Below are 56,587 nucleotides of genomic sequence, written 5' to 3'. Positions count from 1 at the left end.
AGCGCACGGCTGGAGGCCCTGCGCAGCCTCCGGGTCCGCATCGCCATCGACGACTTCGGCACGGGATACAGCTCTCTCGCCTACCTGCGCCGACTGCCGGTGGACGTCGTCAAGGTCGACAAGTCGTTCGTCGACAACGTCACGACCGACGCCCACGACGCCGCCCTGACGCAGGCCATCATCGCGATGAGCCAGAGCCTGCAGCTGGTGACGATCGCCGAGGGGGTCGAGGAGGCCGGACAGGCCGACTGGCTCACCGCCGCCGACTGCAGCTATGGGCAGGGCTACCTCTGGTCCCGGCCCGTCCCCCTGGACCAGGCTCGCCTGCTGCTGGCCAAGAGCACACGGCCCAATCCTGCCCCGACGCATCCGGCAGGGCCTGCGCTCGAGGTCGTCTAGGGTGCGCGGGAGACACGCGAGATGAGGGCGGCGGCGACGGCGACGGCGACGTCGCGATCGTGGGTGAGCACGTAGTCGAAGCGCCGCGTGGCGTCCGGTCCGCTGTCGCCGAGGTCACGGGAGACCAGCGCCGCCCCGAAGTGGGGACCGATCACCGCGATGTCCCACTCGCCGACGACGGGGTCCGTCGCCGCGAGGGAACCGCCCCGGAGGCCGGGGAGCGGCTGGGCCGGCATCCCCACACCGAGCACCGCGGCGAAGGCCACGGTGTCGGACAGCTCGGCATACCGCTGGGCGGTCGCGGGGGTGAAGGACGAGACGTGCTGCATCGCGGCGACGACGACGGCGCTGTGACCAAGACTCAGCGCCGCGCGCTCGAGGTGCTCGCCGATCTCGACCAGCAGCTCCCTGCGCGCGGTCCGCGGGCTGGAGTGGGCCCAGGCGATCTCGAAGGGGGATGCGTCGAGGACCAGCCCCGTGCGACGCTCGACAGGGATCGTCCCCGGCGCCGGCGTCGGCACGGCCGAGAGGTCTGGCAGGGGTCCCGGTCGCCCGAGCAGCCAGCCCTGACCCAGTCGGGCCCCCAGACCGCGCGCGAACTCGCGGTGCTGGGGGGTCTCGATGCCTTCGGCGAGGATGAGCGCCCCCGAACGCTCGGCCTCGGCGTTGACCGCGGAGACCACCTCGGCGACGTCGCTGCCGGGCTGCCCCTGCACGAGGCTCAGGTCGAGCTTGATCACATCCGGACGCAGCAGCGGCAGGAGGGCCAACGATGCCCGCTCGGCCCCCACGTCGTCCAGGGCGATGCCGTAGCCCCAGGATCGCACCTGGTCGACGTAGCGCAGCAGCGCGGGCGGGTTGAGGAGGAGGTCGCGCTCGGTGATCTCGAGGATGAGCGACAGGTCGCGCGCGACCCGACGGCGCGCCTGGGCCCGCTCGCTGCTGGCCGCTGCCCGCTTCATCATCCAGTCGACGCCCGACGGTTCGACGTTGACGAAGAGGCTCCACGGCGTCCGGAGGCCGCCTGCGACGGCGCCGTCGATCGCGGACCACCGGCAGGCCTCGTCCAGCTCTCCCACGCACCGGTCTGCCCGCGCGACCTCGAACATCCGGTCGGGGCGCTCGAGAGGATGGCCGACCGGACCACGGGTCAGGGCCTCGAAGCCCACCACGGCACCGGTGTCGAGGTCGACGATCGGCTGGTACACGGAGCGGAGACCCTTTGCCTGCACGAGCTCAAGGACGTCCGAACGAGCAGATGACCCCACCGTCAACGCCACACACCCCCAGACCAAGATAGGACGCCACTCGAACAGGGCGCTGCCCGTGGCATCGGCGTCGGCCGCACGAACCTGAGCAGGCTACCCCCGCTCACCGTCTTCCAGCTCAGGCGGGAGTCGCGAGGGTCACGGGTTGGGGCGCTGCCCGCGGCTGCTCTGTCCAGGTGACGACCGTTCCCTTGCCCACGCGCTTGGCTTCGTACATCGCCTTGTCGGCGCGCTGGAGCATCGACTCAGCCGTGGGGGTGACCTCACCCGGCCGCAGCTGGGCGATCCCGATGCTGGTGGCGAGGGGGACCACGTCCAACCCCGTGGAGACCGGGCGGCTGAACGCTGCGAAGATCCGGCTCGCGACCTCGTGGGGGTCTCCGCCGTCCTCGAGGAGGATCGCGAACTCGTCACCGCCGATGCGCGCCGCGGTGTCGCCGGTGCGGGTGACGGCAGTGAGGCGCTCTGCGGCGCTGCGCAGCACGATGTCGCCGACATCGTGCCCGAACGTGTCGTTGACGGTCTTGAACCCGTCGAGGTCGCAGTAGAGCACGCTCAGGGGCCGGAGGTCACGCTGGTGGAGCTCGAGGCTGTGTCGGAGCCGGTCGTCGAAGAGGACGCGGTTGGGCAGCCCGGTCAGGGGATCGTGGAACGCCAGGTGATGCAGCTCCTGCTGGGCGGCCAGGATCTGGCGGACCAGCGCCCGGTTGTCGAGCACGGCGAGCAGCTGCCTCGCCAGCAGGGCGGCGATCACCACGGCGGCGGCCGCGAGGGTGACCGTGTCACCGTTGCCCGCGAACTGGCCGTGCACGGCGACACCGAGGCCGACGCCGGCGGGGAGGTAGGGCAGCATGGCCCGCGGCGTGGACTCCAGTGCTGCCGTCGCACCCTGCGACGCGTCGGTCTCAGGTGGCGTGGCCCGGTAGGCCGCGACGGTGATCAGGAGGAAGCCACCGAACCAGCCGGCATCGACCGGGGAGCCGGTGGCGTAGCTGCCTGCCGCGGTGAGGTAGGCGAAGCCGGAGTCGGCGACGCACAGGCAGGCCAGACCGACCGCCAGCACCGCAAGACCTGACCGGGTCGCTCGCGTGTAGGTGACGATGACGACGGTCAGCGTCAGCAGCATCAGGTCGAAGAGCGGATATCCCAGCGAGACGGCGAACCCGAGCCCGCTGGTCCCGCCTGCGGTCACCGTGCTTCCCAGTGCGGTGACCCAGCTCAGGATGAGCAGGGCACCGGCCACCAGGACCCCGTCGAGCAGGGACCGCCATCGGGTCGTGCCCCGCGAGACCGTCGAGGGCCACTGGAGGAGCCCGATCGCCGCCAGGACGGGGAAGAGCAGGAAGCCGGCGTCCGCCACCGACGGGAAGGGGGTCTGACGATCGGCGACCAGCTCGTAATAGGACCATGTGGTCTCGCCGAGCGCCCACGAGGCGGTCCCGGCGGCCAGCCACCACCAGGATCGAGCCACTTGCGGTGCTGATCGTCGGGCGCGCCAGGCGCACACGACCGCCGCCGCCGCCGCCGCCAGGAGCTGACCGACGTCGTCGACCGCCCGGCCGACCTGCGGTCCGGCAGGCTGGAACCGCACCAGGAGCATGAACGACGCGATGGTCGCAGCCAGCGGTGCCACGGATGCCCACGGTAGCCCCGAGCGTCGTCTCACGTGTCTGCTATCGGCCGCTTCCGCACCGACCTGAGGCCGTTGCGGAGGCGGGTTTTGCCATGGTCTGGCCCGTTCCACCCGCCTGAATCGTCGTGTATTGTTGGGCGAAATGCCCAGTTAGATGATGATTTACCCTCCAGGATTCGGGGTGTTCCATGACGACAGAAGCGGCCCTCGACGACGCTGCGGTCAGCGACGTCGACGGGCGACTGCGCCGGCGGGACAGCGACCTGCGCGGGGTCATCGCGGCGCTCCTCTCCGCGGGGATGAGCCGGGAGGCGTTGCGCGAGGCGACCACGAAGGCGCGCCACACCGGGCGTCCGCTGCAGTCGATCCTGGTCGAGGATCGCGTCATCACCGAGTTCGAGATGGCGTCCGCGGTGGCCGAAGCCTACGGCCTCGAGCCGCTCGACCTCGCCAACTACCCACTGGACCCCAAGGCCATGGACCGCGTGCCGCTGGCGATCGCCCGCCGGCACCGGATGCTGGCGGTCGCCATCGACGGTGACGTCATCGTCGTCGCGGTCGCCGACCCCGGCAACGTCCTCGCCCTAGACGACATCCGCTCGGCCACCGGGCTCACGGTCAAGCCCGTGGTCGCCTCGGCGGAGGAGCTGACCAGGCTGCTCAACCGCTACACCCGGGACAACGCCGACCTCGGTGACGTCGCGACCCAGGTCGTCGCCGACGACGGTGCGGCGGCCACCGAGTCGCTCAGCGCCTCGACCAACGACACGCCGGTCGTCCGCTTCGTCAACTCCCTGCTGGAGCGGGCGATCACGGCCAGGGCATCCGACATCCACCTCGAGCCGAGCGAGCACGCGATGCGGATCAGGTTGCGGATCGACGGTGTCCTGCACGAGGTCGACTCGGTGCCCCGAGGGATCCAGTCGGCGTTGATCTCTCGGCTGAAGATCGTCTCCGGCCTCGACATCACCGAGCGCCGGGTCCCCCAGAACGGGCGGATCACGATGGACATCGGCAATCGCGGCATCGACCTGCGGGTCGCGACCCTGCCCACCGTGTGGGGCGAGAAGGTCGTCCTGCGGGTCCTCGACACCGGGGGGCTCGACCTCGACCTCAAGAAGCTCGGGTTCACCGACTCCAACTACGACCTGTTCCGGACCAGCTTCACCAAGCCTCACGGCATGGTGCTCGTGACCGGTCCGACCGGGTCGGGCAAGTCGACCACGCTCTACGCCACGCTCACCAAGATCTCCAGCTCGGAGGTCAACGTGATCACCGTCGAGGACCCGGTGGAGTACCGGGTCAACGGGGTCAACCAGGTCCAGGTCAACCCCAAGGCCGGGCTCACCTTCGCGGCCGTCCTGCCGGCCATCCTGCGCTCGGACCCCGATGTCGTCCTGATCGGCGAGATCCGTGACCGCGCCACGGCCCAGCTCGCGATCGAAGCGGCCCTCACCGGTCACCTGGTGCTCTCGACCCTGCACACCAACGACGCGCCCAGCTCGATGACGAGGCTCGTGGAGATGGGCATCGAGCCCTTCCTCGTCGCCTCGTCCCTCGACTGCGTCCTCGCGCAGCGGCTGGCGCGGCTGCTCTGCCACTGGTGCCGTGAGGCCTACAGCCCGACGACCGCAGAGCTCGACGCCGCCCGTTGGCCCGTCGAGACGATCCCTGCGCCGACCCGGCTGTGGCGCGCCGTGGGCTGCCGCTCCTGCTCCCACACTGGATTTCGCGGGCGCCTCGCCGTCACCGAGATCATGCCCGTCAGTGAGGAGATCGCCCGCCTCACGGTGGCCCAGGCCCCGGCAACCGAGATCGCCAAGGTCGCCCGTGCCGAAGGCATGATCAGCCTCCGCGACGACGGCCTGCTCAAGGCGGCGCAGGGCAAGACCACCGTCGCGGAGGTCCTCCGCGTGACCATCTAGCGCCTCCCCGTATGCCGCCGGCTCACCCCCCACACCCTGGAGAACCGCATGACGACGCTCGAGACCTACACCGAGGCATCCCCCTCCGTCTACGAGGACACCCGCCAACGTCGCGACATCAACGAGCTGCTCACCACCATGGTGGCGGTCGGCGGGTCCGACCTGCACGTGACCACCGGGATCGCGCCGTGCTACCGCATCGACGGTGTGCTGGCCCGCGTGCCCGGGCGTGAGCCCCTCAGCAACGCCGACACCGAGATCATGGTGCGCTCGATCCTCACCTCGGAGCAGTGGCAGACCTTCACCCGCGACGGTGAGCTCGACCTCGCCTACTCGCTGCCGGGAGTGGGACGGTTCCGGATGAACGTCTTCCGCCAGCGTGGCGCCGTCGGGACGGCGATGCGGGCGATCCCCTTCGCCATCCGCGGCCTCGACGAGCTCGGGATGCCCGCCGCGGTCGAGTCCTTCGCCGGGCTGCCGCGCGGCCTCGTGCTGGTCACCGGACCCACGGGGTCGGGCAAGTCCACGACGCTCGCCAGCCTGCTCGACGTGGCCAACCGCACCCGCACCGGCCACATCATGACCGTCGAGGACCCGATCGAGTACCTCCACACCCACAAGCGGTGCGTCGTCAACCAGCGCGAGGTGGGGGGCGACACCGAGAGCTTCCCCACCGCCCTGCGGCACGCCCTGCGCCAGGACCCCGACATCATCCTCGTCGGTGAGCTCCGCGACCTCGAGACGACGTCGGTGGCCCTGACGGCAGCCGAGACCGGGCACCTGGTCCTGGCCACCCTGCACACCCAGTCGGCCGCCCAGACCATCGACCGGGTCATCGACATCTACCCACCGCACCAGCAGGGGCAGATCCGGGCCCAGCTCGCCAACTGCCTCCAGGGTGTCGTCACCCAGTCGCTCATCCCACGCAAGGAGGGCAGGGGCCGGGTCGCGGTCTGCGAGGTGATGATCGCCTCGCCGGCGATCCGCAACCTGGTCCGCGAAGGAAAGGCCCACCAGATCCCGTCGGTGCTCCAGTCCTCACGGGAGCTGGGGATGATCGGCTTCGACCAGCACCTCGCCGAGCTCTACCACTCGCAGCTCGTGAGCCGCGGGACCGCCCTGGACGTCTGTCAGGACATCACCGAGTTCAAGCGGCTGGCGAGGATCTAGGTCGTGACCACCCAGACCTTCAGCTACGAGGCCATCAACGCATCCGGGGCGGTGGTCAAGGGCACCGTCGACGCCGAGAACAGCCAGTCGGCCTCGGTCACCCTCGCCGACCAGCACCTCATCCCCCTGGGGATCACCGCAGCCGGAGCAGGCCTCCAGCGCACCATCACGATCCCCGGGTTCGGTGGCCGTACCACGCTCAAGGACCTCGCGGTCCTCATGCGGCAGTTCGCGTCGATGACGACCTCGGGCCTGTCCCTGATCCGGGCGCTGGGCATCCTCGAGGACCAGACCACCAAGAACGGTCTCAAGACGGCCATCACCCAGGTGCGCACCGACGTCGAGGCCGGGAGCACCCTGTCCACGGCGCTGGCCGCCCACCCCGAGCACTTCCCGCTCATGGCCGTCAACATGATCAAGGCCGGCGAGACGGGCGGTTTCCTCGACCAGGCGCTCGCGCGCATCGCGACGATGTACGAGGCCGACTCCAACCTCCGCGCCAAGATCAAGAGCGCCATGATGTACCCGGTCATGGTCCTGATCTTCTCGCTGCTGATGGGGACGGGCGTGATCATCTTCATCGTGCCCATCTTCGAGAAGATGTTCGAGGAGCTGGGCGGCAACCTGCCGGCGCCCACCCAGGTCATGGTGAACCTCTCCCACAACATCTGGTGGTCCGGTCCGCTGGTCGTCGTCACTGCCGTCGTCGGCAACCACTTCTTCCGCCGGGGCGTGCGCAACAACGCCGCCTTCCGCCTGAGGGTGGACCGGCTGCGTCTCCGGCTGCCGGTGTTCGGCAGCCTCGCCACCAAGCTGGCGATCAGCCGCTGGGCCCGCAACCTCGGCAGCCTGCTGGAGGTCGGCGTACCGATCATCCAGGCCCTCGACGTCGTCGGCGACACGTCGGGCAACGCGGTGGTCACCGAGGCCATGATCGACGTCAGCGACGCTGTCCGGACCGGCTCTCAGATGTCGGCGCCGCTGTCCCGCAACCCGCTGTTCCCCGCGATGGTCGTGCAGATGCTCGAGGTCGGTGAGGAGACGGGCCAGATCACCGAGATGCTCGACAAGGTCGCCGACTACTACGACCACGAGGTGCAGGCCGCGACCGACGGGCTCACCTCGACGATGGAGCCGCTGCTCGTGGTGCTGCTGGGCTCGGTGATCGGCACCATGGTGATCTGCCTCTACCTGCCGATGTTCTCGATCTACTCGAACATCCAGAAGTAGCGTCCTGCCGGCACGAGCTTGAGGGTCATCACCAGGACAGCCGCCAGCCTGTGACGTTGCACCGGCCCCCGGAAGCACTGCCTGACGCGAGGACGGTTCCATCGGAGCGGAGGCCGAGCGTGTGAGTCGAACCCGCGGCCACCGCAACCACGCCACGCCAGGCCGCGACGTCGCACTGCCCGCTGCTGTTGTCGCCGGCCGCGAGCACTCGTCCGTCGTCGGGCACCGCAACCGTGTGCTGGCTCCCTGCGGACACCGCCGCGACGTCACGCCAGGCTGACACATCGTGCCCCCCGACCATCCGGTCCCCGGTCGCGATCACCCGTCCGTCTCGGGTGAGGCCGACCGTGTGCAGGTGGCCCGCAGCCACCGAGCGCAGGTCGCGCCACTCGGCCACCGCGCACTGCCCTCTTCGGTTGTTCCCCGCTGCGACAGCCGTGCCGTCGGCTCGCAGCCCGATGGTGTGCCAGTCTCCGGCTGCGGCCGCGACGAGCTCGCTCCACCCTTCGACATCGCCTGCTCCCTCGTTCCGACGACCAGCTGCCAGAGCTCTCCCGTCGGCACAGACGGCCAGGGTGCGCCGCCAGCCAGCGGTGATGCTCACGATACTGGTCCAGCCGTCGACGAGGGACCCGACCGAGCCATCACTCGCCTCCGGACGGGGAGGATCGCGACGTGGTCGAGGACCGAGCTGGGCCGGCCCCGGCCCTACTTCTCCTTGACGTTCTGCACGGCGGAGTCCGTGAGAGCGGGGGAGGCGTTCCACTTCTGCTCGCGAGACCCGTCGCACGCCTTGACGTCGAGGGTGGACCAGGCTGAGGCGTTCACCGGGGCGGTCAGCCCGAGGCAGTAGCCCGAGGCGTCGACCACGGTGTACTTCACCGAGTAGGGGAGTGCGTTGTTGCCGTCGTTCTGCACCCAGCGCTGCCGGTAGGCCAGGGCCTGATTCGTCGACGTGCACTCGTAGAGCTGCACGTAGCCGCCGGCGGTCCCCGGGCTGGTGACGCACCACGTCTTGCCGCCCGTGACGGTCGTCAGCTGTCCGGAGGTGGGGGTGAGCGGCAGGGCGGTGTAGGTGAACCGCTGGTTCCAGGCCACCGTGTTGGGCAGGCGGCTCGGGTTCTGCTTGCAGGGATAGAGGATGAAGTGGTCGGAGCTCACGTTCTGGTTCGTCACGTCCATGCATCGGCCGAACTGCCCGAAGTTGACGAACTGACGCCCGTCGACGCGTGGCTCCGTGGCCGCCCCGGCTCCCACGTCGGGAGAGGGTATCCAGGCCTGTCGGGGGTCGTCGATGCTGCCCGCGCACCCGCCGAGGTTGACCACGGCGATGGCCGGGTCCTGCGACGTCGCCGTGATGCACAGGGTCGAGAGGGTGCCGTTCGCCCGGGAGGTGCTGCTGGACGCCTGCAGGTGCCCGTTGTCGTTGAAGCTCCACTGCTGCCACCAGTTGGAGTTCGAGAAGATGTCTGCCGTCGGGTCGAGTGGGCGGCACCGGGTGAGGACGACGGCTGTGCCGTTGCCGGGAGGGTTCCCGCCGTCCACGCACACGCCGTCCGCGTTGGTCGCGGTCACTGACGAGATGAGCTGGATCGTCAGGTCGGTGCGGTAGGCGAAGACCTGCTTGGGCGAGGGCGGCTTGGTGCCGCTGCAGGGCGCCAGCGTCACCGGTGTCGCTGTGGCCGGATCCGGTGTCGACGTGGCCGACTGCAGGCACACGGGCTGGTTCGTGCCTGAGGGATACAGCCGGATGAGGCCTCCCGCGATGTTGCGGTTGTCCACGCGGAAGACGTAGGTGCTGATCAGGGTCCGGCCGCCACTCGTGCCGTTGCTCCCGCCGCCGGCGACCGTGCCCGTGGACGTGATGAGGGCATAGCTGGGGGTCGACTGCCCGCTCGCCGGGTCGTAGGTGCCGTATCCGGGTGAGCAGACCATCGTGCTCAGCGGGCTGGTGACCGGGTCGAGGCCCGACACGACCGGGTCGCTCATGTAGTAGTCGATGAACACCGAGTAGCTGCTGCTGCCGACCTGGGTGCCGGCGAGGTCGCTGACCACCGCGCCGGCCCGAGCGGCGGCGTTGCGATGGGTCCAGCACGGGAGACCCGCAAGCGCACCCGCTCCGGCAGCCGTGGACGCCCTGATCGCCGCCAGCGCGACGTCGGTGCCAGCCTGGGCGGCGTTCAGGGCCTGCTCACGGCTCGTCGTGAGGCGGGTGGACGTGGTCTGGGAGACGACGACCGAGATCATGTAGGTGCTGAGGACGACTCCGACGATGATGACCATCATGAGCACGGGCAGGGAGCCTCGCTCGTCACGCAGGTCGAGGCGAGGCCCTGTGGAGGTGTGGTGGTGTGCCCGGGGTGCGGGGGTGGCGGTCATGGTCGTCCCATCTCCTGGCAGACCCCGGACGTCGAGGTCGTGGTCGTCGCGTTGACGGCGGGATAGGTCGTCAGGGACATCGAGGTCGTCGAGGCGTCTCCGCTGGTCGCGACGAGGCCCACGGTGAGGCTGGGGTACCGCGCGCTTCCGCTCGTCGGGACCAGCACGAAGGGCACGGGCCGGTCCGCCGTCGGATCGGTGACGTCGCCGTTGACGATCCCCTGGGCCAGGATCGTCCAGCCCGTCGCGCCCGTACCGACACCGGCGACGACCGTCCAGGTGCGCGACTGGAGCTGCTGCGTGGCCTGGTCCACCCGCAGCTGGGTGCACACCTCCGCGCCGGTGTTCGTGGTGCGGAACTCGGCGTACCAGCTCACCGGGCCAAGGCTCCCGGTGGAGCGGCCCGGTGGGCTCAACGCGGCGGCGAACCGCACGGTCTTGTCGAGCTTCGTGAACGCGGTGCTGAGCTGGGTCGAGGACGTCGTGATCGACTGGGCGGTCTTCGTGGAGTTCGTCATCATGAAGATGGCTCCGCTGAACATCGCGCCGAAGACGGCGGTGATCGCGATGCCGACGAGCAGCTCGAGGAGCGAGCTGCCCTCGTCGTCCGTCAGCCGCTGCAGCGGCCGAGCGCGTGTCACTGGACGGTCCAGGTGCCGGAGTCGGTGCCGGACCAGAGGTCCCCGGAGACGCTCAGGGTGACCGTCGCGCCGACGCGCGCGGCATTGCCGGCCACCGTCCCGTTCAACCACAGGGTGCCGGTGCCCGGCGACACCTGGATCGAGGCGGGGTGGTTGGTCGTGGTGTTGCCGGCGGTGGTGCTGAGACCGATCCCCGAGGGGAGCCCCGTGACGCTCACGGTGCAGGTGCCGATGCCATTGGAGGGCTGACAGCTGTAGGCCAGTGGCTGGTCAGGCGTGTCACCCGGGCTGGTCGCGACCGGCCACGTCGCCGAGATGAATCGCTGGCTGGCCACGGTCCACGTGAAGGCTGCGCTCGTCGCCGTGGCGCCGTTCTTGTCCGTGACGCTGACCCTGGTCGTGGTGTAGCTTGTCGCGGTCCCCCCGATGGCCGTCGAGGTCAACACGCCGGTGCCGTCGATGCTGACGCCGGTCGGTGCGTTGACGAGGGTGTAGGTGCAGGGACCCACGGAGCACGTCGAGGCCACACGGATCTTGACCGGCGAGCCGACACTGGAGGTGAGCGTGCCGGGGGTGGTGACGGTCGGGGGCACAGGAGGGGTTACCACCCAGGTGAAGGACCCGGACGTCGCCGTGACGCCGTCGACGTCGGTGACGCTGACGGTGGCACCGGTGACGGTCCCCTGCGTCGTGGGTGCGCCGGTGATCACGCCGCCGACGAAGCTGAGCCCGCCCGGCAGGCCGCTCGCGGAGTAGGTGCACGGGCTGTGGGTACAGGTCGTGGCTACGGCGACGCTGACGGTGGCCCCCGCCGAGGTGGACTGCGTCGGCGGGGTCGCGATCGTCGGCCCGGCGACGACCGTCCAGGTGAAGGTGACGGGAGCTGTGGTGCCCTGCTGGTCCCTCGCGGTGATCGTCGCCGCGCTGCTGCCGACGGAGCTGACGGTGCCGGTCACCAGGCCGGACGAGGTCACCGTGAGACCCGCCGGCAACCCGGTGGCGCTCCAGGTGTAGGGAGCCTGCCCGCCCGTGGCCGCGAGCTGGAGAGGGGTGACCGGGTGACCCACGGAGTCCGTCCGTGTGCCCGGGTTGACGACGACGACCGGCGGGTAGCGGATCGTCCACCTGACGGCGACGGTCGCCTTGCGGTTGACGGTCTTGTCGGCCACGGTCAGCAGCACGTCATAGGCGTGGGGGTAGGGCGGGGCTACTGCGGTCGGCGTGCCGCTGACGACGCCGGCAGAGGTGATGCTCAGGCCGACGGGCAGGCTACCTGTGGGGTCGGACCAGGTGTAGGGCCCTCCGGCGCCCCCCGTCGCGCTGAGGGTCAGGGCGGGGATGGGCGCACCGAGCACGTCGTCGCGGGTGGCGGGGCCCGACCCCTGCAGGGCCGGCAGCACCGACCAGGTGAAGGTCGCAGACGCCGTGCGCACGAAGCTGTCGGTCACGGTGACCGTGATCGGTCCGGACGACTGCGCCGTGATGCGACCGGTGATGTGACCGGTCCAGTCCATGCTGACGCCGGGGGGCCACGTGCCGCCGGTCTTCGTCCAGGTCAGCACCGGCACGCCGGTGCCGGGCTGGACGCCCATCTGGAGGTCGACCAGGTCGCCGACCGCGGAGTCGGCGAACGACGGGAGCGCGATCACCGGGACGGCGGCGGCGGCCTGGTTGAGGGTGAAGACGGGATCGACGCCGGTGCTGAGGAGGGTGGCGCTGACGTAGGCGCAGGTCGGCGCCGGGTCGGTGGGCGACGTGGCGCAGTGCCGGTCCGGCCAGCTCACGGCGACCACTGCGCGCAGCTGGTCGTGCACGGTGGCCGGCGTCAGGCAGGCGGTCGGGGCCACGGCGCCCGCGACACCCGCCGTGTGGCACCAGCCGAGGTAGACGTTGACCGTGTAGGGGATGCCGTGCACGACCTTCGCCGGGAGCGTCATCGGCAGCACGGCGGTGCCACCGGCCAGCGTCGGCAGGCCCTGCTCCATCGACGCGAGGTACGGCAGCACGTCGCTGGGTGCGCTCGACCACTGTGCGGTGACCGCGGCAGCAGTCCGGCCGGTCAGCAGGTCTGAGGTCGGGAGGCTGCGGACGTAGCTCGCGGTGCTGTCGGCCACCTGCACAGCCACCTGGAGCGCCCGCTGCTCGCTGTTCACCCGGATCACGGTGACGAAGAGCGACGTCAGCGCCGCCATGATGACGGTGATGAGGCTGATCGAGACGATCGTCTCGAGGAGGACGAAGCCGTCGTCCTCGCTCCGCCGCGGGCCGGGTGACATGCGCTGGTCAGCTCGTGCTCGGACCAGCGATCAGCCGGGTGAGCTGCGCCTGGTCGTCGGGGCTCAGTGGTGCCGAGAAGACGGTGAGCACCGTCGTCATCGTCGAGCGGTCCTTGATCGATGTCGCCGCCGCCGCCGGTGCGGTCGCTGCGGAGACGGGGCTGGGGGCGAGCTGGGTCGACACCAGGAGCGCCCGTCGTGGGCCGTCCTGCTGCACGGCGGCGAGAAAGGCGATCTGGCTGGTGGCGGCGCCGGTCGTGGTGATGGTGACGGGGATCGCGAAGAGCTGGCCCGCCGGGCTGGCCGATGCACCCGCTGCGGCCGGCGGTGCCGACCGGACGACCGCGGCGATGGCGCCCACAGCGACGCTCGTGAGGTCGACCCTGGCCGTCCTGGCCTGAGCGGTCAGCTGCCGGGTGAGCTCGGGCAGGCCACTGCCGGCGGGCAGGCCGCGCACCTGAGAGCCGAGAGCGGCCCGCAACGCAGGCAGCTTCTCCTCGTCCCTCTTGAGCACCGAGATCCGCTGCGCGAGCACGACGTTCTGGTCGCGGGCGTCGGTCTCCTGGCTCGCGAGGGACGCGGTGTCCGCCTGCAGGGGGCCGATGAGCGCGAACCAGCCGGTGGCGACGAGGAGGACCGCGAGCAGGACCCCCAGACCCATCCACGCGCGCCGCTCGGCAAACAGGGTTCTCATGGCGTGTCGGCTCCCGTCCTGAGGTCGAAGCGCTTGCTGAGCAGGGTGTCCGTGAGGGTGAAGGTCAGGCTGTACTGCAGGCCGGTGTCGTCGACCTGCGAGGACGTCGGGACGACGTCGACCACGCCGGCGGTTCGGGCCAGCGTGTCGGCGTAGTGGGCGACGTCGTCGAAGCTGGCCGCGGTGCCACCGATGACGACGGTGCCGATCGGCGCCCGACCTGACGTGTCGAGGCCCCCGGCGCTCCCGACGCCCGTGGTGACGGTGGCCTGGATGAGGTTCACCGCAAGGGTCTTGATGCTCATGGTCGTCGGGAGGGGGCCGTTCACCGTGGTGAGCAGCCTGCTGACGTCGACGTCAGCAGACATCAGCGAGGCCACCTGGATGCGCGTCAGGGTGAGCTTGGCCTGGGTCTGGGTGAGGTCGCGATACTGCCGCTGCTGGGCCAGCAGTGCTGCGGTGCGCCCCTGCTCGGCGACGGTCTGGTCGTGGGCCGTGGAGTTCTCCCTCATGGCCGCGGTATAGCCTCCCGCGATGACCACGGCCAGCACGGTGAGGGCGATGGTGATCCGGCGGCGCAGCCCACTCAGGCGTCGGGACGCGACGACCTCCGGGGGGGTGAGGTCGGCGGCAATGCCCCACCCGGCAGCCACGACCCACAACGGCCGCTCCGGGGTGGCCACGGCGGTCATGCCGCTGCCCCCATGGCAAGACCGACCGAGACCGCCGTGGCGTTGCGCTCGTCGTCGACGTGAGCGTCGCGCGAGCCCCGCCAGCCGTGGCGCACGTGCTCCAGCGGCGCGACGATCCGCACCGGGACCCCGATCTGCTCGCTCAGGAGGGACCCGAGACCCGGGAGAGCGGCAGCGGCGCCCGTGAGCGCGACGCTCTCCACCTGGCCGCCGTTGCTGACCGAGGCGAAGTACTGGATCGAGCTGCGGATCTCGGCCAGGAGGGGTCGGACCGCCCTCGTGAGGACCCGCACGACCTCGGCGTGCGAGCCGATGAGCCCGTTGTCGATCTTCGCCCACTCGGCGTCGCCGCGGCTCAGCTCCATGGCCTCGACGAGGCTCCTGGTGAGCACCTCACCGCCCTGGGCGATGGTGCGCACGATCCGGGGCACCCCGTGGTGGTGGATGACGAGGGCGCTGAGGTGGGCACCGAGGTCGATGACCGCCTCAGCCGCCATGTCCTGACGGGCGGTCGACCGCAGGCCGGCGAAGTTCGACAGGTCGACCCGGGCGACGTGGAGACCGGCTCGCTCCACGGCCTGCACGGCCCCGAGCACGGGGGCGCGGGGAGCGGCGACGAGGAGCCCGCCCTGGAGCCCGGTGGCCGGGTCGGGATCGCCCAGCGGCATGAAGTCGATGAGGGCCTGCTCGAGCGGGAGGGCGACGATGTCACGGGCCCTGAAGGGCAGCGCCATCGCCATCTGCGCGGGGGGCAGCACCGGCATCTGGAGGTCGCGGACGACCACCTGCTGGTTGTTGACCCCGAGGATGACGTTGTGGCACGTGAACCCGTGGGCACGCCAGAGCTCCTTGAGGGCCGCCGTGACAGCGGCCGAGTCCACGACGGCACCGTTGACCACCGCTCCCACGGGCAGGGCCGCCTGGCCCAGCCCGTGGGAGTCCACCACCGGGTGGCCCTCGTCGCTCACCGTGAGGGTGAGGACGGCGGCCCGGACCGCCGTGGCCCCGATGTCGAGACCGATGATGCGGCCGTCGGTGTTGACGATCCTGAAACGGCCGGCCGTCCGGGCCTTCCTGCTACCGCGCTGATGGTGCCACACGTGACGTCTCCCGTCAGGTCGTTGTCCGGCGATGGAGCGGCCCTGAGCGGGCCCACCTCACCTGGTCATGTCAGTGGTCAGGGCTTCGGAGCGCTTGTGGTCTTGCCCGTCAGGCTGTCGTAGGTGTACTTCTGGGTGCCGGGGTTCCCGGCGACGGTCAGGACGGTGTAGCCCGTCGTCCCCTTGTTGTAGGTCAGGACGTTGTCGGGGCTGACGTTGAGGGTCTGAGTCGAGGACCCGCACGTCAGGGTGACCGCGGCTCCGGCTGCTGGTGCCGCAGCGGGGTTCGCCGGGTAGGCGTTGGAGTTCTCGGCGTAGCAGGCCTCGACGGCCGCGACGGCGTTGCGGGTGTCGGAGGCAGCGGTGCTGTTCTTCGCACCCTTCTGGTAGTTGAGGTAGAGGGGGATGGCGATGGCGATGAGGATGCCGATGATCACGACGACCACAAGCAGCTCGATCAGGGTGAAGCCGTGCTCACCGCGCTCGCGCTCGGCACGCAGGGTCTGGAGCTTCTTGACCAACATGGGAGCCTCCTGGGCTCGAACTGGAGAGGTGGGGGTGCGCGACGGGTCGCGTGGTGGGGGTAAGTCCTATTAAGGTAGCATATATACGGTCAAAGTGTGCGAATTCCGCCACCCGCCGTACCCTTCGTTGAGAATCTTTGTGAGGACCTCAGCAGGGGGTGCCACCGACGTGGGCCCCTGTGCTGCGGCGCTCACCTCCCCCGACCGATCGCAGGAGTCATGTCGAGTGCGCCCCTCCTGCTCCTCTTTGGAGCACTGGGCCTGGTCATCGGGTCGTTCCTCAATGTCGTGATCCACCGGGTGCCCCGCGGCGAGTCGCTGGTGCTGCCGCCCTCTCACTGCCCCTCCTGCGACGCGCCCATCCGCCGGCGGCACAACGTGCCGGTGTGGGGATGGCTCTCCCTGCGGGGGCGCTGCGCCGACTGCGGTGCACGGATCAGTGCGCGCTACCCGCTGGTGGAGGTGGGCACCGCGACCCTGTTCGTGGCGCTGGCCTGGCGGCTGGACCAGCTCGGGCTCGTCAGCGCCCTCCCCGCCTACCTCACCTTCGCCGCCCTGGGCGTCGCTCTGGGCGCCATCGACCTCGACTGCCGGAGGTTGCCCAACGTGCTGGTCCTGCCGTCCTACCCCGTGCTGGGCGCGCTGCTCGCGGTCTCGGCAGGGGTCGACGGGGACTGGTGGCCCCTCGCCCGTGCCGGCCTCGGCGCCGGAGCCATGCTGGCCCTGTATGCAGTGCTCGTCGCGGCCTACCCCGGCGGGATGGGCGCCGGCGACCTGAAGCTGGCGGGGGTGCTCGGTCTCGTGCTCGGCTACCTGTCGGTGGCTGCCCTGCTGGTGGGGGCGGCCGCGGGGTTCGTCTTCGGCGCCGTGGTCGGCGTGCTCCTGATGGCGACGGGCGCCGCCAGCCGCAAGACCGCGATCCCCTTCGGACCCTTCATGATCGGTGGCGCGGTCTTCGCGATCTTCGCGGCAGACACCATCGCTGCGGTCTATCCGCACTGAGCACTCACTCGCCGAGGACGAGCGCCAGCTCGTGGCCGCTCTGGGGCCGGTCGTCCGGGTCCTCGGCGAGCAGCCGGGCGACGAGTGCCGCCAGCTCACGGCTATCCGGTGACGCGGGAGAGGAGGGCGGCGGCGACGGCGACGGCCACGGCGCGGTCGTGGGTCAGGACGTACTCGAAGCGGCGCTCCGCGTCGGGTCCGCTGTCGCCCAGGTCTCGGGCGACCAGCGCTGCCCCGAAGTGGGGACCGAGCACCGCGAGGTCCCACTCGCCGAGGAGAGGGTCGCCGGTGTGGAGAGGACCGCCGCGCACGCCGGGCAGCGGATGAGTGGGCACGTCCTCGCCGAGCACCGCGGCGAACGCGACCTGGTCGGCCAGGCGCTCATACCGCCGGGCCGTCCTCGGGGTGAAGAAGCGCACGTGCTGCAGGGCGGTGACGACGACAGCACTTCGGCCCAGATGCAGGGCCTCGTTCTCGAGGTGCTTGCTGATCTCGGTCAGCAGGAGCTTGCGAGCAGTCCGCGGGTCCGAGTGCGCGGCGGCGACCGTGAACGGCGAGTCCTCGCGGACCAGCCCGGCCCGGTGCTCGACGCGGATCGCACCGGGGGCCGGGGCGGGCAGCGTGGACAGGTCGGGGAGCGGGCCGGGGCGGCCCAGGAGCCAGCCCTGGCCGAGCCGGGCACCGAGAGCACGCGCGTGCTCGAGGTGCTCGGGCGTCTCGATCCCCTCCGCGAGGACGATGGTGCCAGAACGCTCTGCCTCGGCATCGACGGCCGCCACGATCTCCGCGATCTCACGACCGGGCCGCTCCTGGACGACCCGGAGGTCGAGCTTGATGACATCCGGGCGCAGCAGGGGCAGGAGGGCCAACGACGCCCGCTCCGCCCCCACGTCATCCAGGGCGATACCACCGCCCCAGCCGCGGATCCGGTCGACGAAGCGCAGCAGCGACGGGGGGTCGACGCTGAGGTCGCGCTCGGTGATCTCGACCACGATCGGCAGGTCGAGGTCGACGCGGTAGCGCTGTCGATCCACGCCGGCCGCCTCAGCCGCAGCGTCCGTCCGCACCATGGCCCAGTCGAGGGCGGCTGGTTCGACGTTGACGAAGAGGCTCCACGGTGCGCCGAGGCCGGCCGCGACCGCCGACGTGATCGCCGACCACTGACACGCCTCGTCCAGCTCGCCCACGCAGCCGTGCTCCCGCGCCGAGTCGAACATCCGGTCGGGGCGCTCGAGGGGGTGGCCGTGCGGGCCACGCGCCAGCGCCTCGAAGGCGACCGTGGCACCGGTGTCGAGGTCGACGATCGGCTGGTAGACCGACCGGACGCCCCCGGAGCGCACAAGATCCAGCACCGCGGCGGACTTCGGAGCCATCCCCATCACCGCACGACACCTCCTAGTGCACGACGCACTTGGACAAGGGCGATATCCGACGAATCGGCTCTGCGCCCCTTGACCTGAGGAAGTCATCAGGTCGAGGCGTCCGCGACGAGATCGCCGTGCTGCTCGCGCACCCGCGCTCGTTCGAGCTCACGTCTGGGGCGATCGCTGGAGACGAGATGCACTCGCGGTTCACCGGGCCGTCGCCGTGATCTCCGCCCGCCCACGAGGAGGTCGCCCAGCTCGCTACCCAGGTCAGACGACCCCCTCCGCGTGGAGCGCACCTCGATGCGAGGAGCGCTCCGCGCGGAGCCACTCGCGCTCCCGTCTCAGGGGGCGGTGGTCGTAGCCACGAGCAGCAGCGCCTTGCCCTCGTGCGGGGCGAGGTCGACGTGGAGGCTGTGCAGGTCGTCGACCTCTCCGACGACCTCGTCGGTCATCAGGTCGGTCACGACGCTGCCGGGCACGATGGTGGGGGAGAGCACCGTCCCCGAGATCGGCTCGCTGGAGAAGTTGAGCACCGTGACCTGCTGTCCGTGCTCCAGGTCGTGGATCATGACGATCATGGCCTTGTGCGACACGGCCGGCACGTCCAGCTGGCGGGCCGTGGCGATGCCGTGGCGGGCGCGGACGTCGAGGATGCGGCTCAGCCTCGACGCGAACGAGGTCGGGTCCTCGAGCTGAGCCGGTAGGCCGCCGTAGAGCGCCCGCCCCTTGGGCATCTTCGACGTCGACTCGTGCGCGAGCGGTTGGTAGTCCATGAGGTCGTAGGCCGAGCGGTGGATCCACCGGGTGTCGCCCTCACGGATCAGGTCGGCCACCTGGCTGCGCTCGAGCGTGAGGGCACCGACGAGGTCCCACCCGGAGAGGGCGAAGACCCCCGGCTGCCAGGCGTTGTACATCGCGAGCAGCAGGTGGGCCGCCTTGATGCGCTCGATGTCGTCGGGTGTGAGCGCCGCCAGCTCGGTGAAGCCCAGCGACGCGGCGATCACGGTGGCGGTCGTCGACGCGATGCCGTTCTGCGTGAAGGTCGCGTTGTAGGGACCGGCCTCACCGGTGAGCCGGTCCGTGAGCTCCGCGCGGATGAGGATGGCCAGCTCGGCACCGGTGATGGTCGACCGTCGGAAGGTGTACTCGTCGGCCGAGTGCACCGCCGCGAAGTGCACCAGCTCGTAGGTCATCTCGTCGTGGTTCTGCAGGGCGTGGACGAGCGACACCGTGTCGACCCGACTGTCGCGGGCGATGTTCATCGTCAGCCGGAGGAACTCGGTGTCGGCCGTGGCCAGGGCGTGGTGGTAGGCGGGGCGCGTGACGAAGTCGTAGGACAGGTCTGCACCGCGCTCCTGCGTGTCGCGGATGTCGTCGATCGAGAGGTTCAGCTCCTGGAAGGTGAAGCCCCCGACCTTGCGCACCATGCTGGCGATGAGCTGGTTGGCGGCCTCGGACAGCGGATGCCCCTCCGACCAGGCCGGCCCACCCTCGGCGCTCTTCTCGACCCCGAGGAACCCGTTGGCGTCGAGCCGCAGCGCGCCGCTGCCGAGGTCGCTCAGGGAGTGGAGGGCGTCACCGATCACGAGCCGCATCGCCGCGAACGTCGGGTCGAGCCAGTTGAGCGACGGCTGTCCCTCCTTGAAGTAGTGCAGGTAGACCCAGCGGTGCTCCTCGCCGTCCGGGCCCAGCACGGCGGCGGTGGCCGACCAGTTGGTCTCCTTGAGGCCCGGCGCGTAGAAGATCACCCGTTGCAGCTGGCCGACGATGTAGCCCGCCCGCGACAGGCGGTCCTCGGTGGCCTGGTCGAGGTTGGCCGAGTCGGCCCCGCGCGGCACCTTGGGCAACAGGTGCCAGTCGGACCGCGGGATCTCGACCATGTGGTAGATGCCGGGGTAGTCGTCGACCTTCATCTCGGCCAGGCGGAAGTCCGCACCCTTGCCCGTGTGACCCGGGACGATGTCGTCGATGACGGTGCCGGAGTGCTCGGTCGCGACGTCACACATCAGCCGGAACTCGTCCTCGGTGCCGAACTCCTCGTCGAACTGCGTGGAGATGCGGTCGAAGTGCCCGTCCACGCTGGGGGTCAGGTCCCACCCGGAGATGCCGCCGGCCTTCTTGACGGGCCCGGTGTGCACCGCCGAGATCCCCACGCGGGCGAAGGCCGCCCACAGGTCGGGGTCACCGAGCGTCCCCAGGAAGGACGACCCGGTGCGCGTGATCATCGAGATCGGGTAGGCCGTGAACCACACCGGAGCCTTCTCGATCGCCGCCCGCGGGTCCGGGTCGGCATACGGGTTCTGCCACATGCTGCCCTGGCCGGTGAACTGGGTGGCGAAACCCTTGGCGTCAGCGAGCATCGACTCGTGCTGGAGCCACTCGACGTAGGCCGGGTTGGAGCCGTCAGGCGGACCGTCGCCCCGGACGCGGCGCTGCCACGGGAACAGCCGCAACCGCCCACGCGGGCGCAGCCGCGCGGGGCGGGCAGGGTAGAACTGCCCGTCGTAGTTGAGCTCCTCGGGTGTGGGTGCGTCGGCTGCGTCCTCCACCTCCGGGCCCTCCTGGTGCGGGCTGTCGCTCATCGGGCTCTCCTGCTGTCGAACGTGGGTGGGTGGGGGCGCAGTGCTCTGCTTGGTGGGGGCACCTCCCGATCATGTCGCACCCTCGGGCTCCGGTGGACCGCCCACCCCGACCGAGGCGCTCTGCCCGGGCTGCGAGCGCCTGGCCTCGACCGCCATGAGGGGCGAGGCGACGAGGAGCCCGGCTGCGGTGAGCAGGGTGGTCCAGGCCACACCCCGAGTGCCGCGTGGAGCGGAGAGGGCCCTGCCAGACTGCCGCTATGGCAACGAGGTGGGCAACGCTGGCACCCCCCTTCCTGCCCGTCCCGCGGTCGTCGACGACGACGGCGAGCTGACCTACGCCGAGCTCGAGAGGACGACCGACGCCCTGGCCCGGGCACTCACGGATCGGGGTGCCGGACCGGGCGCACCCGTGGGCCTTCTGTGGCGCAACGGGCGGGCCCCCATCCAGGTGAGGTGCGCGGCCGGCAAGATCGGGGCCGACGTCGTCCTGCTCAACACCGGTCTGTCCCTGCCGCTAAAGCCCCCTCACAGCCGGATGATCGTGCTCACCTCGGGCACGACCGGCACCCCCAAGGGGGCCAGGCGACCTCGTGCGCGAGCTCGTCCGCAGCAGGTTGGCCCGCATCGCCGTACGCCGTGACGTGCACTTCGTCGACCAGCTGCCTCGCAACCCCACGGGCAAGGTGTTGCGGACCGGCCCGGCCGGATGGTCTCGCTGACCGGCTCGTCCGCGCGGGGGTGGCCGCCGGCTCAGGGGCCGACACCGTCGGCTACGACCCGGAACCCGGTGTGCCCCAGCGACGAGTCCGGGGTGGTCTGGGTGCGGGCCGAGACCCGGTATCGGTGACAGTAGGACGCGTGGCACAGGTAGGAACCCCCACGGACCACGCGCCCGGTGCCCAGTGACGGGCCCCGCGGGTCGTGCCTGGTCTGCGGTTTGGCGGCCCGGTGCCACCGTGGAGAGAACCAGTCGGCCGTCCACTCCCAGACGTTGCCCGTGGTGTTCCACAGACCCAGGGCGTTGGGCTGGTACGCCGTCACCGGCGCTGTGCCCGCGGTGTCGGCGTCAGGGAACGAGCCCTGCCAGACGTTCATGCGGCGCCCGCCTGGCGGGACGAGGTCGTCCCCCCACGGGTAGGTCGCCTGGTCGAGACCTCCGCGGGCGGCCCGTTCCCACTCCGCCTCGGTGGGCAGGCGCAGCCCCCGCCATCGGCAGTAGGCCGAGGCGTCCTCCCAGGTGACGTGGACGACGGGATGGTCGAGCCGGTCGTCGACCCCGGAGTCCGGGCCGGTGGGGGTGCACCAGGTGGCTCCGCGCACGGCTCGCCACCAGGGAGCGCCGGGCACCGTCCCCGGCACGACGTGCGGCTCGTCCCGGGGCCCGAGCAGCCCGGCGAAGACGAAGGACCAGCCATAGGTCTGTGCCTCGGTGAGGTAGCCGGTGTGGTCGACGAACTCGGCGAACTGCTCGTTGGTCACCGTGGCGGCGGCGATCCGGTAGGCGGCGGTGGTGACGAGCCGGACCGGTCCCTCGCCGTCGGCGGTGATCGCGTGCTCGGCCTCGCTCCCCATCCGGAAGGCCCCTGCGGGCACGTCCACGAGGTCGTCGGGCGGACTGCCCGGCCGCAGCTCACCCGAGGCGAGGAGCCGGGTGATCGCGGCCGGGGTGCGCGGCGCAGGGGGCGCCCCGGGCGCCACCGCAGGACCCGGGCCAGCTGCCGTCTCGGTGCCGAGGCTCTGGTGGCGGTCGGGAGTGCAGCAGCCGGTCACCGGCGGTCGTCCCCGAGGCCCGCGGTGTCGCCGGCAGCACCCGGCGGATGCTCGGCCGACCCCGTGCGCTCGCGTGACATCGGGCGATGCTAGTCCTGATCAGAGCCAGGCGCCCCGGCGCATGACGCTGAGGGGGCGAAGGTCGCCGTCGACCACCACCAGGTCGGCGAAGGTCCCGGGGGCCAGGCGCCCGACGTCATCGAGACCCAGCGTGCGCGACGGGGTGGTGGCGGCGGCCGTGACGGCATCCGCCAGCGAGACCCCGGCCTCCTCGACGCACCAGCGGACGACGTCGAGCAGGGTGGACACCCCACCGGCGAGGGAACCGCCCTCGGCGAGTCGGGCCGTCCCGGCGGAGACGAGGACGTCCTGGCCCCCGAGCGACGAGGGGCCGTCGGCCATCCCGGTGGCCGCCATCGCGTCGGTCACGAGGTCGAGCCCCTGGGCGCCGACGACCTCGAAGAGCATCCGCACCGTGCCGGCGTCGAGGTGCACGCCGTCCCCGACGACCTCGAGCACGGCATCGCCCGCGGCACCCCGCTCGAGGCAGGCAGCGACCGGGCCCGGGTCGCGGTGGTGCAGGGGCGGCATGGCGTTGAAGACGTGGGTCACCAGTGGTCGTCCTCCGCGGGGTGCGACCTCTCGCCCGAGACGCAGTGCGGCCCGGGCGGTGTCGACGTCGCTGTCGGTGTGCCCGACGGCCGGCACGATGCTCTGGTGCGCCAGCAGACGCGGTAGCCCGGCCCCACCGGGGCGCTCGGGGGCGTAGGTCATCTGCACGATCGCTCTCTCGGCGCCGGCCTCTGCGGCGGCCTCGACGAGCGCACCCAGCAGGGCCGGGTCGACGTCGGTGAGCACGTCGCGGTTCTGTGCACCGCGCCGAGCGATCGACAGGAAGGGCCCCTCGAGGTGCACGCCGGCGAGCTGGCCGTCCCGCACGAGGCCGGCGCAGGTGGCGACTCCGGCGAGCAGCCGCGCCGGGGTGTTCGACACCAGGCTGCCGACGACACTGGTGCTTCCTGACCTGTGGTGGTGTTCCACGGCCTTCCGCGCGCCCTCGGCATACGGGCCGAACTCGCCCCCCGCGCCCCCGTGGCAGTGCGTGTCGACCAGGCCGGGCAGGATCGTGCGGCCCGGCACCCAGCCCGCGGGGACCCGCCCTCCGCGCAGTGGCCCGGGCACCTCGGCGGCGACCCCCGCCCACAGCACCCGGTCGCCCTCGACGACCACGACCCCGTGCTCGAGCACGCCGTCGGGGGCCACCACCCGCCCGGTGAGCGCGAGGCGGGCCGCGGGCGGACAGGGTGTGGCGGGGCCGGTCACGTCACCCATCATGCCGATGACGGGGTCGCAGCGGCGCCGCCAGCTCCGTCCCCTCGCGCACGGCACCGTCGCCTCACGCCTACAGTGCGAGGGTGAGCAGCCCCGCGAGTGCCCGTTCCCGCGACCTGCTGGTCTCGGGGCGCAGCCGGCTCTCGGTGGAGGCTCGCGACGCCCGTGACCGCGTGCTCGCCAGCGACCCCGGCCTGACCCGTCTGCGGCAGGGGGTCAGCGCGCTGTTGGCGGTCGCGACCACCGTGGCGGTCGAGGCCGTCTTCGTGCGGCTCGTGGGTGCCTCGTCCCAGACCGGCCTGCTCGGCATCCTGCTCGGAGCCGTCGTCGCGATGCCGTTGTCGACCTCCGTGCGCGAGAGCGACCGACGCACGGCAGTGGTCACCGTGGCCAGTGGCGCGGTCGCCGCAGCGCTCGGGGCGGTCGTGGGGGTGACCACGGCCCAGGTCCACGTGCTGGGGCTGGTGGCCTTCACCGTCGTCACCTTCGTCGCGGTGTGGCTGCGCCGCTTCGGCCCGCGCTGGTTCACCCTCGGGTTCCTCGGCTGGCAGGCCTTCTTCTTCTCCCTCTTCCTCGACCCCCCGGTGGCCGCGCTGCCGTTCATGGTCGCGGCGATCGTGCTTGCCACCGGCTGGGTCGGCGTGCTGCTCGTCACCGTGCTGCGGGTGGACCCCGGTGTGGCGTTGACCCGCACCGTGACAGCCCTGCGGGCGAGGGCTCGAGCGGCGATCTCGACCGCGATCGACGTGCTCGACTCACCCCACGACCTCAAGGCTGTGCGGGCGATGCGCGGGCAGCTGGTGGCGCTCTCGGAGGTGTCGCTGCTGCTCGATGGGCAGCTCTCGCAGGCCGATTCGCTGCCGGCCCATCTGAGCCCAGGGTTCATGCGGCGGTGGGTCGTCGACATCGAGGTGGCTCTCGACGAGGTGTGTGGTGCCGTCCTCGACCTGTCCCAGCTGCCGCACCTGCCCGAGGGGGTGCGCCACGACGTGCGTGCGGTGCTCGGCTCGGTCGGGTGGGCGCCGACGGTCGTCGCGCTGGAGCACGCGCGGGCCCTGCAGTCGCACGGGCACGAGGGCGTCGTGCCGGCCCGCCGCCTCGGTGCCGCCGCCGTGCTGCTCCTCGAGACGGTCGACGAGCTCGACCACCCGGCGCTGCGGCCGGACCGCAGCGACGAGGTGCTGGACGACCCGCAGTTCGAGCCGGTGGTCACCCTCTTCTCTGGCAACCTGCCCGGCTCGGCGCCGCTCGCGGAGCAGACCCATGCCCGCGAGGGCGCCCGCAGGTGGTCACCGTCCCGCTGGCGCCTGAGCACGCGTCAGGCGGTGCAGGCTGCGGTCGCCGCCGGGCTGTCGATCGTCATCGGCGACCTCATCTCACCGCAGCGCTACTACTGGGCCGTCATCGCCTCGTTCATCGCCTTCACTGGCACGTCCACGGCCGGGGAGACGATCCGCAAGAGCCTCGGCCGCATAACGGGCACGGTCGCCGGCCTCGTCGTCGCCGTCGCGCTGGCCAACGTCACCGCGGGCAGCACGGTGATGGTGCTCGCATCCCTCGGGGCCTGCATCTTCTTCGCGTTCTACCTGCAGGCCGTGTCCTACACGGGGATGACCTTCTTCATCACCCTGATGCTCGGGGAGCTCTATGCGCTGCTGCACACCTTCACCGACTCGCTGCTGCTGCTGCGTCTGGAGGAGACGGCGGTGGGCGCCGTCGTCGGTATCGGCGTCTGCGTCGTCGTCCTGCCGTCTGGCACCCGGGCCACCCTGCGGGTCGCGCGGCGGTCCTTCCTCACCGCTCTCGCCGACCTGCTGGCAGCGTGCGCCGACCATCTCGAGGGCGTGTCGGGCGAGCGTGACCTGATCGCCCTGGTCGTACGCTCGGGAGCGGCCGCCCGCCAGGTGGTGCGCACCCACCAGGCCCTCACTCGGGGGCGGGTCTTTGGCGCGGGCCGGGAGGCCCTCCAGCACCGGATCTCGGTGCTGGGGTCGGCTGATGCCGTGGCCCGCACCCTCGCCGCGAGGGTCGAGGCGTCACCTGCCGGGTCCAGCCCCGCGCTCGCGCGGGCCTGCCGCCTCATCGAGGCGGAGGCTCGGCGTCTCGTCGACCTCCCGACGCTGATCACCTCACCGCCGCGGACCACGGGCGAGGGCATCAGCGAGCGGGTGGGCGCTGTCCTCGACGCGATGCCGAGCGACCCCGCCACCGATCGCGTGCGGGTCGTCGTCCGCCGCCTCGCCGACTCCCTGGCCCTGTTGACACCACGCTCGTCCTGACCTGCCGACCCCTAAACTGCGGCCATGCCCTCCGACCTCGCCCTCAAGGCCATGAACGGTGCCCACCGCCTGGCGCTGCGGCTCAGCGGTGGACGGCTCGGTCGTGAGGCGATGGGGATGCCGGTGGTCGAGCTGACCACGACGGGCCGCCGCAGCGGGCAACGGCGGTCGGTCATGCTCACCTCACCCCTGACCGACGACGGCCACCTCGTCGTCGTCGCCTCACGCGGGGGTGACGACCAGCACCCGGCCTGGTTCCTCAACCTGCGCGACGACCCCGACGTCGAGGTGTCGCTGCGTGGTGGTGCCTCGCGGCCCATGACGGCGCACGTGGCGACCGCCGAGGAACGCGCGCGGATCTGGCCGCTGATCACGCAGCGTCACCCGAACTACGCGGGTTACCAGCGACGGACGACCCGCGAGATCCCCCTCGTGGTGCTGCTCGCGCGGGGATGACCCGGAGCGCCCGGCGGGCGGACCTCTCGGCTCAGTGGCGGCGGGGCTGGCGCCAGACCAGTCGGTGCAGCGGGATCATCCGGGGGATCGAGCGCACCCCCGGGGTGAAGGGGACCAGGACGAGGCCGAGGCTCAGCAGCATCATCAGACCCCACACCTGCGCGTCTGCGTTGTCGGAGGTGGAGAACGGGGGGATCTGGTACCAGAAGGTGTAGAGCCACATCCACGGTTGGCCCGGGTAGTTGCCGGTCTCGTTCATCATCCCCCACTGGTCGCCGCCGAGGCTCTGGGCCCTGGCCTGGTCCTCGAGGAAGGCGCCGTCCGACAGCAGGAGCAGCGAGCGGGTCGCATCGCTGCCGTAGAACGTGCCGTTCTGGGTGAGCGAGCCCTCCAGCCCACCCGAGGAGGCGAGCCGCAGGAACGACGAGGTCAGTGTGGGCACCGGGCCGTAGACTCCGGCCGTGACCCTCGCCGGGTCGCCGCCCGGGGCGTCCGCGAGGGCGTCCCCGTAGGCCGTGGCCCATGTCGTTCGCTGGTCGGCGGCCGCGCCGTCCCACGCGCGCAGTGCCGACGTGAGGGCCGCGTCACCGGTGGTGTGTCGCAGCGGGGTCAGCACGAGGTCCTCGGCCGAGTCGACCGGAGTCCGCACCCCGCCCCACTTCTGCAGGGTCAGCGGTCCCAGCTGTTGTCCGTCGGAGGCCATGTTGTAGGGCGCGCCGTATCCCGCGCTCGTCGTCGTCCCCGCGAGCTCGCCGGCGGCTGTGGCCACGACGTCGGCCGGCGCGGCAGTGGCCCAGCGGCTCATCGTGATCGCCGGCTCGTCGGGTGACGAGAACACGGCGGCGAGGCCAATGGTGAGCACGATGACCGCGACAAGGGCGATCACGAGCTCCTTGACGAGGTCATAGGGTCGGGTGCCGGCGGTCACGGAGGTGGCGGCGGAGGCTGGGGCCGGGGTGCGACGGGGGGATGCCGGAAGCGGGACGACAGCGGTCATGACACCCTCCCCGTGGCGTGGTGGGCGGCTTCGTCAGGTGTCGTGTCGGTGGCTCCCGGACGGTCGAGGTCGAGCGGCCCACCGATCGGGGGGACGACACCGTGTCGCCGGACGAGCACGAGGTGCGCGATGACGAGCAGCCCGACGACGATGGGCAGCAGGGTCACGTGGACGAGGAGCATCTGCCCGGGGTCGAGCACGTTGAAGAAGGCCCCGATGCCGACGGAGTTGAGCCCGTCCTTGGCCTCGCCGGCGATCCACTGCGAGTCGAAGTTAGTCTGCGAGAGGTAGCCGGTGAAGGCGGTTCCGATCGAGCCCAGGAAAGCCACGGCGCCGGTGACCCAGGTCAGGCCTCGGTGCCCGCGCCAGGCGGCCATCCAGAACGCCGACCACAGGTGCACGACCATGAAGACGAAGAACAGCTCGACGGACCACAAGTGCATCGAGTTGACGAAGTGTCCGAGCGACGCGACGTGCCACCAGGTGGTGCCTCCGGCGGCGAGCAGGCACCCGGTGACGACGACGACCGCCAGGGCCGCGAGGGTCATCACGCCGAGGACGTAGGCCCACGAGGCCACGTAGGCCGGCTGGCGGTCGGGCAGTGCCTGCCCGGGAGGGACGAGGTGGGTAATCCGGTCACGCAGCCAGGCCGTCCAGCTGCCCTCGGCGAGCTCGCGCCCGTCGCCCTCGGCTGTGACACCAAGGCCGCCAAGGCCGGTGGGCGTGGCGTGCTCGGCTCCCGGCGGGACCAGCGTAGTCATCGCCCGGTCCTTCCTCGTCCACCGTGCCCGCCGGGGAAGGGCAGGACGAGCACGAGCAGGAAGAGCAGCACCATGGCGCCGACGACGGCGAGGTTGGCCCACGAGACGTGGACGAACCCCACGTCGACGTAGTTCGTGGCGAGGGTGATGGACGACGTCAGCGCCGACATGGCGGCCTCCCGGGGAAGAAGCTGGCTGGCGGCCAGACGACCGTCGCTGTGGCCGACGCTAGGTGTGCGCCGGTCACGCGTCACGGGCCGAAGGTCCCGCGTCGTCGAGCCTCAGCCCGTGGCGGCCAGCTCGGACGACAGCCGCGCCGCGACCGCACCCAGCACGGGGACGGCCCGGCCGACCAGCTCGTCGGTCATCCGCCCGGTGGGACCCGACACCGAGATCGCCAGCGGGGTCGGGGCATCGGGCACGACGACGGCGACGCAGCGCACGCCGATCTCCTGCTCGCCCTCGTCGACCGCGTAGCCCTGCTCGCGCACCCGGGCGAGCTCCTTCGTGAAGGCCTCGGGGTCGGTGAGGGTGTGCACCGTGCGCGCCGGCATACCCGCCCGGGAGAGCAGGGCCCTGACCTCGGTGTCGCTGCGGGTGGCGAGGATGGCCTTCCCGACGGCCGTGCAGTGCGGCTGCACGCGGCGACCCACCTCGGTGAACATGCGCATCGAGTGCCGTGACGGCGCCTGCCCGACGTAGACGACCTCGTCACGGTCGAGCATCGCGAGGTTGGCCGACTCGCCGAGCGCGTCGACCAGCTCGACGAGCAGGGGTTGGGACCACGAGCGCAGCATGCGCGAGCTGGCCTCACCGAGCCGGATCAGCCGTGGCCCGAGGGTGTAGCGCCGCGAGGGCTCCTGGCGCACGTAGCCGAGGTCGACGAGCGTGCGCAGCAGGCGGTGGATGGTCGGCAGGGGCAGGGCGGCCTGCGTCGCGAGCTGCGAGACGCTGGCCGTGCCACCGGCATCGGCCATCAGCTCGAGGATCTCGAACGCGCGGCCCAGCGACTGCACCCCCGGCGCCCGCGGTGTCGTCATACGGAAAGTATCCACCACGCGGAAAGTGGCGGCGACAGTCTGCGCAGCGTGGCGGCTCGCTGCGCTGACCTAGGGTGGCAGGCATGGCCGTCACCCCCGATTCGTCCAGCAGCCCCCTCATCCCGGCGAGCGAGGTCGCGCGCATCTGCGCCGACCTGATCCGCATCGACTCGAGCAACTACGGCGACGGGTCGGGGCCGGGCGAGCGCGAGGCCGCAGAGTACGTCGTGGGGCAGCTGACCGAGGTCGGTCTCGACCCGGTGCTGGTCGAGAGCGAGCAGGGCCGGGCCAACGTCATGGTGCGGCTCGAGGGAGCCGACCCCTCGCGGCCCGGTCTGGTCGTGCACGGGCACCTCGACGTCGTGCCGGCCAACGCCGCCGACTGGCAGGTCGACCCCTTCGGCGCCGAGGAGCGCGACGGGTGCATCTGGGGCCGTGGAGCGGTGGACATGAAGGACATGGACGCGATGATCATCGCGGCCGTGCGCGACCTCGCCCGCAGCGGCGCCAAGCCGGCCCGCACGACGACCTTCTGCTTCTTCGCCGACGAGGAGGCGGGAGGCACGAAGGGCTCGCACTGGGCCGTGGAGCAGCACCCCGAGTGGTTCGAGGGGGCGACCGAGGCCGTCAGCGAGGTGGGCGGCTACAGCGTGACCGTGCCGCACCACGCGACCGGTGAGCCGACCCGCGCCTACCTGCTCCAGACGGCCGAGAAGGGCATCGCGTGGCTGGAGCTGCGGGCCCGCGGCCGCGCCGGCCACGGCTCGGTGCCCAACGACGAGAACGCCGTCGTGCGCCTGGCGCAGGCCGTCGCCCGCATCAGCGCCCACGCGTGGCCGGGGGAGTACGTCGCGTCGGTGCGCGAGCTGCTCGACGGCCTCAGCACGATCACCGGCATCCCGTATGCCGATGACGCCGGTCTCGAGCGTCTGCTCGCCTCGATCCCGGGCGCCGCGGGCTTCGTGCGTGGCACCCTGCGCGACACCGCCAACTTCACCATGCTGGCCGCGGGCTACAAGCAGAACGTCATCCCGCAGTCGGCGACGGCCAACCTCGACTGCCGCTTCCTGCCCGGGCACGAGGACGACCTCATGGCCACGGTGCGTGAGCTGGCGGGGGAGTTCGTCGAGGTGGTGGTGCTGCACCGCGACATCGCCCTCGAGACGCCCTTCAGCGGGAGCCTGGTCGAGGCGATGAAGCAGTCGCTGCTGGCGGCGGACCCCGGCGCGGCCGTCCTGCCCTACTGCCTCTCCGGAGGCACCGACAACAAGGCCCTGGCCCTGCTCGGTCTCACCGGTTACGGCTTCGCCCCGCTGCGGCTGCCGGCCGACCTGCCCTTCGCCCCGATGTTCCACGGCATCGACGAGCGGGTGCCGGTCGAGTCGCTGGTCTTCGGGGCCACGGTGCTGCGCGACTTCCTCGACCGCGCCTGACCCGCGTTACGTCCGCGTCGACGGGGGTTTGAGGCCGCCGCCGCACGGACGCAGTGGCGGCTCAGGCCGTGCGCCGGACGCGGATGATCTTGCGGCGCAGCCATGCCTTACGGAGCCCGCCGAGGTAGGTGACCGTGCGCGCCAGCTCCCACTGCCCGTACTCGGCGTGGTCCACCAGCGCACGCCGCACCTCGGCCCGGGTCAGGTCGCGCGAGAAGGTCAGGACGCGGTACTCGTACTCGATCATCAGGAGCCATTCTCACCCATGGGGCGATACGGTCGTCACATGTCCGCCGACCCGCGCGCCGCGCTGTCCCTTCTCGTCGCTGCCTTCGAGCGACACCTCGAGGTATCCACCACCCGTCGCGACCCGGACGACCCCGGAGTGGTGGCGGCCGCGCTCGACCTGGCTGATGCCTTCGACGACTACGACGAGGCCCTCTTCCTGGCGACCGAGGTCATGACTCCGCTGCTGGTCGATGTCGACGACGACGACGACGACGATGTCGACGACGACGACGACGACGACGACGACGACGACGACGACGACGACGACGACGACGACGACGACGAGGACGACGACGACGACGACGACGAGGACGAGGACGACGACGAGGAGGTCGACGTGCCGCGGGGGGCAGCGCCGACCGAGGTCTACGCCGGGTTGGACGACGAGGACATCGACTTCGACGACGACGATGACGATGACGACGACGACGACGACGACGAGGACGACGACGAGGACGAGGTCCCCGCGCAGCACCCGTGACCGGCGCCCCATCGGCGGGGGCGTCGGTGCCGAACACCGTGCATGGGTCCTGGAGTCGCCGTCACGGCGTGGCTGATGCAGCGCTCGGCGCGATACACCGTCGACTACGGCCGGGGCCTCGACTTCACCGCTGAGGCAGGCACGCGCCTGCCGCGCCCGCAGCGCGTCACCGTGCCGACGAGGCACGGGCGGGTCCGCTGCACCGTGCAGCGGCCCCCCGAGGGCGTCGGGACGGGGCCTGCGCCCGTGGTGGTGCACCTGCACGGGGGCGCGTTCATCATGCGCCATCCCGAGATGGACGCGTTCTACACCCGACTCCTCGCCGCCGAGGTCGGGGCCGCCGTGGTCTCGGTCGACTACGACGTCGCGCCCCAGCGGGCCTATCCGGTGGCCCAGCACCAGGCCCACGACGTGGCCGCGTGGTTCGCCGTGCACGGCCACGAGCTGGGGCTCGACGGGTCGCGGCTGGCCCTCAGCGGCTTCAGCGCCGGGGGGAACCTCGCGGCCTCCACCGCCCTCCAGGCCCGTGACCGGGGGACGTTCGACCCGGCCTACGTCGTGCTGGTCGTGCCGGCGCTCGACGTGCACGAGCCCGGCTCGGCCAAGCGAGCGACCATCGCCCACCCGATGGTCGACGCCCGTCTGCTCGATCTCGTGCGCACGACGTACTTCCGTGACGTCTCACGGCGGACCGAACCCTATGCCTCACCCCTGCTGGCCCCCTCGTTGACGGGTCTGTCACCGACCCTGGTGGTCACGGCGGAGTACGACGTGCTGCGCAGCGAGGGCGACGTGTTTGCGGCCCGCCTCGCCGACGACGGGGTCACCGTCACCCACCACGTGGTGCCCCACCGAGACCACTACGTCATGGTCGCCGAGGACCGCACGCAGGCCCGCTGGGTGCTCGACCTCGTCGTCGCCCGCCTGAGCGACGCCCTCGGCACCTCCACCGGGGCCTTCGGCCCCTGACCTGTGGCCCACCCCGGCCTGCGTCCGTCGCCCGGTGGGTCCTTGCCCTCCTCGACGCGGACGCAGGGTCAGTCCGAGACCTCGTCGAGCGCCTCGACGATCTCGGGCGGCAGCTCGAGGTCCTCGCTCGCGAGGGCGGTGCGCAGCTGCGGCAGCGTGCGGGCCCCGAGCACCGGGGCCGTGACGCCGGGCCGGTCACGCACCCAGGCCAGCGCGACCTCGGCGGGGCTGACCTGCAGCCCCCGCGCCGCGGTCACCACGGCCTCCGTGATCGTCATCGACCGCTCGTCGAGGTAGCGCTCGGCGAAGTGGGGGAAGTCGCGCGACCCGGCGCGCGAGTCGCTCGGCACCCCGCTGCGGTACTTCCCGGAGAGCACACCCCGGCCGAGGGGTGACCACGGCAGGAGTCCGAAGCCCAGGGCCAGGGCCGCCGGGACCAGCTCGTCCTCCGGCACCCGGTGGAGCAGGGAGTAGTGGGTCTGGTTGGCCACCAACGACACTCGCTCCTGCTCCAGCAGCGTCAGCGCTCTCGCGGTCTGCCAGCCGGAGTAGTTCGAGACCCCGACGTAGGTGGCCCGGCCGCTGCTGACGGCCTGCGCGAGGGCCGACAGGGTCTCGTCGAGGGGCGTCTCGTCGCTCCAGGCGTGTACCAGCCACAGGTCGACGTGGTCGGTGCCCAGCCGCTCGAGCGACGCGTCGAGCTGACGCACCAGGGCGCGCCGGGAGGTGTCGACGACCCGGTCGTCACCCTGCCTCGAGATCCCGCTCTTGGTGCACAGCACCACGTCGTCGCGGGCGACGACGTCGCCGAGCAGGGTGCCGATGATCTCCTCGGAGGCGCCCCCGGCATACCCGTAGGCCGTGTCGAGCAGGGTGCCGCCGGCCTCGACGAAGAGGGCCAGCTGGTCACGCGCACCCTCGTGGTCGACTCCCGACCCCCAGGTCATCGTGCCGAGGGCGAGACGGGACACCCGCAGGCCCGACCGTCCGAGGTGTCTGTGGCGCATGTCTCCGAAGGCTAGTCCCCACCGCCCTCGTGCCTCGTGTGCCCCGCCGGATAGCCTGCGAGGCATGCGACTGGGAATCAACCTCGGCTACTGGGGTGCCGGCAACGACGCCGACAACATCGTGCTCGCCCAAGAGGCTGACCGCCTCGGCTACAGCGTGGCCTGGGTGGCGGAGGCCTACGGCTCCGACGCCCCGACCGTGCTGTCCTGGGTCGGAGCCAAGACCGAGCAGATCGGCATCGGTGCGGCCGTGATGCAGATCCCGGCTCGGACGCCCGCCATGACGGCCATGACCGCGGCCACCCTCGACACCCTGTCGGGTGGCCGCTTCCGCCTCGGTCTGGGTGTGTCGGGCCCGCAGGTGAGCGAGGGCTGGCACGGCGTGCCCTTCGCCTCACCGCTCGGGCGTACCCGGGAGTACGTCGACATCGTCAAGATGGCGCTGCGTCGCGACAAGGTGGCCTACGACGGCAAGCACTTCACGCTGCCGCTGCCTGATGGCCCCGGCAAGGCCCTGCGCCTGACGGTGCACCCCGTGCGCGAGCAGATCCCGGTCTACCTCGCCTCGGTCGGGCCGAAGAACCTCGAGCTGGCCGGTGAGATCGCCGACGGCTGGCTGGCCATCTTCTTCAGCCCGGAGCACTCGGGTGAGCTCGTGGAGTCGGTGCGCAGCGGTGCCCGCCGCGGGGGCAAGGGTACTGACGGCGGCGACCCGCTCGCCGGCTTCGACATCGCCCCGACCGTGCCCGTCGTCATCGGCGACGACGTCGCCGCGTGCGCCGACCAGGTGCGGGACCATGCCGCGCTCTACGTCGGAGGTATGGGGTCCCGCGACAAGAACTTCTACAACCAGCTGGCCGTCCGCATGGGCTTCGACGAGGCCGCCAAGGAGGTGCAGGACCTCTACCTCGAGCGCAGGCACCGCGACGCCGCGGCGGCCGTGCCCATGGAGTTCCTCGACTCGACCGCCCTGCTGGGGCCGAAGGACCGCATCAAGGACCGCCTGCAGCGGTATGCCGAGGCGGGCGTCACCACGCTGTCGGTCTCGAGCATGGCGCCCACGCTCGACGAACGTCTCGAGATGGTGCGCACGATGGCCGAGCTGATGCCCTGACCGACGGTCCGTGAGGGTCACGGTGGGGGCGGTTGGGCAAACTCTCAGGGTTGCCTGGCCCTGATCGGCCGCCAGGGCAGGTCGTCATACGGGAGGATGGGCCGTCTTCACCACCCTCTGACCGAGAGCGAACCCTTCCTCGTGAGCGACCTGTCCTACGTCTCAGCCCTGATCCTCGGCGTCGTCGAGGGCCTGACGGAGTACCTCCCGGTCTCGTCCACCGGGCACCTCACTATCACCGAGAAGCTGCTCGGCCTGAAGGTCGACGACGCCGCCGTCACCGCCTACACCGCGATCATCCAGCTCGGGGCGATCGCCGCGACCATCCTCTACTTCTTCCGTGACATCGTGCGGCTGCTCGGTGCCTGGTTCCGAGGACTGGTCTCTGCGGAGGCTCGCACCCACCACGACTACTCGCTCGCCTGGGCGGTGATCATCGGCTCGGTGCCGGTCGCCCTCGTCGGCTTCGCGGCGAAGGACGTCATCTCGGGCGGCCTGCGCAGCCTGTGGGTCATCGCTGCCGCCCTCATCCTGTGGAGTGCGGTGATGTGGGTGGCCGAGACCCGCCACTCCGCCCTCGCCCAGGGCACCCAGGTGCGCGGCGAGGGCGAGGTCACCGTGCTCGACGGCCTGGTCATCGGTCTCGTGCAGTGCTTCTCGCTCGTCCCGGGCGTCTCTCGATCGGGCGCCACGATCTCGGCGGGGCTGCTGCGAGGCCTCGACCGGGTGACCGCCACTCGTCTCTCGTTCTTCATGGCGATCCCGGCCCTGACGGCAGCCGGCCTCTACGAAGCCGTCTCCACCGACCTGTCAGGGCTCGGCAAGGGCCAGATGGCGGCCGGAATCGTCGTCGCCTTCGTCGTCGCCCTGGCCTCGATCGCCTGGCTGCTGCGCTTCGTCGCCGGCCACAGCCTCAAGGCCTTCGTCTGGTACCGCGTCGTCCTGGGTCTCGTCCTGGTCGTGGTGCTCGCCACCGGGGCGATGACCGCGACCTGACGCACGGTCAGGCGGCGGCCATCACGTAGATGACCTCGGCGATGCACGCCGGCTTCGGGGCGCCCTCGATGTCGATGACGAAGACGATCGTGGCCTGGGTGCCGATGGCGATGTCGGCGACGTCCTTGAGCGTCGCCGTCGCCCGCAGCCGCGAGCCGACCGGCACCGGGTGCGGGAAGCGGATCTTGTTGGCGCCGTAGTTGACTCCCATGGCCAGCCCCTGCACCTCGTAGCACTCCTTGCCCAGCATCGGGAGCAGCGACAGCGTGAGGTAGCCGTGGGCGATGGGGCCGCCGAAGGGGCCCGCCTTCGCCCGCTCGGGGTCGACGTGGATCCACTGGTGGTCGCCGGTCGCCTCGGCGAAGGTGTCGACCTGGCTCTGTGTGATCTGGTGCCACTCACTGGTGCCGAGCTCCTCGCCGGCGGCGGCGCGGAAGTCGGCGAGCGACGGGAAGACACGGGCAGACATGGAGGCTCCTCGGGATGACGGTCGGTGAGGGCAGGCTACAACCAGCGTGACCGCTTGAACGCGCGGTAGAGCCCGAGGCAGGAGGAGAGCATCACGAGCAGGATGACGAAGTAGCCGTAGTAGACCTCGCGGCCCTCGACCCGCAGCGAGGCCTGGGGCTCGGGGATGTAGTGGAAGTTCATGCCGTAGATGCCGGCGATCATCGTCGGCACGGCCGCGATCGCGACCCAGGCCGAGATGCGGCGCATGTCGTCGTTCTGCTGCACCGAGATCTGGGCCAGGTGCGCACTGAGGATGTCGGTGAGCAAGCGGTCGTACGACTCGACGTGGTCGTTCACGCGCAGCAGGTGATCCTGCACGTCGCGGAAGAACGCGAGGGTCTCGTGGTCGTCGGCCTCGAGGAGGGTCCTGTGCGGCGGCTGGAACAGCCGGGTCATCGCCTCGGCCAGCGGGCCCGTCGCGCGACGGATCTCGAGCACCTCGCGCTTGAGCCGGTAGATGGCCGTCGCGTCGACGTCGCGGGAGCCGCCGAAGACCGAGCGCTCGATCTCCTCGAGGTCGATGAGGATCTCGCCGTCGACCCGGATGTAGTTGTCGACGACGGAGTCCATGACCGCGTGCAGCACCGAGGCCGGCCCGAGGGCGAGGTGCTCCTCAGAGAGCTCGAGCCGGTGGCGCACCTCCTGCAGCGGGTTGGCCTCACCACGCCGCACGGTGACGACGAAGCGGTCGCCGAGGAAGACCATGACCTCGCCGGTCTCGACGTCAGAGGTCGCCTCGACGTATCGCAGGGTCTTGAGGACGATGAGGAGGCTGTCGTCATAGTGCTCGATCTTGGCCCGCTGGTTGCCGCGCACTGCGTCCTCGACCGCGAGCGGGTGCAGCTTGAGCTCGTCGTTGACGACGTCGAACTCGGCATCGGTCGGGTCCTTCAACCCGATCCAGAGGAAGCCGGTGTGGTCGTAGCGCAGCATCGCGAGCGAGTCGCTCAGGTCGCTGCACGGTTGCCGCACACCGTCCCGGTAGATGGCCTGGTCGACGATCACGTGGTCAGTCCACCACCATTGGCCCCTCCGCGGGCGTCGAGGATGTGTCCGACACCCGCCAGGGCGAGCTCGAGCTGGGCCCGCTCGGTGTCGTCGAAGTCCTGGGCGGCGACCGTCGCGCGCAGCCGGCCGACCTGACCGCGCACGACCTCACGCTGGCCGGGTGCGCACCGGTAGGCGATCTCGTCGAGGAGCTGGGCCAGGCGCGACATCACCTGGGGGTCGCCGGCGCCATACCGGCGCAGCTGGGTGAGGGCCTCGTCGACGAGCCTCGCGAAGGACTCCTGCAGGAGCACGGTGCGCAGGATGCCGTCGTCGTCGTGGGCGACGACGGGGTCGAGGTCGAGGCTGGACAGCTCGCACAGCAGCGCCGAGATGTGGCCGAGGGCGTGGACCGCCGTGGTGGGGTCGTTGATCCCGGGGGACAGGGCCTTGGCCGCTACGTCGGTGAGCTGACGCAGGCCGTAGCCGATGTCGTCGACGGCGGTGCGCTCGTAACCGGTCTGCACGCCGTCGGACGCCAGGGCTGTGGCGATCGCCTCCAGGTCGCTGGGCGCCGGAGCGCTCGATGCCCACACCCAGCCGATGGGGGTGCCCTCGACGACCGATCGACCGATGGGTCGCTCGACGAGGCACACGAGGCCGACCTCGGTGCAGCGACGCAGCAGGACCGAGGTGTCGATGCTGGTGATGAAGCCTGACTGCGGGGCGAGGAGCCTGCGCGCTTCGGGGGGTACCTGCGGCAGTCGCTCGACGGGGATCCGGCGAGGGGCCTGCGCACCTGCCTGGCGACTCCGGATGCCCTCCAGCACGGACCGGGCGTCGGAGTGGACGTCTCGCAGCATCGTCTCGGGTCGGATCTGACCCGTCAGGTGGGCCAGGAAGAGCACGAGCATGACCACGCTGGCCACACCGAGGAGGAAGGAGAACGAGACGGAGAGCCGGGGGACGAACTCGGAGGAGGCGCCGTGCGAGGTGCGCACCCGGCGCAGGACCACGAGCGAGTAGGTGAAGGTGGACAGGAAGACCCCCAGCGTGCCCTGGACGAAGAGGTCGCCGGTGAAGGTGCGCAGCAGCCGCGGTGAGAACTGGCTGCTGGCCAGCTGGAGGGTCACCACGGTCAGCGAGAACGTGAGCGAGGTGACGGTGATCAGCGAGCCGGCGACGGCCGACAGGACGGTCCGAGCGGCGTCAGCGTCGCCGCCGAAGATCAGGGACTGGAGCCCGCCCGGGTCACCGGTGCCCGGGCCGTCGAGCCGGGTGTCGACGGCGGGCAGCAGCACCCCCAGGATGAGGGCGAGCGCGATGGCGAGCACGGGCAGGGGCCACAGCCGCGACCTCGCGGCATCGCCGATCGTCGCGAGCCGGTGTGTCATCACGTCCTCGGTGGTGGTCGGTCGGCGGGGCTCAGGACGTGGTGGCGTGCGCGACCACCACGGCATAGGAGCCGACCCCCACGAGCATCGGCCCGGGCACCGACCGGCGCTCGAGCACGATCGACGTGATCGCCCCCGTCGTGGGGTCGATGTCGAGGTCCTTGACCGTGCCGAGGTCGTCGCCGCGGGTGTCGAGCACCCGCTTGCCGAGCACCTCGTGGTCCTTGCCACGCAGCGCGTCGACCTGGTCGTCGGCCTCGACCACCAGCGCGGCCGAGGTGACCGTCGCGGCGTCGGAGCCGAAGCCGGTCAGGTCCGACCACTTCAGGATCGAGCCGTTGTCGGCCTTCTTCAGCAGCAGGGCCACCACGCTGTGGGTGGCCGGGTCGACGACGACGTCCTTGATCTTGCCGACCTGCTCGGCGGTGTCGGTGGAGACGACCTTGTGGCCCTTGGCGACGGAGAACAACATCAGGCCTCGCCCCCTTCGAGCTGGGCTCGGAAGGCGGCGACCGAGGCGCCGAAGCCCGCCAGGTCGCGACCGACGAAGTTGCGGGCACTGTCGGGGACCATGAGGAACTCCTTGGAGGCCGACAGCGTGGCCGGCAGGGGGATGAGCACCTTCGTGCCCTTGGTCTCGAGGGCCTCGGACGCCTCGATCTCGTAGCCGATGACCTCGCACCGGTGCGCCTCGTCGTCGACCTCGACGACGACGTCGACGACCACCCCGAGGTCGGTGCCGGCGTCGGTCAGCACCTTCGACCCGAGCACGTCGCCGCCCGAGCCACCCGAGCTCGCTGACTTGTCGAGCACGCTCTGGAAGGGCTCGAGCACCTCGTCCGACTCGATCATCACGGCGTCCGCCCCGAGGGAGCCGACCGACTCCCAGGCGAGAGCCTCCTTCTTGGGGCCGGAGAACAGCCCGCGACCGGCGAGGGTGAATCCGCCGACCCGACCGCCGTTGGCTGCGAAGACGATGTCCTTGACCTGCGCGACGTCCTCACCGGCGTGGGTCACGACGGGACGTTTCGCGATCTCGGAGGTGCGCATCAGGCGACTCATGCCGGGCCCCCTGCCCCTGCGTCGCCCGGTCCCTGGCCGGCATCGGAGCCGGTCCCGGCGGCCGGGTTGACGATGACCCCGCCGCGGCGCCGTCGCGCCTGCAGTCCGACGAAGAGCCCGACCAGGATGACGATCACCCCGACGACCACGATGAGCCAGCCCCACCACTCCACGAGACACTCCTTCGACCTAGGGCAGCCCGATCGGTCGGACCACTGCACAGGGCTCCATACCCCGGTGACCGTGAGCCTAGACGGTCCCACCTAGAGTTGAGTGGTGCCTATCGTCCTGCTCGTGCGCCACGGGCGCACCGCCGCCAACGCTTCCGGAACCCTTGCCGGCTGGACCCCGGGGATCGGGCTCGACGAGCACGGTCAGGGGCAGGCGCAGCGCGTGGGCGAGCGCATGGCCGCAGGAGGTGTGCCGATCGTGCGCATCGTCGCCTCACCGCTGCAGCGGTGCCAGGAGACGGCCACGTCCATCGTCGCGGCCGCGGCACCGGGCGTCGAGATCGGCACGGACGACCGGCTGGGGGAGTGCCGCTACGGCGCCTGGACCGGACGCAAGCTGGGTGACCTGCTCAAGGAGCCGCTGTGGCGCACCGTGCAGGACCAGCCGTCGGCCGTGCGCTTCCCCGACGGCGACGACTTCCCCGGCGAGACGATGGCCGGGATGCAGTCGCGGGCCCTCGCGGCCATCCGCGAAGTCGACGCCCAGGTGCTCGACGAGCACGGCAAGGACGCCATCTGGGTGGCGGTGTCGCACGGCGACGTCATCAAGGCGATCCTCGCCGACGCGGCCGGCTCGCACCTCGACCAGTTCCAGCGCATCCAGGTCGATCCTGCGTCCGTCTCCATCGTGCGGTACACCTCCAAGCGCCCGTTCCTGTTGCGCAGCAACGACACCGGTGGCGACCTCAGCTCGGTGGTGCCGCCCCCGCCGAAGCCGGGTGAGACGGCTGCAGAGGGCCCGGACGAGCAGGACGACGACGGCGACGCCGCGGTCGGGGGCGGCGCAGGCGCCACCACCGAGCCGGTCCGTTAGGGTCGTCGTATGCCGGTTCACGACTTCGACCCGCCGAGCCGGTTCGTCGTCGGCACCGTCGGCCCCCCCGGTCAGCGCACCTTCTTCCTCCAGGCGTCCGAGGGCCGCCGACTGGTCTCCCTCTCGTGCGAGAAGGAGCAGGTGGCGATCCTCGCCGACAAGGTCGGAGACCTGCTCGACCAGTTCACGACCGTGCCCGCCGACCCGACCGGCCCGGAGGACCTCGAGCCCCTGAGCACGCCGATCGAGGACGAGTTCCGCATCTCGACCATGTCGTTGGCCTGGGACCCGGCCCGCGAGGTCGTGGTCATCGAGGCCTTCGACTCCGACCCCACCGAGAGCCCCGAGGCGCAGGTCAGCGAGGAGGCCGAGGCGGCCCCGCACCGGCTGGCCGTGCGCGTGGTGCTCTCACCGGCGCAGGCGAGGGCGTTCGCCAAGCGGGCCACCGCCCTCGTCACGGCCGGGCGCCCGCCGTGCCCCTTCTGCGGGAGCCCCCTCGACGCGAGTGGTCACGTGTGCCCCCGCGCCAACGGCTACAAGCGCTGAGCTCTCGCTCGTGAACGGACCGCACTCTCCAGCCGAGGTCGAGCCCGTGCTGGCGGCGCTGCGCGCAGGCGAGCTCGAGGTCGTGGGTCGGATCAGCGACTCGTCCAACGTCGCGCTGCTGGTGCAGGTCGGTGACACGAAGGACGTCGAGACGCTGACCGGTGGGCCGGTCTACGGCATCTACAAGCCCGTGCGGGGGGAGCGACCGCTGTGGGACTTCCCCGACGGCACCCTGGCCGGACGCGAGGTGGCGACCTTCGAGATCTCGCACGCCGGCGGCTGGGGCGTCGTGCCCCCGACCGTGCTGCGAGACGGGCCCCTCGGACAGGGGTCGGTGCAGCTGTGGATCGGCGACCCCTTCGGCCTCGAGCCCGACCCCCGACCGGTGGACGTCTGCCCGCCCAAGCGGGTGCCGCAGGGCTGGCTGAGCGTGGTGGACGGCGAGATGGAGGGTGCGCCCGTCAGCATCGTGCACGAGGACAGGGACGACGTGCGTGACGTGGCCGTGCTCGACGCCGTCGTCAACAACGCCGACCGCAAGGGGTCGCACCTGATCCGCGATCCCGGTGGCCGGCTCTGGGGCTACGACCACGGGCTGACCTTCAGCGCTGAGCCCAAGCTGCGCACGGTCCTGTGGGGCTGGGCCGGTGAGCCGCTGCGTGAGGTCGACGTCGAGCGGCTCACCCGGCTCCAGGGTCTGCTCGACGGGGAGTCCGAGCTGATGAGCGTGATGGTGGGGCTGCTGCCCGCCGTCGACGTGACCGCCCTGGTGCGCCGCATTCGCACGATGCTGCGCTCGGGGCGCCACCCCAGCCCCCGCGGAGGGTGGCCGGCCATTCCCTGGCCGGCGCTCTGACCCGCCGTGGGCCGGTGCGGGTCGCGGTGGCGAGGGCCCTGACAGTGCCGCGCCGCCACAGGAACTAGGCTCTGCAGGTGATCGCCTGGCCCTCGCCCTCCATCCCTGCTGTCCCCGGATCGGGTCGTCCGCTGAGGATCCACGACACCGCCTCCGGCGAGGAGCGCGAGGTCACCCCCGCCGACGGGCACGCGCGCATCTACGTCTGTGGCATCACGCCGTACGACGCCACCCACATGGGTCACGCCGCGACCTACGTCACCTTCGACCTGGTCGGTCGCGTCCTGCGCGACGCCGGGCACCGGGTCACCTACGTGCAGAACGTCACCGACGTCGACGACCCGCTCTTCGAGCGCGCGCTGCGCGACGGTGTGAGCTGGGAGTCCCTCGGCCAGCGCGAGACCGCGCTCTTCCGCGAGGACATGACCGCCCTTCAGGTCATCGCCCCCGACCACTACGTCGGCGCCGTCGAGAGCGTCCCCGAGATCGTCACGGCGGTGGAGAAGCTGGTGGCCAGCGGATCGGCATACGGGGTGCCGGTGCCGGTCGGCGAGGGCGGGGAGCCGCGGCTGGACTGGTACTTCGACGCGACGGCGCAGCAGCGCTTCGGCGAGGTGGGCCACCTGAGCCGGGACGCGATGCTCTCGGTCTTCGCCGAGCGCGGCGGGGACCCGGAGCGCGAGGGCAAGCGAGACGCCCTCGACCCGCTGGTGTGGCGCGCCACCCGCGAGGACGAGCCGGCGTGGGACGGTGGCTCGCTCGGTGCCGGCCGGCCCGGCTGGCACATCGAGTGCACCACGATCGCCCTGACCCACCTCGGCATGCCCTTCGACCTGCAAGGCGGCGGTGACGACCTGATCTTCCCGCACCACGAGATGAGCGCGCTGCACGGCGAGGCCCTGCGGGGCGAGACGCCGTTCGCGCGCACCTACGTCCACCAGGCCATGGTGGGCCTCGACGGGGCCAAGATGAGCAAGTCGAAGGGCAACCTCGTGCTCGTGTCGCAGCTGCGTCGCGACGGGGTCGACCCGATGGCCATCCGTCTCGGCCTGCTCGCCCACCACTACCGCACGTCGTGGGACTGGAGCGACGAGGTGCTCACCACCGCGCAGACCCGCCTCGCGCGGTGGCGCGAGGCGCTCTCCACCGACGGCGGTCCGTCGTCCGCGGCGGTCGTCGAGCGGCTGCGTGAGCGGGTCGCCGACGATCTCGACACGGCGGGCGCGCTGGCGGCGGTCGACGACTGGGCCACTGCGGCGCTCGAGCAGGGCGGCAGCGACCACGGGGCCCCGGGCGTGCTCGCCCGTGCCCTCGACGCCCTCCTCGGCATCAGGGTCTGAGGGCGACGACCGCGCGGTCGTCGTCGGTCAGCCGGAGGGGGGGCTGGCGTCTCCCCGCCGGCGCAGGTAGCGCTCGAACTCGCGGGCGATCGCGTCGCCGCTGGCCTCGGGCAGGTCGGCCGTGTCGGTCTGCTCCTCGAGCGACTGGACGTATTCGGCGACCTCGTCGTCCGACTCGGCGAGCTCGTTGACCCCGCGCTCCCAGGCCTTCGACGCCTCGGGCAGGTCACCCAGGGGGATGGACACGTTGAGCACGGTCTCGAGCCGCGTCAGCAGGCCGAGCGTGGCCTTGGGCGACGGGGACCCACCGGCGTAGTGGGGGACGGCGGCCCAGCACGTGAGCGCGGTGAGACCGGCCTGACCGGCGGCGTCGCTCAGCACCCCCACGATGCCCGTGGGGCCCTCGTACTTGCTCGCCTCGGCGTCGAAGCGGGCCCGCACCTGCTCGTCGTCCGCCGTGGCGGTGACCGGGATCGGCCGGGTGTGGGGCACGTCGGCGAGCAGGGCCCCGAGCGTGACGACCGACGTGACGCCGAGCTCCTGCGCGTACTCCAGCAGCTCGACGGTGAAGGACCGCCAGCGGGTGGAGGGCTCGATGCCCTCGACCAGCACGACGTCGCGCCCGAAGGCGGTGTTGCGGGCGAGCATGAGGCGCGTCGTCGGCCACTGGATGCGTCGGCGACCGTCGACGGTCAGCACCCGCGGGCGGTTGACCTGGAAGTCGTAGTACTCCTCCGGGTCGAGGGAGGCGATCGGCTCGGCATCCCAGACCTCGGCCAGGTGCCTGATCGCCGCGGTGGCCGCCTCGCCGGCGTCGTTCCAGCCCTCGAAGGCCGCGATGAGGATCGGGTCGTTCAGTGGGGGGACGTCCTCGAGCTCGAGCACGGGGCCTCCTTCCGGGAGCGAGGGGTGGGGGGTCGGCCCGGTCTCCCGGGAGACCCCACCCTATGACGCGCCGTGGGGTGGGGCTCCGCCCCTCCTTAGACTTGGCCTCGTGACCTCGCCCGCCCCGACCGACAGCGCCCCTCACACCGTCGACGGGCCGGACTCCCGGCCGGGGCAGCCCCGAGCGCTCCCGGCGGCCGTGCTGTGGGACATGGACGGCACGCTGATCGACAGCGAGCCCTACTGGATCGCCGAGGAGCACGCGCTGGTAGAGGCCTACGGCGGCACCTGGTCGGACGAGCAGGCCCATGCCCTGGTGGGCAACCCGCTCGAGGTGTCGGCGCAGTACATCCTCGACCACTCGCCGGTCACCCTGACGGTGGCCGAGGTGGTCGATCGCCTGATGCGGGGGGTCATGGCCCGGGTCGAGCAGGAGGTGCCGTGGCGCCCCGGGGCTCCCGAGCTGCTGGCGGCCTGCCGCGCCGTCGGCGTGTCGACGGCCCTCGTGACGATGTCGTGGAGACCCTTCACCGACCTCCTCCTCCAGGTGCTGCCCGCCGACTCCTTCGACGTCGTCGTGCCCGGTGACGCGGTGGTCAACGGCAAGCCCCACCCCGAGCCCTACCTCACCGCCCTGCGCGAGCTGGGGCTCGAGGCGGCCGACTGCGTCGCGATCGAGGACTCCCCGGCCGGCGTCCGGTCAGCCGCTGCTGCCGGGGTGCCGACGATCGCGGTCCCCCACGTGGTGCCGGTGCCGCGCATCGCGGGCGTGGTGCAGCTGCCGACTCTGGCGGGTCTGACGCCGCACGACCTGCTGCCGCTGCTCGACGCAGCGGTGCGTCAGGGCTGAGCCACGGGGTCACCGGAGCCGAGCCCGTCCCGCTCCGGCAGCGGAGGTGGGGTGCCGCCCCACTCGGGGCAGAGGGCCTTGTAGTCGCACCACGAGCAGGCTCTCGAGCGCGATGGACGCCAGTCGCCCGTCTCGTCGGCCGCCCGGATCGCGTCCCAGACGGCGTGCACCGTGCGCTCGGTCGCGCGCAGGTCGTGCTCGTCGGGGGAGTAGCGCAGGATCGCCTGGTCACCCAGGTAGACCAGCTGGAGCACCGCGGGGATGACCCCGTGGAGCCGCCACAGCACCAGGGCGTAGAAGCGCATCTGGAAGAGGGCCTTCCGCTCGAACTGCTCGCCGGGTGACCGCCCCGTCTTGTAGTCGACGACGCGGATGGCCCCGTCGGGTGCGACGTCGAGCCGGTCGATGATGCCCCGCAGGATCAGTCCGTCGACGGGCACCTCGACGTAGAGCTCGCGGTCGCGCGGCTCGAGCCGCTGCGGGTCCTCTAGGGTGAACCACGTCTGCACCAGCGCTGTCGCCTCGGCGAACCACGATGTCTGCGTGCGCTGCTCGTCGTCCTCGAGCATCGTCGCCAGGGCTGGCTCCTGCTCGACCAGCGCCGCCCACTGGGGCTCGACCAGCCTGGTCGCGGCCTCGGGGGTGCGCTCGTGCGCCGGCAGGTCGAAGAGGCGCTCGAGCACCGCGTGCACCAGGGTGCCCCGGGCGGCCGCGGGCGAGGGCAGCGAAGGCAGCCGGTCGACGACCCTGAAGCGGTAGAGCAGGGGGCACTGCATGAAGTCGGAGGCCCGGCTGGGGGACAGGGCTGCCGACCGCCCGGGCAGCGGCCCGCGCACGGGCGGCGGCAGCTCGGTCGTGGTCACACGAGCGACTGTATGCCGCGACCCCGACACCGCCTCGATCCCCAGGTCGCGTGGCCCCCGACCAGGCGCTGGGGCAGAGGTCGGGCGGGCTCACGCGTCGCCGCCGCCGGGTCACGACAGCGTAGGGCAGCACGAGGGCGACGGGGCGAGGTAGACCCAGGTGGTCCACCGCCGGGTGAGACCCGTCGGCACTGTCGCCCCTCGTGCACGGGGAGGAGCCCGACGACAGCGACGACGGCTCTGCCCGCCAGCCCCGGCCGGTGTGGAGGGCGCGGGTCAGGCGCTGCGGACCGCCTCGCGCTTGCCCCGGTTCCGCACCCGCCGCGGCACGATCCCGGTCCTCGCCGCCTGCTGCAGCGGCCGGCGGGTGACCAGCAGCCACCAGACGCCGCCGACGACGACGAGCGCCACGCCCGGCAGGGCCAGCCACCAATCGTGGCCGAGCACGAGCCCCGCGACGGCGAGCACCACACCCACCGCCACCCAGACGCCCCACACGTAGCGCTGTCGGTCCGTGCGGTCGACGATGCCCTGCGCGACCCTCCGGTCGGCGGCCGACATCGGCGTGCTCGTGCGCAGCGACTCCTTCACGCGCTGCTCCGCGCGCCAGTCCGCCATGGTCGTCCTCCCGGTCGTCGGTCCTCTGACCTCCGAATGTAGCCCCCCGACCTAGTCCTCGGGCTGGTACCCGAGGTTGGGGGACAGCCACTTCTCCGCCTCGGCGAGGGTCCAGCCCTTGCGGGCCGCGTAGTCCTCGACCTGGTCGCGGCCCAGCCGACCCACGACGAAGTACTGCGACTGGGGGTGGCCGAAGTACCAGCCGCTCACCGAGGCGCCCGGCCACATGGCCATGCTCTCGGTCAGCGTGATCCCGGTGCGGGCCTCGGCGTCGAGCAGCGACCAGAGCGTGAGCTTCTCCGTGTGGTCGGGGCACGCGGGGTAGCCCGGCGCCGGCCGGATCCCGGCGTACTGCTCCTTGATGAGCGCGTCACCGTCGAGGTGCTCGTCGGGGGAGTAGCCCCACGTCTCCTTGCGCACCTTCTCGTGCATCCGCTCGGCGAACGCCTCGGCCAGCCGGTCGGCGAGCGACTCCAGCAGGATCGCGTTGTAGTCGTCGAGGTTCGTCCTGAACTCGGCGACCCGGCCCTCGCTGCCCAGGCCGGCCGTCACGGCAAAGCCCCCGACGTAGTCGGCCAGTCCCGTCGCCTTCGGCGCCACGAAGTCGCTCATCGCCCGGTTGGGTATGCCGTCACGGTGCTGCCCCTGCTGGCGCAGCCCGCGCAGCGTCGTGAGCACCTGCGTGCGGGTCTCGTCGGTGTAGACCTCGACGTCGTCACCGACGCCGTTGGCCGGGAAGAGCCCTACGGCGCCCGTGGCGGTCAGCCAGTCCTCGTCGACGATGCGGTCGAGCATGGCGTTCGCGTCCTCGAAGAGCCTGCGCGCCGCCTCGCCGGACGCGGGGTTGTTGAGGATGTCCGGATAGCGGCCCTTCATCTCCCACGCGCTGAAGAACGGTGTCCAGTCGATGTAACGGCGCAGCTCCTCGAGGGAGTACCTCGAGTAGGTGCGCACGAACTGCCGGGCGACGTCGTGACGGTGGTCGCAGCTCGGGCCGTGGCAGACGTCCTTCGCCTGCTGGGCGAGGAAGCGCGGGCGCGGCGGACGGTAGGCGCTCCAGTCGAGCGGGGTCGAGTTGGCGCGAGCCGCAGCCAGCGACAACAGCTTTCGTTCACCGTGCTTGGCCTCGTGACGGGCTCGGACGCCGTCGTAGTCGGCCTTGGTGTCGGCCAGGAGCTGGGGCTTCTGCTCGTCGGACAGCAGAGCGGCGGCGACGGGCACCGAGCGCGACGCGTCCTTCACCCAGATCACGGGACCGTGGTACTTCGGGGTGACCTTGACGGCTGTGTGCGCCTTCGACGTCGTCGCCCCACCGATCATCAGCGGGATGTCGAGACCCTGGCGCTCCATCTCGGACGCGAAGTTGACCATCTCGTCGAGCGAGGGCGTGATCAGACCGGAGAGCCCGATGATGTCGGCCTTCTCGGCCTTCGCGGCGTCGATGATCTTCTGGGCGGGCACCATGACCCCGAGGTCGACGACGTCGTAGTTGTTGCACTGCAACACGACGCCGACGATGTTCTTGCCGATGTCGTGCACGTCGCCCTTGACGGTCGCCATGACGATCTTGCCCTTGGCCCTCTCGACGTCACCCGGCCGCTTCTCGGCCTCGATGAAGGGGATGAGGTAGGCGACGGCCTTCTTCATGACCCGGGCGCTCTTGACCACCTGGGGGAGGAACATCTTGCCCTGTCCGAAGAGGTCGCCGACGACGTTCATGCCGTCCATCAGCGGGCCCTCGATGACCTCGATCGGCCGGCCCCCGCGGGCGGAGATCTCGGCCCGCAGCTCCTCGGTGTCGGTCTCGGCATGCTCGTCGATGCCCTTGACCAGGGCGTAGGTGATCCGCTCGCCCACCGGCAGCGAGCGCCACTCCTGCGCTACGGCCTCCTGCTTGGTGTCGCCGGTGTTGAAGCGGTCGGCGACCTCCAGCAGCCGGTCGGCCGCGTCGTCGCGGCGGTTGAGCACGACGTCCTCGATGCGCTCGCGCAGGTCGGGGTCGACCTGGTCGTAGACCACGAGGGCGCCGGCGTTGACGATGCCCATGTCCATCCCGGCGGAGATCGCGTGGTAGAGGAAGACCGCGTGGATCGCCTCGCGCACGGCGTTGTTGCCCCGGAAGGAGAACGACACGTTGGAGACGCCGCCGGAGACCAGCGCGCCGGGCAGGTTCTCCTTGACCCAGCGCGTGCCCTCGATGAAGTCGACGCCGTAGTTGCGGTGCTCCTCGATGCCGGTGGCGACAGCGAAGACGTTGGGGTCGAAGATGATGTCCTCGGCCGGGAAGCCGACCTCGTCGACCAGCAGGTCGTAGGCCCGACGGCAGATGGTCTTGCGCCGCTCGAGCGTGTCGGCCTGACCCTCCTCGTCGAAGGCCATCACGACGACCGCGGCGCCGTACTTGCGGCAGAGGCGGGCGTGCTCGAGAAAGGGCTCGACGCCCTCCTTCATCGAGATCGAGTTGACGATCGGCTTGCCCTGCACGCACTTCAGGCCGGCCTCGATCACCTCCCACTTGCTGGAGTCGACCATGATCGGCACCCGTGAGATGTCGGGCTCACCGGCAACGAGCTTGACGAAGCGATCCATCGCGGCGACGCCGTCGATCATCCCCTCGTCCATGTTGATGTCGATGACCTGCGCGCCGGCCTCGACCTGCTGGCGGGCGACGTTGAGGGCGGTGGGGTAGTCCTCGTCCTTGATCAGCCGGCGGAAACGCGCCGAGCCGGTGATGTTGGTGCGCTCACCGACGTTGAGGAAGAGCGAGTCGGGCAGCACGGTGAGGGGCTCGAGCCCCGACAGGCGCAGCGCGGTCGGCACGTGGGCCGGCTCGCGCGGCACGCCCACGGCGGCCACCGCGGCGATCGCGGCGATGTGCTCCGGCGAGGTGCCGCAGCACCCCCCGAGGAAGTTGACCAGCCCGTCCGCGGCGAACGCCCCGACCACCTTGGCCATCTGCTCAGGGGTCTCGTCGTACTCGCCGAAGGCGTTGGGCAGGCCGGCGTTGGGGTAGCACGAGACGAAGGTGTCGGCGACGCGTGACAGCTCGGCGACGTAGGGGCGCATCTCCTCGGCGCCGAGGGCGCAGTTGAGCCCGACGGCGAGGGGGCGAGCATGGCGGACGGAGTTCCAGAAGGCCTCGGTCACCTGGCCCGAGAGGGTGCGACCCGACGCGTCGGTGATCGTGCCGGAGATGATGACCGGCCAGCGCCGCGCGTGCTGCTCGAAGAGCGTCTCGACCGCGAAGATCGCAGCCTTCGCGTTGAGGGTGTCGAAGACGGTCTCGATGACCAGCAGGTCGGCGCCGCCGTCGACCAGCCCACGGGCGGACTCGAGATAGGCGTCGACGAGCTGGTCGAACTCGACGTTGCGCTTGCCGGGGTCGTTGACGTCGGGTGAGATCGAGGCGGTGCGGTTGGTCGGGCCGAGCGCGCCGGCGACGTAGCGCGGCCGGTCGGGGGTGCTCATGGCGTCGGCCTCGGCCCGCGCGAGCCGGGCGGCCTCGACGTTGAGCTCGTAGGCCAGTGACTCCATGCCGTAGTCGAGCATCGAGATCTTGTTGGCGTTGAAGGTGTTGGTCTCGAGCACGTCGGCGCCGGCCTCGAGATACTGCCGGTGGATGGTGCGGATGATGTCGGGCTGGGTGAGGGTCAGCAGGTCGTTGTTGCCCTTGACGTCGCTCGGCCAGTCAGCAAAGCGCTCCCCCCGGTAGTCCTCCTCGGACAGCTCGTAGCGCTGGATCATCGTGCCCATCGCCCCGTCGAGGACGAGGATCCGGGTGCGCAGGAGCGCGCTCAGGTCCTCGGTCGCGTCGGGTCGTAGGTCCTGGATGGTCTGGCTGGCAGTCACGATGGGTGTGCGGTCCTGTCTCAGGTGGGCTGGTGCGCGTCGGGATCGACCCGCCCAGTATGACGGGTCAACCGGGACGGCGAGGGGCCTGTTCCCGTCCGCTGCCCGGGCGCACCGTGGCCACTCCCGGGCGAGACCAGGCACAGGGCACCCACAGCGCAGCCACCGCCCTCGCAGGGTCGGTGACGTAGGGTCGAGGACATGAGCGCAGGCCAGTCCGCGTCCCCGTACGGCTGGCGCCTCGCCACCCTGAAGGGGGTCCCGGTCTACCTCGGGCGGTCGTGGCCGATCATCGCGGTCGTGGTCGTCGTGCTCTTCGCCCCGGGCGTGGTCGATCCCTCGACGGGCGAGCGCGGTGGCACCTTCGGGTATGTCGTGGGCGTCGCCTACGCCCTGCTGTTGCTGCTCTCGGTGCTCGCCCACGAGGCGGCCCACGCCGTGGTGGCGGCGCGGCTCGGGCACCGCGTCGACCGCGTCGTGGCCGACCTCTGGGGTGGTCACACCGTCTACGACGGCGGGCTGTCGCGGCCCGGGCGCAGCGCGGCCATCGCCGTGGCGGGTCCGGCGGCCAACCTCGCCCTCGCCGGTGCGGCCTACGCCATGCTGCTGGTCGTGCCCGGTGGCGGCGTGACCAGCCTGCTGCTCGCCGCCGTCACCTACGCCAACGTGCTCGTCGGGGTGTTCAACCTGCTGCCCGGCCTGCCCCTCGACGGAGGGTACGTCGTCGACGCCCTCGTGTGGAAGGTGACCGGCAGCCGGCACACCGGACTCATCGTGGCGGGGTGGCTCGGCCGGATCCTGACCGCCGTCCTCGTGGCGCTGGTCGTGGGTCGACCCCTGCTGCAGGGGCGGACGCCCTCTCTCTACGGGATCGTCTGGACGGGGCTGATCGGGGCCTTCCTGTGGGTCGGGGCCAGCAACGCGATCCGTTCCGGCGCGGGCGGTCGCGCCGTCGAGCGGGTCCCGCTCGCCCAGGTCCTGCGCCCGGTCGCCGGGGTCTCGGGTGACGAGCCCCTGGCGCAGGTCCTGGCCCGGATGTCCGGGTTCGCTGGTCTCGTCGTCGTCTGGGACCGGTCCGGGCGGCCCGTCGGGCTGGTCGACCGGGAGGCGGCTCGCTCGGCTGACCCGCACAGCGTCGCCCGTGGACTGCCGACCAGCGCCGTCACCGCTCTGCAGCCGCAGGGGTGGGTGGTCGCGGGCGACCCGCACGGGGACGTGTCCGCCATCGTCGACGCCGTGGCCGGTGCCTCGGTCGCCGGATCGGCGGTCCCCCCGGTCGTGCTGGTGCTCGACCAGCAGGGACGGCCCCTGGGGTCCGTCACCATGGACGACCTCGACACCGCCCTGCGCACCAGCGGCGCCTGAGCGCACCTGACCGCGACCGGATCGCGACCTGATCGCGACCGGCCGCACGCGACCCGGGTCGTCCACAGCCCCCAGGTCCCGGGGGGTCGTCCACAGGCTCGGGCCGGGCTGCTGGCCTCCGCGAGCGGGTCGGTCGATGCTGGCGGCGGGCCGGCGGTGGGCCCGACGACGAGAAACGACAGGAAGAGGCTCCAGATGCAGACCCGGTCCACAGAGTCGGTCCCCGCGGTCAACGAGGTGCGGTTGGTCGGGCGGGTCTCCGGCGGGCCCGAGGAGCGGGTCATGCCCAGCGGTGACGTGCTGGTCTCCCTGCGGCTGGTCGTGCCGCGAGAGCTGACCAAGCGGGCCGACCCGGACCGTCCCACGGTCGCGGTCGACACCATCGACGTCGCCTGCTGGAGCGCCTCGACGCGGCGGGTGGCGCTGCGCCTGAAGGTGGGCGACAGCGCCGAGGTCGCCGGAGCCCTGCGGCGGCGGTTCTACCGCGCGGGAGCGGTGGCCCTCAGCCGCTACGAGGTCGAGGCCCAGAAGCTGTCGCGGCGATGAGGAGTGTCACGACGACGCGGTCACGACGACGGGAAGAGCAGCCGCTCCAGCTCGTCGAGGGCCGTGCGAGCGTACCCGCGCCACATCAACGAGATCGACGGGTCTGGGCACGACCGTCAGCCTAGGGGCACCGCGCTCAGGTGACGTCGAGTTGCCGGCGGACGACAGAGCCCGCCCGGACCGCCTCGGGCTGGTCGCCGACCAAGGCGTCAGCAGCCGACAGAGCCCGTGACCACAGCCATGACTCAACCTCCGCCCCCCGGAGTGTCGTGACCCACCCCGGTGAGCGAGGACAGCCCCGTGCCGTCATCGCGGTCGCCTGGCCGCGCCGAGCCTAGACTGCTCCATCGTGACCGCTTCGGACCAGACACACGAGACCCCTCTGCGCGTGCTGCGCGGGCCCTTCGCCGTGGGTGACAGGGTCCAGCTCACCGACAGCAAGGGACGGCTCCACACGATCACCCTCGAGGAGGGTCGTGAGTTCCACACCCACCACGGTCGGCTCCTGCACGACGCGGTCATCGGCTGCCCCGACGGGTCGGTGGTCGCCAACACCGCCGGGATCGAGTACCTCTGTCTGCGGCCGCTCCTGGCCGACTACGTGATGTCGATGCCCCGCGGGGCGGCGGTGGTCTACCCCAAGGACCACGGGCAGATCGTGACGATGGCCGACATCTTCCCCGGCGCCACCGTGGTCGAGGCCGGGGTCGGGTCGGGGGCCCTCAGCATGTCGCTCCTGCGGGCCGTGGGGGAGAGCGGTCGACTGATCTCGTTCGAGCGTCGCGAGGACTTCGCCGACATCGCGCGGGGCAACGCACGGGCCTTCTTCGGTGCCGACCACCCGGCCTGGCAGGTCGAGGTGGGAGACCTCGTCGAGTCCCTGCCAGGCGTCGTCGCCAGCGGGAGCGTCGACCGGGTCGTCCTCGACATGCTGGCTCCCTGGGAGTGCCTCGACGTGCTCGGCGACGCGATGGTCGCCGGCGGCGTCCTGATCTGCTACGTGGCGACCGCCACCCAGCTGAGCCGGGTCGCCGAGGCGATCCGCGACCACGGGGGCTACACCGAGCCCTCGGCCTGGGAGACGCTGGTGCGTGGATGGCACCTCGAAGGCCTCGCGGTGCGACCCCAGCACCGCATGCACGGTCACACGGGCTTCCTGATCACGACGCGCCGCCTGGCGCCCGGCGTGACTCCGCCGCGACGCACCCGCCGACCGGCCAAGGGCTACACCCCGGTCGACGGTGAGACGGCCCCGAGTGACGTCGCCGACACGTCGGGCCCTTCGCTCGACGGGGTCGGCACCGACCTGAGGGCCGTCCCTGCGCTGGAGTGGAGCCCTGAGGCGCTGGGGGAGCGTCCGGTGTCGGAGAAGAAGATCCGACGCGTGCGCCGATCTGTGACCGAAACCTCCGACGGGTGAGGGGTCGGTCCGGTTAGGGTCATAAAGGTCCCTGCTCCGCCCCTGTCAGGAGGCGCTGATGTCCGACCTATCCCAGCCCGGCGACGACCGGTCCACCCCGGTCCCAGAGGTGGCCGCGGCCGCCGAGCCGCGCGAGCTCGAGCGGCAGCGCGACCAGCTGAGGGACGAGGTGCGCGACCTGCGCGACACCCTGAGCTCCGGCCCGTCCCGCTCGCGTGACCTGGAGAGCCGCGTCAGCCAGCTCCAGACGTCGCTGTCGACGCTCTCGAGCCAGAACGAGCGTCTCGTGCGCACGCTCAAGGAGGCGCGTGAGCAGATCATCACGCTGAAGTCAGAGGTCGACCGGCTCGCGCAGCCTCCGAGCGCCTACGCCCTGATCCTCGAGTCGTATGACGACGCGACCGTCGACATCCTCTCGTCGGGCCGCAAGATGCGGGTCGCGGTCAGCCCCACCGTCGACCCCGCGACCCTCAACCCCGGGCGCGAGGTGATGCTCAACGAGGCACTCAACGTCGTGGCCACCTGCGGCTTCGAGCGCGTGGGCGAGGTCGTCACCGTCAAGGACGTCCTCGACGACGACCGCATCCTCGTGGTCGCCCACGGTGACGAGGAGCGCATCGTGCGCCGGGCCGAGTCGCTGGAGGTGCAGGGTGAGACGGTGCGCGTCGGCGACGCGCTGATGCTCGACACCCGATCGGGCTTCGTCTACGAGCGCATCCCGAAGGCGGAGGTCCAGGATCTCGTGCTCGAAGAGGTCCCTGACATCGCCTACGAGGACATCGGCGGTCTTGCCGGTCAGATCGAGCAGATCCGTGACGCCGTCGAGCTGCCCTACCTGCACCCCGACCTGTTCAAGGAGCACCAGCTCAAGCCGCCGAAGGGCATCCTGCTCTACGGCCCGCCGGGCTGCGGCAAGACGCTGATCGCCAAGGCGGTCGCGGCGTCGTTGGCCCGCAAGGTCGCCGAGCGCACGGGCCAGGCCTCGGAGAAGAGCTACTTCCTCAACATCAAGGGCCCTGAGCTGCTCAACAAGTACGTCGGCGAGACCGAGCGGCACATCCGCCTGATCTTCCAGCGGGCGCGCGAGAAGGCGAGCGACGGCACCCCGGTCGTCGTCTTCTTCGACGAGATGGACTCGCTCTTCCGCACCCGGGGATCGGGCGTCTCCAGCGACACCGAGACCACGATCGTGCCGCAGCTGCTCTCGGAGATCGACGGTGTCGAGCGACTCGAGAACGTCATCGTGATCGGTGCCTCGAACCGCGAGGACATGATCGACCCGGCCATCCTGCGCCCGGGCCGGCTCGACGTGAAGATCAAGATCGAGCGCCCCGACGCCGAGAGCGCGCGTGACATCTTCACCAAGTACCTCACCGCCGACCTGCCCCTGCACGAGCACGACCTCGCCGAGAACGACGGCAGCCGACAGGGCACGGTGGAGGGCATGATCCAGGCCACCGTCGAGCGGATGTACTCCGAGATCGACGAGAACCGCTTCCTCGAGGTCACCTACGCCGGTGGTGACAAGGAGGTCCTCTACTTCAAGGACTTCAACTCCGGCGCGATGATCCAGAACATCGTCGACCGGGCCAAGAAGATGGCGATCAAGGACTTCCTCACCATCGGCCAGAAGGGCATCCGGGTCGAGCACCTCCTCGCCTCCTGCGTCGACGAGTTCAAGGAGAACGAGGACCTGCCCAACACGACCAACCCCGACGACTGGGCCCGGATCTCCGGCAAGAAGGGTGAGCGCATCGTCTACATCCGCACCCTCATCAACACCAAGGACGGCACCGAGCCCGGACGCTCGATCGCCAACGTCGCCAACACCGGTCAGTACCTCTGATGCTGCGGTCGGTGGAAGAGGTCGCGGGGGACCACGCCCGTTCTGCTGGAACGGGGGGATGAAGAGGCACGACAGCGGAGGGCCCGGGTCCGAGATCCGCAGCGACCCTGACGTCGTCGCCGGCTTCAGCAGCTTCAGCACCTGGTCCGTCGGCACGGGCCGGCTGCCGGGCTGCCCGACGACCGACCGAGACCGGGTCGGGCACGAGGCTGCTGACCGGTCGGCTGGAAACCGGGTGCGGGGCGGGCGCTGCTCAGCGCCGGGGAAGCACTCGCGGGAGCAGCGCCCGCCAGCCCAGGAGGCCCAGCGCGAGGAAGAGCGCGGCGACGACCACGAACGAGAAGGCCGTGCCCGCCCCGGTCACGACGCGCAGGAGTATGCCCCCGACGAGGGTCCCCGCCCAGACCACCAGCCCCGGCCGCACGTCGACCGGCCACCGACCCGAGCGCCAGCGCCAGAGCGCCCATCCCGCCGCAGCGCCGACGAGGAAGGGCCACGCGACGACCAGCACCCCCACCACCGCACTGCCCTCGTCGTGGCTGGCCCGGCCGATGGCGGCGAAGACGAGGACGATCACCGCGTCGAGGGCGGCAGCCGCGACGGGGGTGACGCTGCGGCCGGTGGAGACCATGGACATCAGAAGGGCAACCTCGGCTGGGGTGGGGCGTGGGTGGGGTCGACGCCCTCGAAGAGCGACGAGACCGACTTGCCCAGGTGGATGCGCTGGATGGCCTCGGCGAAGAGCTCGGCCGTGGAGCGGATGCGCAGCTGAGGCCAGCCGGTCGGTGGAGGCACGGTGTC

54 protein-coding genes and 1 pseudogene (2 of these 55 only partly in view) are annotated in these 56,587 nt (G+C 71.3%); 22 read left to right on the top strand and 33 right to left on the bottom strand.

Going from position 1 to position 56,587, the window contains the following annotated elements; translation table 11 throughout:
• Positions 1–399, top strand: partial view of an EAL domain-containing protein gene (locus tag V3N99_01120; GenBank protein ID MEO3935337.1) — the 3' end only. It extends 1,836 nt beyond the left edge of the window; only the last 399 of its 2,235 coding nucleotides appear in the window; the start codon falls outside the window, past its left edge; the stop codon is at positions 397–399.
• On the opposite strand, the gene V3N99_01115 is transcribed toward V3N99_01120, so the two are convergent.
• Positions 396–1,667, bottom strand: coding sequence for an EAL domain-containing protein (locus tag V3N99_01115; GenBank protein ID MEO3935336.1), 1,272 nt, complete (start codon positions 1,665–1,667; stop codon positions 396–398). The two genes, V3N99_01120 and V3N99_01115, sit on opposite strands and share 4 nt — an antisense overlap.
• A gap of 118 nt (positions 1,668–1,785) precedes the next feature.
• Positions 1,786–3,300: a GGDEF domain-containing protein gene (locus V3N99_01110; protein ID MEO3935335.1), complete on the bottom strand. Its 1,515-nt coding sequence runs from the start codon at positions 3,298–3,300 to the stop codon at positions 1,786–1,788.
• Between the two features lie 188 nt (positions 3,301–3,488).
• Here V3N99_01110 and V3N99_01105 point away from each other — a divergent pair, with 188 nt between their 5' ends.
• Genes V3N99_01105 through V3N99_01095 form a run of 3 tightly spaced genes read left to right on the top strand, consistent with a single transcriptional unit; the run spans position 3,489 to position 7,625 of the window.
• A complete protein-coding gene (locus tag V3N99_01105) occupies positions 3,489–5,225 on the top strand; it encodes an ATPase, T2SS/T4P/T4SS family (protein ID MEO3935334.1) in 1,737 nt (578 codons plus the stop codon).
• A 48-nt stretch (positions 5,226–5,273) separates the two neighbouring features.
• Positions 5,274–6,395 carry a PilT/PilU family type 4a pilus ATPase gene (locus tag V3N99_01100; protein ID MEO3935333.1) on the top strand — a complete coding sequence of 374 codons (1,122 nt, stop codon included), beginning with the start codon at positions 5,274–5,276 and terminating at the stop codon, positions 6,393–6,395.
• A 3-nt stretch (positions 6,396–6,398) separates the two neighbouring features.
• Entirely contained in the window at positions 6,399–7,625 is a 1,227-nt protein-coding gene (locus V3N99_01095) for a type II secretion system F family protein (GenBank protein ID MEO3935332.1), read from the top strand.
• Between the two features lie 28 nt (positions 7,626–7,653).
• Here V3N99_01095 and V3N99_01090 read toward each other — a convergent pair whose 3' ends face one another.
• The 8 genes from V3N99_01090 to V3N99_01055 form a co-directional block, all read right to left on the bottom strand.
• Positions 7,654–8,229 (bottom strand): hypothetical protein, encoded by a 576-nt coding sequence (locus tag V3N99_01090; GenBank protein ID MEO3935331.1) that lies wholly within the window; start codon positions 8,227–8,229, stop codon positions 7,654–7,656.
• 104 nt (positions 8,230–8,333) lie between these two features.
• Complete coding sequence (locus V3N99_01085) at positions 8,334–10,004, bottom strand: ricin-type beta-trefoil lectin domain protein (protein MEO3935330.1); 1,671 nt, start codon at positions 10,002–10,004, stop codon at positions 8,334–8,336.
• Positions 10,001–10,645, bottom strand: coding sequence for a hypothetical protein (locus V3N99_01080; protein MEO3935329.1), 645 nt, complete (start codon positions 10,643–10,645; stop codon positions 10,001–10,003). Before V3N99_01080 ends, V3N99_01085 begins: the two co-directional genes overlap by 4 nt.
• Complete coding sequence (locus tag V3N99_01075; GenBank protein MEO3935328.1) at positions 10,642–12,921, bottom strand: putative Ig domain-containing protein; 2,280 nt, start codon at positions 12,919–12,921, stop codon at positions 10,642–10,644. The genes V3N99_01080 and V3N99_01075 overlap by 4 nt, the downstream gene beginning before the upstream one ends.
• Before the next feature lie 7 nt (positions 12,922–12,928).
• The gene (locus tag V3N99_01070) at positions 12,929–13,615 is read right to left on the bottom strand and encodes a hypothetical protein (GenBank protein ID MEO3935327.1); all 687 of its coding nucleotides are present in this window, start codon (positions 13,613–13,615) and stop codon (positions 12,929–12,931) included.
• Positions 13,612–14,307: a hypothetical protein gene (locus V3N99_01065; protein MEO3935326.1), complete on the bottom strand. Its 696-nt coding sequence runs from the start codon at positions 14,305–14,307 to the stop codon at positions 13,612–13,614. The genes V3N99_01070 and V3N99_01065 overlap by 4 nt, the downstream gene beginning before the upstream one ends.
• Positions 14,304–15,407, bottom strand: coding sequence for a type IV pilus assembly protein PilM (gene pilM / locus V3N99_01060; protein MEO3935325.1), 1,104 nt, complete (start codon positions 15,405–15,407; stop codon positions 14,304–14,306). Before pilM ends, V3N99_01065 begins: the two co-directional genes overlap by 4 nt.
• Before the next feature lie 77 nt (positions 15,408–15,484).
• Entirely contained in the window at positions 15,485–15,931 is a 447-nt protein-coding gene (locus V3N99_01055; GenBank protein MEO3935324.1) for a prepilin-type N-terminal cleavage/methylation domain-containing protein, read from the bottom strand.
• A gap of 219 nt (positions 15,932–16,150) precedes the next feature.
• Between V3N99_01055 and V3N99_01050 the strand changes: the two genes are divergently transcribed.
• Positions 16,151–16,933 (top strand): prepilin peptidase, encoded by a 783-nt coding sequence (locus tag V3N99_01050; protein MEO3935323.1) that lies wholly within the window; start codon positions 16,151–16,153, stop codon positions 16,931–16,933.
• Positions 16,934–17,034: 101 nt separating this feature from the next.
• Here V3N99_01050 and V3N99_01045 read toward each other — a convergent pair whose 3' ends face one another.
• The 3 genes from V3N99_01045 to V3N99_01035 form a co-directional block, all read right to left on the bottom strand.
• The gene (locus V3N99_01045; protein ID MEO3935322.1) at positions 17,035–18,306 is read right to left on the bottom strand and encodes an EAL domain-containing protein; all 1,272 of its coding nucleotides are present in this window, start codon (positions 18,304–18,306) and stop codon (positions 17,035–17,037) included.
• A 335-nt stretch (positions 18,307–18,641) separates the two neighbouring features.
• Entirely contained in the window at positions 18,642–20,882 is a 2,241-nt protein-coding gene (gene treS / locus V3N99_01040; protein ID MEO3935321.1) for a maltose alpha-D-glucosyltransferase, read from the bottom strand.
• A gap of 69 nt (positions 20,883–20,951) precedes the next feature.
• Positions 20,952–21,092, bottom strand: a complete 141-nt coding sequence (locus V3N99_01035; GenBank protein ID MEO3935320.1) for a hypothetical protein — start codon at positions 21,090–21,092, stop codon at positions 20,952–20,954.
• Here V3N99_01035 and V3N99_01030 point away from each other — a divergent pair.
• Positions 21,037–21,522 (top strand): annotated as a pseudogene (locus tag V3N99_01030) (AMP-binding protein). The gene V3N99_01035 and the pseudogene V3N99_01030 overlap by 56 nt on opposite strands.
• A gap of 110 nt (positions 21,523–21,632) precedes the next feature.
• On the opposite strand, the gene V3N99_01025 reads toward V3N99_01030, so the two are convergent.
• On the bottom strand, positions 21,633–22,652 hold the full coding sequence (locus V3N99_01025; protein MEO3935319.1) for a formylglycine-generating enzyme family protein: 1,020 nt from the start codon (positions 22,650–22,652) through the stop codon (positions 21,633–21,635).
• Between the two features lie 99 nt (positions 22,653–22,751).
• Positions 22,752–23,975: an amidohydrolase family protein gene (locus V3N99_01020; protein ID MEO3935318.1), complete on the bottom strand. Its 1,224-nt coding sequence runs from the start codon at positions 23,973–23,975 to the stop codon at positions 22,752–22,754.
• Between the two features lie 92 nt (positions 23,976–24,067).
• On the opposite strand from V3N99_01020, the gene V3N99_01015 reads away from it, so the two are divergent.
• Both V3N99_01015 and V3N99_01010 read left to right on the top strand, forming a co-directional pair.
• Positions 24,068–26,263, top strand: coding sequence for an FUSC family protein (locus V3N99_01015; GenBank protein ID MEO3935317.1), 2,196 nt, complete (start codon positions 24,068–24,070; stop codon positions 26,261–26,263).
• Positions 26,264–26,287: 24 nt separating this feature from the next.
• A complete protein-coding gene (locus tag V3N99_01010; protein MEO3935316.1) occupies positions 26,288–26,719 on the top strand; it encodes a nitroreductase/quinone reductase family protein in 432 nt (143 codons plus the stop codon).
• A 31-nt stretch (positions 26,720–26,750) separates the two neighbouring features.
• Here the strand turns inward: V3N99_01010 and V3N99_01005 are convergent, their stop codons facing one another.
• The 4 genes from V3N99_01005 to V3N99_00990 are packed head-to-tail and all read right to left on the bottom strand — an operon-like array spanning position 26,751 to position 29,517.
• The gene (locus V3N99_01005) at positions 26,751–27,716 is read right to left on the bottom strand and encodes a hypothetical protein (GenBank protein ID MEO3935315.1); all 966 of its coding nucleotides are present in this window, start codon (positions 27,714–27,716) and stop codon (positions 26,751–26,753) included.
• Entirely contained in the window at positions 27,713–28,477 is a 765-nt protein-coding gene (locus V3N99_01000; GenBank protein MEO3935314.1) for a cytochrome b N-terminal domain-containing protein, read from the bottom strand. Before V3N99_01000 ends, V3N99_01005 begins: the two co-directional genes overlap by 4 nt.
• Entirely contained in the window at positions 28,474–28,731 is a 258-nt protein-coding gene (locus V3N99_00995; GenBank protein ID MEO3935313.1) for a hypothetical protein, read from the bottom strand. The genes V3N99_01000 and V3N99_00995 overlap by 4 nt, the downstream gene beginning before the upstream one ends.
• 27 nt (positions 28,732–28,758) lie before the next feature.
• Positions 28,759–29,517 (bottom strand): IclR family transcriptional regulator, encoded by a 759-nt coding sequence (locus tag V3N99_00990; protein ID MEO3935312.1) that lies wholly within the window; start codon positions 29,515–29,517, stop codon positions 28,759–28,761.
• Between the two features lie 83 nt (positions 29,518–29,600).
• On the opposite strand from V3N99_00990, the gene V3N99_00985 reads away from it, so the two are divergent.
• The gene (locus V3N99_00985; protein MEO3935311.1) at positions 29,601–30,950 is read left to right on the top strand and encodes a M20/M25/M40 family metallo-hydrolase; all 1,350 of its coding nucleotides are present in this window, start codon (positions 29,601–29,603) and stop codon (positions 30,948–30,950) included.
• A gap of 61 nt (positions 30,951–31,011) precedes the next feature.
• Here the strand turns inward: V3N99_00985 and V3N99_00980 are convergent, their stop codons facing one another.
• A complete protein-coding gene (locus V3N99_00980) occupies positions 31,012–31,197 on the bottom strand; it encodes a DUF5703 family protein (protein MEO3935310.1) in 186 nt (61 codons plus the stop codon).
• A gap of 39 nt (positions 31,198–31,236) precedes the next feature.
• Here V3N99_00980 and V3N99_00975 point away from each other — a divergent pair, with 39 nt between their 5' ends.
• The gene (locus tag V3N99_00975; GenBank protein ID MEO3935309.1) at positions 31,237–31,719 is read left to right on the top strand and encodes a hypothetical protein; all 483 of its coding nucleotides are present in this window, start codon (positions 31,237–31,239) and stop codon (positions 31,717–31,719) included.
• A gap of 42 nt (positions 31,720–31,761) precedes the next feature.
• Positions 31,762–32,688, top strand: a complete 927-nt coding sequence (locus V3N99_00970) for an alpha/beta hydrolase (GenBank protein MEO3935308.1) — start codon at positions 31,762–31,764, stop codon at positions 32,686–32,688.
• Positions 32,689–32,756: 68 nt separating this feature from the next.
• Here V3N99_00970 and V3N99_00965 read toward each other — a convergent pair whose 3' ends face one another.
• Positions 32,757–33,695: an aldo/keto reductase gene (locus tag V3N99_00965; protein ID MEO3935307.1), complete on the bottom strand. Its 939-nt coding sequence runs from the start codon at positions 33,693–33,695 to the stop codon at positions 32,757–32,759.
• 64 nt (positions 33,696–33,759) lie between these two features.
• Between V3N99_00965 and V3N99_00960 the strand changes: the two genes are divergently transcribed.
• Both V3N99_00960 and V3N99_00955 read left to right on the top strand, forming a co-directional pair.
• On the top strand, positions 33,760–34,809 hold the full coding sequence (locus tag V3N99_00960) for an LLM class F420-dependent oxidoreductase (GenBank protein ID MEO3935306.1): 1,050 nt from the start codon (positions 33,760–33,762) through the stop codon (positions 34,807–34,809).
• Between the two features lie 141 nt (positions 34,810–34,950).
• Complete coding sequence (locus V3N99_00955; GenBank protein ID MEO3935305.1) at positions 34,951–35,805, top strand: undecaprenyl-diphosphate phosphatase; 855 nt, start codon at positions 34,951–34,953, stop codon at positions 35,803–35,805.
• 7 nt (positions 35,806–35,812) lie between these two features.
• On the opposite strand, the gene V3N99_00950 is transcribed toward V3N99_00955, so the two are convergent.
• Genes V3N99_00950 through V3N99_00925 form a run of 6 tightly spaced genes read right to left on the bottom strand, consistent with a single transcriptional unit; the run spans position 35,813 to position 39,931 of the window.
• On the bottom strand, positions 35,813–36,274 hold the full coding sequence (locus V3N99_00950) for a MaoC family dehydratase (GenBank protein ID MEO3935304.1): 462 nt from the start codon (positions 36,272–36,274) through the stop codon (positions 35,813–35,815).
• 35 nt (positions 36,275–36,309) lie between these two features.
• Entirely contained in the window at positions 36,310–37,320 is a 1,011-nt protein-coding gene (locus tag V3N99_00945; protein ID MEO3935303.1) for a magnesium and cobalt transport protein CorA, read from the bottom strand.
• Positions 37,317–38,696: a DUF2254 domain-containing protein gene (locus V3N99_00940; protein ID MEO3935302.1), complete on the bottom strand. Its 1,380-nt coding sequence runs from the start codon at positions 38,694–38,696 to the stop codon at positions 37,317–37,319. Before V3N99_00940 ends, V3N99_00945 begins: the two co-directional genes overlap by 4 nt.
• Positions 38,697–38,727: 31 nt before the next feature.
• Positions 38,728–39,168, bottom strand: a complete 441-nt coding sequence (locus V3N99_00935) for a PRC-barrel domain-containing protein (protein ID MEO3935301.1) — start codon at positions 39,166–39,168, stop codon at positions 38,728–38,730.
• The gene (locus V3N99_00930) at positions 39,168–39,758 is read right to left on the bottom strand and encodes a PRC-barrel domain-containing protein (GenBank protein ID MEO3935300.1); all 591 of its coding nucleotides are present in this window, start codon (positions 39,756–39,758) and stop codon (positions 39,168–39,170) included. Before V3N99_00930 ends, V3N99_00935 begins: the two co-directional genes overlap by 1 nt.
• Entirely contained in the window at positions 39,755–39,931 is a 177-nt protein-coding gene (locus V3N99_00925) for a hypothetical protein (protein MEO3935299.1), read from the bottom strand. Before V3N99_00925 ends, V3N99_00930 begins: the two co-directional genes overlap by 4 nt.
• 103 nt (positions 39,932–40,034) lie before the next feature.
• On the opposite strand from V3N99_00925, the gene V3N99_00920 reads away from it, so the two are divergent.
• From V3N99_00920 to mshC, 4 genes are all read left to right on the top strand, one after another.
• Positions 40,035–40,802: a histidine phosphatase family protein gene (locus V3N99_00920; GenBank protein MEO3935298.1), complete on the top strand. Its 768-nt coding sequence runs from the start codon at positions 40,035–40,037 to the stop codon at positions 40,800–40,802.
• A gap of 9 nt (positions 40,803–40,811) precedes the next feature.
• Positions 40,812–41,348: a DUF3090 domain-containing protein gene (locus tag V3N99_00915; protein MEO3935297.1), complete on the top strand. Its 537-nt coding sequence runs from the start codon at positions 40,812–40,814 to the stop codon at positions 41,346–41,348.
• Positions 41,349–41,358: 10 nt separating this feature from the next.
• Positions 41,359–42,204, top strand: coding sequence for an SCO1664 family protein (locus V3N99_00910; GenBank protein MEO3935296.1), 846 nt, complete (start codon positions 41,359–41,361; stop codon positions 42,202–42,204).
• 77 nt (positions 42,205–42,281) lie between these two features.
• Positions 42,282–43,544: a cysteine--1-D-myo-inosityl 2-amino-2-deoxy-alpha-D-glucopyranoside ligase gene (mshC, locus tag V3N99_00905; protein ID MEO3935295.1), complete on the top strand. Its 1,263-nt coding sequence runs from the start codon at positions 42,282–42,284 to the stop codon at positions 43,542–43,544.
• Positions 43,545–43,571: 27 nt separating this feature from the next.
• On the opposite strand, the gene V3N99_00900 is transcribed toward mshC, so the two are convergent.
• Positions 43,572–44,429: a PAC2 family protein gene (locus tag V3N99_00900; GenBank protein ID MEO3935294.1), complete on the bottom strand. Its 858-nt coding sequence runs from the start codon at positions 44,427–44,429 to the stop codon at positions 43,572–43,574.
• Between the two features lie 109 nt (positions 44,430–44,538).
• Here V3N99_00900 and V3N99_00895 point away from each other — a divergent pair, with 109 nt between their 5' ends.
• Entirely contained in the window at positions 44,539–45,279 is a 741-nt protein-coding gene (locus tag V3N99_00895; protein ID MEO3935293.1) for an HAD family hydrolase, read from the top strand.
• On the opposite strand, the gene V3N99_00890 is transcribed toward V3N99_00895, so the two are convergent.
• The 3 genes from V3N99_00890 to metH all read right to left on the bottom strand — a co-directional run bounded on the left by V3N99_00890 (position 45,270) and on the right by metH (position 50,513).
• Positions 45,270–46,142 (bottom strand): PD-(D/E)XK nuclease family protein, encoded by an 873-nt coding sequence (locus V3N99_00890; protein MEO3935292.1) that lies wholly within the window; start codon positions 46,140–46,142, stop codon positions 45,270–45,272. The two genes, V3N99_00895 and V3N99_00890, sit on opposite strands and share 10 nt — an antisense overlap.
• Before the next feature lie 276 nt (positions 46,143–46,418).
• On the bottom strand, positions 46,419–46,760 hold the full coding sequence (locus tag V3N99_00885) for a hypothetical protein (protein MEO3935291.1): 342 nt from the start codon (positions 46,758–46,760) through the stop codon (positions 46,419–46,421).
• A 51-nt stretch (positions 46,761–46,811) separates the two neighbouring features.
• Positions 46,812–50,513, bottom strand: coding sequence for a methionine synthase (gene metH, locus V3N99_00880; GenBank protein MEO3935290.1), 3,702 nt, complete (start codon positions 50,511–50,513; stop codon positions 46,812–46,814).
• Between the two features lie 297 nt (positions 50,514–50,810).
• On the opposite strand from metH, the gene V3N99_00875 reads away from it, so the two are divergent.
• The 4 genes from V3N99_00875 to arc all read left to right on the top strand — a co-directional run bounded on the left by V3N99_00875 (position 50,811) and on the right by arc (position 55,786).
• Complete coding sequence (locus V3N99_00875) at positions 50,811–51,974, top strand: site-2 protease family protein (protein ID MEO3935289.1); 1,164 nt, start codon at positions 50,811–50,813, stop codon at positions 51,972–51,974.
• 195 nt (positions 51,975–52,169) lie between these two features.
• A complete protein-coding gene (locus V3N99_00870) occupies positions 52,170–52,520 on the top strand; it encodes a single-stranded DNA-binding protein (GenBank protein ID MEO3935288.1) in 351 nt (116 codons plus the stop codon).
• 349 nt (positions 52,521–52,869) lie between these two features.
• On the top strand, positions 52,870–53,940 hold the full coding sequence (locus V3N99_00865) for a tRNA (adenine-N1)-methyltransferase (protein ID MEO3935287.1): 1,071 nt from the start codon (positions 52,870–52,872) through the stop codon (positions 53,938–53,940).
• Between the two features lie 58 nt (positions 53,941–53,998).
• Positions 53,999–55,786, top strand: coding sequence for a proteasome ATPase (arc, locus tag V3N99_00860; GenBank protein MEO3935286.1), 1,788 nt, complete (start codon positions 53,999–54,001; stop codon positions 55,784–55,786).
• Positions 55,787–56,039: 253 nt separating this feature from the next.
• Here the strand turns inward: arc and V3N99_00855 are convergent, their stop codons facing one another.
• Positions 56,040–56,423, bottom strand: a complete 384-nt coding sequence (locus V3N99_00855) for a DUF3054 domain-containing protein (GenBank protein ID MEO3935285.1) — start codon at positions 56,421–56,423, stop codon at positions 56,040–56,042.
• Positions 56,423–56,587, bottom strand: partial view of a ribose-phosphate pyrophosphokinase gene (locus tag V3N99_00850; GenBank protein ID MEO3935284.1) — the 3' end only. The gene runs 813 nt beyond the window's last position; only the last 165 of its 978 coding nucleotides appear in the window; its start codon lies off the right edge, out of view — the gene reads right to left on this strand; it ends in the stop codon at positions 56,423–56,425. The genes V3N99_00855 and V3N99_00850 overlap by 1 nt, the downstream gene beginning before the upstream one ends.

It is taken from the genome of Dermatophilaceae bacterium Soc4.6 (assembly GCA_039889245.1).
Taxonomy (GTDB): Bacteria; Actinomycetota; Actinomycetes; order Actinomycetales; family Dermatophilaceae; genus Lapillicoccus.
The sequence above is the reverse complement of the archived record's forward strand: the minus strand, read 5'-3'. Positions and strand labels throughout refer to the sequence as shown.

What these genes read in the sequence shown, in the direction of transcription:
- V3N99_00985 (MEO3935311.1), top strand. Translation starts at nt 29,601, where the DNA reads ATGGCCGTCACCCCCGATTCGTCCAGCAGCCCCCTCATCCCGGCGAGC.
- V3N99_00960 (MEO3935306.1), top strand. Translation starts at nt 33,760, where the DNA reads ATGCGACTGGGAATCAACCTCGGCTACTGGGGTGCCGGCAACGACGCC.
- V3N99_00935 (MEO3935301.1), bottom strand. Translation starts at nt 39,168, where the DNA reads ATGTTGTTCTCCGTCGCCAAGGGCCACAAGGTCGTCTCCACCGACACC.
- V3N99_01075 (MEO3935328.1), bottom strand. Translation starts at nt 12,921, where the DNA reads ATGTCACCCGGCCCGCGGCGGAGCGAGGACGACGGCTTCGTCCTCCTC.
- V3N99_01100 (MEO3935333.1), top strand. Translation starts at nt 5,274, where the DNA reads ATGACGACGCTCGAGACCTACACCGAGGCATCCCCCTCCGTCTACGAG.
- arc (MEO3935286.1), top strand. Translation starts at nt 53,999, where the DNA reads ATGTCCGACCTATCCCAGCCCGGCGACGACCGGTCCACCCCGGTCCCA.
- V3N99_01065 (MEO3935326.1), bottom strand. Translation starts at nt 14,307, where the DNA reads ATGACCGCCGTGGCCACCCCGGAGCGGCCGTTGTGGGTCGTGGCTGCC.
- V3N99_01000 (MEO3935314.1), bottom strand. Translation starts at nt 28,477, where the DNA reads ATGACTACGCTGGTCCCGCCGGGAGCCGAGCACGCCACGCCCACCGGC.
- V3N99_01085 (MEO3935330.1), bottom strand. Translation starts at nt 10,004, where the DNA reads ATGACCGCCACCCCCGCACCCCGGGCACACCACCACACCTCCACAGGG.
- V3N99_00915 (MEO3935297.1), top strand. Translation starts at nt 40,812, where the DNA reads ATGCCGGTTCACGACTTCGACCCGCCGAGCCGGTTCGTCGTCGGCACC.
- V3N99_00930 (MEO3935300.1), bottom strand. Translation starts at nt 39,758, where the DNA reads ATGAGTCGCCTGATGCGCACCTCCGAGATCGCGAAACGTCCCGTCGTG.
- treS (MEO3935321.1), bottom strand. Translation starts at nt 20,882, where the DNA reads ATGAGCGACAGCCCGCACCAGGAGGGCCCGGAGGTGGAGGACGCAGCC.
- V3N99_00950 (MEO3935304.1), bottom strand. Translation starts at nt 36,274, where the DNA reads ATGTCTGCCCGTGTCTTCCCGTCGCTCGCCGACTTCCGCGCCGCCGCC.
- V3N99_00980 (MEO3935310.1), bottom strand. Translation starts at nt 31,197, where the DNA reads ATGATCGAGTACGAGTACCGCGTCCTGACCTTCTCGCGCGACCTGACC.
- V3N99_01010 (MEO3935316.1), top strand. Translation starts at nt 26,288, where the DNA reads ATGCCCTCCGACCTCGCCCTCAAGGCCATGAACGGTGCCCACCGCCTG.
- V3N99_01045 (MEO3935322.1), bottom strand. Translation starts at nt 18,306, where the DNA reads ATGGCTCCGAAGTCCGCCGCGGTGCTGGATCTTGTGCGCTCCGGGGGC.
- V3N99_00970 (MEO3935308.1), top strand. Translation starts at nt 31,762, where the DNA reads ATGGGTCCTGGAGTCGCCGTCACGGCGTGGCTGATGCAGCGCTCGGCG.
- V3N99_00940 (MEO3935302.1), bottom strand. Translation starts at nt 38,696, where the DNA reads ATGACACACCGGCTCGCGACGATCGGCGATGCCGCGAGGTCGCGGCTG.
- V3N99_00965 (MEO3935307.1), bottom strand. Translation starts at nt 33,695, where the DNA reads ATGCGCCACAGACACCTCGGACGGTCGGGCCTGCGGGTGTCCCGTCTC.
- V3N99_00990 (MEO3935312.1), bottom strand. Translation starts at nt 29,517, where the DNA reads ATGACGACACCGCGGGCGCCGGGGGTGCAGTCGCTGGGCCGCGCGTTC.
- metH (MEO3935290.1), bottom strand. Translation starts at nt 50,513, where the DNA reads ATGGGCACGATGATCCAGCGCTACGAGCTGTCCGAGGAGGACTACCGG.
- V3N99_01050 (MEO3935323.1), top strand. Translation starts at nt 16,151, where the DNA reads ATGTCGAGTGCGCCCCTCCTGCTCCTCTTTGGAGCACTGGGCCTGGTC.
- V3N99_00855 (MEO3935285.1), bottom strand. Translation starts at nt 56,423, where the DNA reads ATGTCCATGGTCTCCACCGGCCGCAGCGTCACCCCCGTCGCGGCTGCC.
- V3N99_00975 (MEO3935309.1), top strand. Translation starts at nt 31,237, where the DNA reads ATGTCCGCCGACCCGCGCGCCGCGCTGTCCCTTCTCGTCGCTGCCTTC.
- V3N99_01055 (MEO3935324.1), bottom strand. Translation starts at nt 15,931, where the DNA reads ATGTTGGTCAAGAAGCTCCAGACCCTGCGTGCCGAGCGCGAGCGCGGT.
- V3N99_00885 (MEO3935291.1), bottom strand. Translation starts at nt 46,760, where the DNA reads ATGGCGGACTGGCGCGCGGAGCAGCGCGTGAAGGAGTCGCTGCGCACG.
- V3N99_01070 (MEO3935327.1), bottom strand. Translation starts at nt 13,615, where the DNA reads ATGAGAACCCTGTTTGCCGAGCGGCGCGCGTGGATGGGTCTGGGGGTC.
- V3N99_00875 (MEO3935289.1), top strand. Translation starts at nt 50,811, where the DNA reads ATGAGCGCAGGCCAGTCCGCGTCCCCGTACGGCTGGCGCCTCGCCACC.
- V3N99_01005 (MEO3935315.1), bottom strand. Translation starts at nt 27,716, where the DNA reads ATGACCGCTGTCGTCCCGCTTCCGGCATCCCCCCGTCGCACCCCGGCC.
- V3N99_00870 (MEO3935288.1), top strand. Translation starts at nt 52,170, where the DNA reads ATGCAGACCCGGTCCACAGAGTCGGTCCCCGCGGTCAACGAGGTGCGG.
- V3N99_01105 (MEO3935334.1), top strand. Translation starts at nt 3,489, where the DNA reads ATGACGACAGAAGCGGCCCTCGACGACGCTGCGGTCAGCGACGTCGAC.